Raw genomic sequence first — 57,671 nt, 5'->3', positions numbered from 1 at the left:
AGAATGAATGAACCGATTTCGATGACATATAACATGAGACGCCAGTTGTTGATCGCGTCATCCGCAAAAATCTCGCGTGTCGCTTCTGGCAACGTCAAACCGAGCAATAAGAAGATAATCCCGTTTAACGTATACGCAATCATCGTCCAGATGTTATCCGTCAACGTCTGCTCTTGCGCAAAGAACGTTTCTGTTCGTTCTTTGATCAAGGCATGCAAGATACCACCTGTGACGACGGCGATGACGCCTGATGCATGAAATCCTTCTTCAGCAACGAAGAAGATGATAAATGGTGTCAGGATTTGCAGTAAAGCGTAGAAGACGACATCTTCAATACCCGCTCGACGCAAGCGTACCTTGAGAAAGTTCATCGTGAGCGAAATCAACAATCCGATCAAGGCTCCAACGAAGAACATGTAAAAGAACTCTGTTGTCGCACTCTGAATCGAGAAGTAACCCGTGACAACAGCGGCAACAGCATAACTGAACGCGACTAATCCCGATGCATCATTGATCAGCGATTCTCCGCGAACGAGTGTCAAGATTTGTTCTGGAATCTGGACACGTTTTGCAATTCCGTTGACGGCAATTGGATCCGTTGGCGATAAGATTGCGGCTAAGGCAAACGCAGCAGCGACTGGAATGACCGGAATCAACCAATTGATGAAGTATCCTCCGACGATCGTCGTCAATAAGACGAGGATGATTGCATTACCGAAGATCGCTGTGCGCATCCGCCACAAATCTTCGCGCGGAAAGTGAGAGCTATCGTTATAAAGTAACGGAGCAATAAATAACAGGAGGAACCATTCGGATTCGACCTCAATCGTCAAGCCACTCATCAGGAGAGCGGCGACGGTTCCGGCAATGATTTGGATCAAAGCCGTTGGGATGAAACGGATGTAATGTCCGACGACTTGCGTCAGTAAGATGAGCGCAAGCATCAATAAAATCAGTGATAGTGTTTCCATGGAAGACCCCTTCCTCTATTGTTTCTTTCTAGCTATATCGTAACATAGTTTTTTGATCAATTCTGTCCGAACGGCTTATCGGACTGTTGCACAGCGATCATTTTTTCTGCTTGACGAATCAATTGTTCGCGGAGATCCTGCGGTTCTATGACTCGAACTTCCGGACCGAGCCGCATCAATTGTCGTCCTAAAAAAGTGAGCTCGCGAATCGGAATTTGCCATGTTCGGTCACGACGAAGAGGTAAAATGCCTTCGAGCATTCGTTCACCTAAAGAAGTTAATTCTAGTTTCACCGTCGTCATCGGTACATGTGTCATGTTCTTTTCTAAATCAGAAAAGGTCAAATCAGTTGCTGGCAACTCATGAAGCGATACACCTAGAACTCGGTCGACACGGAACTGCCGAAATCCACGGTCAGTCCGTCCATAAAAATACCAGCGATTCTGTTCAAACGATAAACCAATCGGATCTACAACGATCATGCGTCGTCCTTTTGTCGTCTCATAGAGAATATTCCCCATACGTCCGCTCTCTAAAAGGTCGAGTAACGCAGGATTTCGCGGTGACGGTGGTGTATCGACCGCTTGAAATCGAAAGCGGTCTTTCCATTTTACAATCTGTTGCTCCGTCATCTTCGGTAACTCGTTCGCATAGCGTTCAGCGACTTCCTGGCGGATTGTCCCGAACGGAAAATCTGGAATCTGACCGACCCATTCGAGTAGCATGAACAAGACAATCGTCTCTTCATTTGTCAAAACGAGTGGCGGCATATTCCGGTGCGGCAGCATCCGGTAGCCCCCGGCTACGCCCGGTTCACTGTAAATCGGATAACCATTTGCTTCAAGAACGGTCATGTCTCGTTGAATCGTCCGGATCGATACCTTACATTCTTCCGCTAGCATACGTGCAGAAAAGTGTTCCCCCCGGTTTAATAAACGGACCAAACGCCATTGTCTCGTATTCATAAAGTTCCTCCTCAAATGACGACATCTTTTGTCGTCATTATACGCTAAGATGAAGTCACACAAATCTTAAGGAGGAATTTTAATGTCTCAATCTACGACCGTACTGTATATCGCTTGTAGTCTTGATGGAAAAATTGCTAGACACGATGGTTCCCTCGACTGGTTATTTGCTGTTGCTGGAGACGGTGATAATGGCTATCAAACTTTTTATGAACAGATTGGTGCCGTCATCATGGGTCGAAAAACGTATGAGGAAGTCCTTCAACTCAGCGAGACGTATCCATACGCGGATATTCCAAGTTATATTTACAGCCGGACGCAACGAACGTCAGAGACGGTCACCTATACGGATGAACCGCTCGATCAATTACTTGAGCGGATCACACCGACAATTGATGGCAAGGTCTGGCTTGTTGGTGGCGGCGAATTGATTCAAGAAGCGCTACGGTTACAGTGCGTCAGTTCAATCGAACTCGCGATGGCCCCTGTCATTCTCGGAACGGGTATCCCGTTATTCCCAGAAGGAACCGTTGAGACGAATCTTCACTTGAAGGACAGTCGTCAATCGGGACAATTCCTGATGGCGACATATGATGTCTTGACTTAAACAAAACAACAGCCAGTTCGAGAAATCCGAACTGGCTGTTCGTTTACATCGTATTACGCATTTTTCTTTGTCTTTTTCTCTTTCGGTTCCGTCCATTTGAAGATTTTATTCATGACGTTGTAAATGCGTTTCGATTCCTTTGTCATCAGTGGTCCGAGAATCGCGAGAATCAAGACGTATAGAGCCGAAAATGGTGACAAGATATCCATCAATCCACCGGCGATTCCGAGATTCGCGACGATGATCGAGAACTCCCCGCGCGAGACGATCGTCAAGCCGATGTTCGATGAAGCTTTATGCGAAAGTCCTGCTTTACGTCCTGCAATCATTCCCGCGACATAGTTTCCGACAATCGTGATGACGACGGCACCAAGTGCGAGCCAGACAGCATCTAAGAGCATCGTTGGATCGATACTCAATCCGAAACTAAAGAAGAAGATGGCACCGAAGAAGTCACGGAACGGGACGACAAGATGTTCGATCCGCTCTCCTTGATCGGTTTCCGAGAAAACGAGACCGAGTAACAAGGCACCAATTGCTTCTGCGACATGAATCGTTTCTGAAAAACCAGCAACGAAGAACAGGGAAGCAAAGACAACGATGATGAAGACTTCATCCGAAGCGATTTTTAGCATTTTGTTCAAGAGTGGTGTCGCTTTTCGAGCAATGATGAAGAACAACAACATATACCCAAGAGCAATCAAAATCGATGTGACAGAAGACATTAAGGTTGTTCCGTCACCAAGCAAGAGTCCTGATAAAACAGACAAGTAAACTGCTAGGAAGATATCCTCGAACATAATGATCCCAAGGATCAATTCTGTTTCTGTATTACCAGTCCGACGTAAGTCGACTAAGACTTTTGCGACGATCGCACTCGAGGAAATCGTGATGATTCCAGCGATGATCAACACTTCGTAAAGTGGGAACCCAGCGATGAATCCATAGAGTAGACCACCCGTAAAGTTAATGGATAAATAAATCGTTCCACTCGTAACGATTGATTTCCCAGACCGGATCAATTTACCAATCGAGAACTCGAGTCCGAGATAGAATAAGAGGAACAGGACGCCGATTCGTCCGAGAAAACTGATGAACTCAGCACTTTCGATGAACTTGAAGTCTAGTATCCCGATTGTCGGAGCGTGCGGTCCAACAATCATTCCTAAAACAATTAAAAACGGAATGATCGAGAAGTTAAGTTTGTTCGCGAGCAGCGCCGCGATCGCCACTAAGATAAGCGCGGTACCGACTTCAAATATGAGATGATCCATATATTATCCGCCTCCTTCGATTGAGAATAATGCTTTCGTGATGTGACGGACGTTTTGACGCTCACCTGATAAGACGATCGTATCTCCCACTTCAAGACGCGTTTCTGGTCCAGGATTCAGCGATTTTGAACGGTCATGCTTGAGCACGGCAATAATCGAGATATCGTACTGGTTGCGGATATCGAGTTCCCCGATCGTTCGATTGTTGACTTTTGAATCCTGACCAACTTTAAACCATTCGATCACAAGATCATCAAATGCTAATTCGATTTTCTCGAGATCTTTCGGCTTATAGGACAGTCCTCCGAGAATTCCTGCCATTTGACGAGCTTCTGCGTCATTAAACGTCACACTCGAGATGCTCTCATCAAAATCATCATCATCATAATGATGGACCTCTCGACGTCCGTCGTCGTGAACGATGACGACCACCTTATCTCCTCGTGTCGTGATGCCTTCGAACTTCCGTCCGATTCCTGGTAAATCTACTTCTCGCATATCCATCTGTTATTTCCTCCTTATTTGTTTTTTACAAATGATGATTCGCTTTGTGGATGAGCGTCTTGAACGTCTCATCGCTCAATATATCTTGAAGGTCATGCAGCTGTTTCAAATCCGCTTTCGCCATGATGACAAACCCGTCCTCCTCAATGAATGCCACGCGATCTCCTTCCTCCACTTGCAAGGCTTGCCTAATTTTTTTAGGAATGGTGATCTGTCCTTTTGACGTTAACTTTGATAGCTCCATTACGAACTTCCTTCTTCCTGTGTTTTTCTTGTATTCCTTACTTCCTTACTTTTCTTATTTCCAATATATCATAAAATTAAACTTATTCCGAGTGTTTTGCTTTGAATTAAAATTTAAAAAATGAATAAAGAAAAAACGCATCCTAAGCTGAGTGGATGCGTTCGTTCTTCATATCGTTCTATTAGAAGGAATCGAGCAGGCTCTATTTCCGGTAGTAACATAATCAATCGTTGTCCGATATAGGCATGCATTAGCCGTGAACCCATCTCTTACCTTCCTTCATAATCACTACGTGTGATCGCATAAATCTTTAAATCCCAGAAACGCTCTTTAACAAATAAAGCACTCCGCGAGATTCCTTCGAACGTCATACCGATCTTTTCCATGACACGAGCAGATCCATCATTTGCAACAAAACAACGAGCTTGAATGCGCTCGAGTCCGAGTGTCTCAAAACCGTACTGTACAAGACGCGCTGCTGCTTCCGGCATCAAACCTTTCCCCCAGTACTCGCGCGACAGCGCATAACCGAGTTCTGCTTGCTGTTGCTCAAACGAGACTTTGATGAAATCAATCGTTCCGATGACCCGTCCGCTCGTTTTGTCTTCGATTGCCCATGGTGCAGGATTCCCTAGTTCGTATTGGCGAAGGATGTGTTCGACGAATTGTTCAGAATCCGTAAGGCTTTTATGCGCATGCCAGCTGACATATCTTGCTGTCTCTTCATCTTTCGTATAGGCATAGATATCTGCTGCATCTTCTGTGCGAACTGGTCGCAAACGGAGTCGTTCCGTTTCAAGTACAGGCAAAGCTTGATATAAATCGATGGTCGTTAACATGATCGAACCCTTCTTCCTTTGATTTTTTCCAAGTATACCCACTCTTTCTTAAAAAGTATAGAGATATATGAAAACGTTATCTGAATTTCCTGGTATACTATTGGAAAATGATGTAAGAAAGGAAGCTGTCATGTCTTCTCGGGAACGAATACTCTTAAGTGCGCTCGGTATTTCACAGTTTGGTGACTTCATTTATCTCGTTGCGATCAATGTCTATATCTACCGTTTGACCGGTTCAGCGTCTGCCGTTGCTACGCTTTGGATCATCAGCCCGGTCGTCTCACTCGTCATCAAGTCGTTCGCAGGTAGTTGGGTCGACCGATCCGACTTACGTCGCTTATTGATTCAGACCGATTTACTCCGTGCAATCTTGATTGGCATTTTGCCATTTCTACCACTATCCATGCTCTACATCAACTTGCTTGCCTTAGCCGTCATTAAATCTATCGTCGAACCAGCGACCTTAACCTATATCACGACGCTTGTACCGAAAGACGACCGGACATCATTTAATGCCTATCGTAGTCTGATCACGTCTGGTGCTTTTTTAATTGGTCCAGCTCTCGCTGGTGGACTCTTATATGTCGCTTCTGCTGACGTTGCGATTTGGCTCAATGCCGTCTCATTCCTCGGATCAGCGGTTCTGTTGATGCGGTTGCCGCGTTTTTCCGCTTCGGTCGATCGAGGGATGCAGCTACAAGACATCCTGTCCGATTGGCGGCTTGTCTATCAGTTCAGTAAAGACGCGTATTATGTGACTGGATTGTATGTCCTCGCGATGCTGATGATGATTGCGACGCTTGCACTCGATACGCAAGAAGTCGTCTTTTTACAGCGAAGCATCGGCTTATCAGAAACAGACTACGGCTTACTCATGAGCCTAACGGGGATTAGTTCTGTTGCCGGTAGCTGGATCGTCGCTCGCTACGCTAAAACCCTTTCCGTTCGGACGATGCTGACGATTGGCTATACGTTTGTCGCTATCGGTTATATGCTGTACGCAAGTGCAAATTCGTTTTCAATCGTCTGTATCGGTTTCTTGTTACTCGGTTGTTTCCACGCATTTGCGGGGACCGGTTTCCTAACGTTCCAACAGACGAATATTCCACTACACTTAATGGGACGCTTTACGAGTCTTTACGGAGTCGGTGTCAGTCTGCTACAGATTCTAGCAATCGTCGCGATCGGTCTGCTCGGTGACATCTGGTCGATTCGCTTCAGTACGATTCTATTTGCCTGCCTCCTCGTGATCGTGACAATCTGTTTTCTCGGATTGGTTCTCCTCCCGAGCAAGCAACGGTATTTTACGACGAACGAAGTTGAAGCAGAACGACACGCCTAAAAAACAGGGAACCCCGTCAACGCGGTGTTCCCTGTTAAAATTGCTGTTCTAGCCGTTCTTTTATCACTTCTGCGTGTGTGACGAGCAGAAAAGTTCCATTTTGTAGTTGTTTCTGCAATTGTTTAGCTTCCACCCAAGCGAGCGTGTATTCCGCTTCTGAGATAATCCCTTGCTCCTGCGCTGCTTCCAGTTCGTCCGCATCGACTAATAAGACTTCTCCTGATGGCAAAACGATCAGATCGAGAAACAGATCCTCCCAGTAGACTCGTCCGTCCTCCACTCCGGTACGAAGACAAATATCGATATAGGTTTGTACCAACTGACCTGTGGCGTCAAACATCGAGGTCACGGCATGATGAGCATCGCTTGGGAATTGTTGTACCCAGACGTAACCAGCGTCAGCGATTCGAATCGTTTCGTCACCATAACGGACATCTAACGGTGAAGCGACTTCAATCAGTTGAAGAAGTGTCACATGTCCGTTAAACACTTCGTTTTCTACTTGTTCATGAACATAGTGTCGTTGTGTGATGCGACGCCAGTCACGCCGATCAGCATATCGTTTTTTGATCATTTACCGGTCCCCCGTTTTTTCCTTAGTGTGCCATACCCCACTACTTTTTCATTCTAATTCTTAAAAAAAAGAGGCAACGGATTTTTCCGTTACCCCTTACATCATCATTTGGCCGTCTCTGAACTGTGTAACGCAGCACCGTTCGTCTCGATGACGTGACGGTACCAATCGAACGAATCCTTTTTCATCCGTTCCATTGATCCTTTGCCCTCGTTATCCCGGTCGACATAGATCATGCCGTAGCGCTTTTTCATCTCTCCTGTCGTAAAAGAGACAATGTCGATGACGCCCCACGGCGTGTAGCCGATCAATTCGACGCCATCTTCGAGCACGGCTGCTTTGAACGCTTCGATATGCGCACGCAAGTAATCGATTCGCGCCGTGTCATGAATCTGACCATCCTCGATTGTATCAATCGCACCAAAGCCGTTCTCGACGATGAACAACGGAATCTGGTAGCGGTCATAGAGACGATTCATCGCATAGCGCAGACCAACCGGATCAATCGCCCAGCCCCAGTCGCTCGACTGGATATATGGGTTCTCGACACCATTCGCGAGACCACCGTTGACGATGTTGCCCGTGTTATTGACGACAGCATCATGTTTGACGGTCGTCGACATGTAGTAACTGAATCCAAGATAGTCGACCGTTCCGTTACGAAGAATCTCCGCATCACCGTCTAAGATTGGAATGTCATATCCTTCTCGTTTGAACTCATTCAATGCGTAAGACGGATAATAACCACGGACTTGAACATCCGGGAAGAAGTAACGCTGACGCATCGATGTCTCAGCAAGTAGAATATCTTCCGGGTGCGATGAGTACGGATAGATTGGCACGTGCGAAACCATTGCCCCGATCTCGAAGTCCGGGTTGATCGCTTTCCCTTTCGCGACGGCAAGTGCACTTGCGAGTAACTCGTGGTGACCCGTTTGATACATGACTTCCATCGCGTTCTCATTCGGGTCAAGGAGGACACCGGAATTCGTCCAGAGGAATAATGGATTGCTGACGTCCATCTTGTTGTTAATCTCATTGAACGTCATCCAGTACTTGACCTTGTCTTTGTAACGCGTGAAACAGACTTCCGCAAATTTTTCGAAGAACAGCGCTACTTTCCGGTTGCGGAATCCACCGTATTCACGTGCGAGGTGGAGTGGCATCTCAAAGTGCGACAGCGTGATGATTGGTTCGATGCCGTATTTCAGTAATTCGTCGAAGACGTCATCATAAAACTTCAGTCCTTCTTCGTTCGGTTCCGCTTCGTCTCCGTTCGGGAAAATCCGACTCCAACCGATTGACGTCCGGAGACATTTCAGTCCCATCTCAGCGAACAGGGCAATATCTTCTTTATAACGGTGATAGAAATCAATCGCCTCGTGGTTCGGATAAAATTCATTCTCCTCTACTTGATCCGTGATGCGTCGTGCGACGCCGTGTGCTCCTGCCGTCAATACATCAACGACGCTCGGTCCCTTGCCACCAGCATTCCAGCCACCCTCAAATTGATGCGCCGCTAACGCACCGCCCCATAAGAAATCGTTTGGTAATGTCTTCATCTTCATGTCCTCCTTCTTTTTCTCTTACTTGATGATCGTCAAAATCTGTGTATTTGCCGTCGTGACCGTCTCGTCCGTCGGTAGAATTTGTGCATAACTCTGTGTGTTCGTAATGATGATTGGTGTGATCGTCTCGAGTCCATGTGTCTCAATCGCTGTCGCATCAAACGTCATGAGGAGATCACCGGTCGTCACAGCTTCACCTTCTTTGACGTGTAACGTGAACGGTTTACCGTCGAGCTTCACCGTCTCAAGACCGACATGAATCAAGACTTCAACACCACTCGTCGACCGTAATCCAATCGCGTGACCTGACGGGGCGACCATGACGACGGTCCCGTCAAACGGGGCCGTGACCCGGTTGTTCGTCGGACGAATCGCTATCCCTTGTCCCATCGCACCGGATGCAAAGACAGGATCCGGTACATCCGATAAGGCAACAATTGTTCCTTCAAGCGGTGCACGCAGCGTCTCTTCGTTCGTTAGTGTCGCACTGACTTCTTGTTCAGCAACAGGGGTCGCTGTCGTTTCCGTTGCGACGACAGGTGATGCTTGTTCACCGAAACCGAATACTTGAATCAAGACAATCGGCAGGATCAAGGCAATCGCTGTTCCAATCAATAAACCGATGATGGACGACGGGTAGTCGGAATCGATTCCATTGACGAGCGTCAATGGTCCCGGTAATCCGGCGTAAGCAAAGTAATACGGTTTAAAGAAACTCGCCGTGACGGCGCCGATCGCACCAGAGATACAACCGTAGATGAATGGTTTCTTAAAACGAAGCGTCACACCATAGATGGCTGGTTCTGTAATGCCGAAGATACCTGTTAGTCCTGCTGAGACACCGACTTTTTTTGTTTCTTTGTTTCGTGCTTTTAAGATGACGCCGATGACAGCACCGATTTGGGCGATGACGGCAATCGTTTGATACGCCTGGAATGAATCACGACCATATTGTTCGAAGTTCGCAAGCACCATCGGCGTGACACCCCAGTGGACACCGAAGATGACGATGACTTGCCAGAAGCCACCAATGATCAGACCAGCGACCGCAGGAGCATTCTCTGCTAAGTAGTTATACCCATTTGCAATCCCTTCTGCACCAAGTGTCGTAATCGGTCCGATCAAGAGAATCGTGAATGGAACCATCAACACCATACTAAAGAATGGCACGAACAATGGACGAACGACTTCGTGGATCGTCTTGTTCAGGAATCGTTCGACGTAGGACAAAATCCAGACGAGGAATAATGGAGGTAAGACCGATGATGTATAAGTTGTTCCGGATAAAGCAATTCCTAGAAACGTGATGGATTCACCTGCAGTAATGCGCGCCGCGATGTCTGCCCACGTTGGACTGACCAGTGCCGCACTACACGCAACGGCAATGAATGCATTGACTTTAAAATGGTTCGCTGCCGTGATGGCAATGAAAATTGGCAAGAACGTAAAAGGCGCCCACGAGATAAAGCTGAAGACTTCATAAGTGCCCGTCTTCGCGAATGCCGGAAAAGCAAGTGTCGCTAAAATCAATGTTCCCTGCAGAATCCCTGCTGCAGCTAAGATATAAACGAACGGTGCAAAAACGGCTGACATCGTCGCTATGATTCGGTTAAGGACCGTCCCTTTCGGTGCCTCTTCCGTGTCCGGTTGCTCTAGATCGACGAGTTTCACAAATTCTTGATGGACTTCTCCAACGTGTTGACCAATGACGATTTGAAATTGCCCGCCAGACTCAACGACCGTAATGACGCCAGGTAATGCACTGACCGTTTCTTTGGCTACTGGATCTGAACGTTTTAAGACAAGACGAAGTCGTGTAGCGCATCGAACAGCACTGATGATATTCTCTTCTCCTCCGACCGCTTCTAAAATCGAGTGCGCCAGTTTTTGATAATCGCGAACCTTGCCCATATTGTGTACCTCCCCTGAATATGACGCGTTGAATACCCTTTCATTTTAATTGTACATGCACAATTAATCAATACATAAATAATTTAATTAACTATTCTATTTTGGAGACATCAATAATATGCTAAACTCACATTAGAAATCAGTTCGTGAGAAAAGAAGGTGTCCTATGCTGAAATACCAGCAAACTGCCGATGAAATCGAGCAATACATAGAAAAACATGAGTTAAAGCAAGGCGACAAACTACCCATCCTCGAAGAACTAATCCGGCAGTTCGCCGTCAGTAAAACGACGATGACAAAATCACTCGAATTGCTTGAACGAAAAGGCATCATCTTTCAAGTCCGTGGAAGCGGGATTTTTGTCCGTAAGACGAATCGGACCGGCTATATTCGACTGTTCTCGACTCAAGGATTCAAGCAGAATCTCGTCGGTCATACGATTGAGTCAACTGTTCTCGTACTCGAACCAATCGATGCAACGGATAATATCGCGAAGAATCTTGGGATCGAATCGGGTGAGACAGTCTATTACGTTAAGCGAATCCGTTTCATTGACGGCAAAATCCTCTGTCTCGAAGAGTCTTATTATCGTCAATCGATCGTTCCGTACTTAAATCGCGAAATCGTCGAACAATCGATCTTCGAATATTTAGAGACAGCACTGCAATTGAACATTGGATTCTCGGATATGTACATGCACGTCGGGAAATTAAGCGCAGAGACGGCTCGTCATCTGGATCTCGCCGAGGGCGATCCTGGATTGACGATCGAGACAGTCTTTCACTTAACAAACGGTCGTCCGTTCGACTATTCCGTCATCACCTACCACTACGAACATTCACACTTCGTCGTCCAGGCGAACGGACTATATTTATGAGGAACGGAGCAAACTTGAATGAATCGTGAACTTATTCAATACTATGGAATGCTCATCCTCGGAATCATTACACTTTTTGGCGGCGTTTTTTTACGATTAGTACATGGAAAGACTCAACAGAATCATTTAAAACCAAACTTCAATTCATCTTGATCACGTTATTTGGAGTTGGACTACTCTACTGGACGGTTCCTAGCCTTACGCAGATCGTTTTCAAGAACCATGCTGTCATCAAAGGTGACTGTTATGTAGAGGAAAACTCGGGCAAGACTCACTCCATTTCTATTATTTTCGACTCAACAGAGGATTATGAGGATTTCACCTTCCTAGAAAATCCGGAATTAGGAGCGTACGGAGAAGACGTGCCCTATTATTGTCGCGTCATTTCAACGAAGAATCATCAGTTCCCGATTTCCTATAAAATTTATGATTCTAAGACCCATAAACAACTCTCCTCTTCTAAAGACGATTAAAACAAAAAGGATTGCATGAGCCAGTGCCATGCAATCCTTTTGAAGTTCTTACAGCAATGATCCAATCATGGCCTCATTTTGTGATTTTATAATCGAATGTCTTTTTTACTAGAATTTTCGAGATACAGTTCCCCATCAAACGTCGTCAAGGCAACCACTTTCCCTTCTTTTTCATACCACGCTGTTGCGCCTTCACGATCGAGTTCTTCCCAACCGGCTTGTCGGATCCGAGTTCTATACAGTAAACCCGGTCCATCGGTTTCCGAGACAAGTCGAGTTTTGATCTTCCACTCACCTTGTTTTTCAATTGCCGTATCAAATCGTGGTACCGGAAAACCGGATACTTGTGATTCTTGAAAACTGACATACCAACCACCGATTATTACAATGAGACCTATAACCAGAATTGCGATCCATTTCTTTTTCATATGTACTCCTCCTTCACTTTTCCATCTGAGTTTTTAACTTACCAAAATATGGTCCTCCCGCCCTCCTTCTATAGGCGGATTACTGATTTTTTAAATTATGAAAACACATGAAAATTGTTTCGAATTTAAGAAAACATCTAAAAAAATTTCAATTTTTTTCATAAAAAATGCACACCCTTGTTCGTCCTTAGAGCATCAACGGTTTGACAACTCCCGGCATAGAGCCGTTTTCAGTCATTTTCAATTGGTTAAGCACATTAGTAACTTGACTTCATTTCCTGCTATGGTACGATACAAACTTATCAAAGGGAGTGAATAGAACTTATGAAATTCAGAAAAGAAAAAGTCAATGTCGTTGACATGCAGCAAACCAAAAAGAGTGTCTACGCGACCGGAATTGGGAATGCGATGGAATGGTTCGATTTTGGTCTTTATTCCTATCTCGCAATCATCATCAGTCAAAACTTCTTTAGCGCTGTTGAAAATGATGAACTGAAGCTTGTCTTTACTTTTGCGACCTTTGCGATCGCTTTTTTAATGCGACCAATCGGCGGAATCGTCTTTGGACGCATCGGAGATCGACTTGGACGGAAGGTCGTCTTAACGACGACAATTGTTATGATGGCCGGTTCAACGCTTATCATCGGATTATTACCGACCTACGATCAAATTGGAATTTGGGCACCCATCCTTTTACTATTAGCCCGCATCTTACAAGGGTTCTCGACTGGCGGAGAATATGCCGGAGCAATGGTCTACATTGCCGAGTCGTCACCTGATAACAAACGGAGTGCTCTTGGAAGTGGTCTTGAAATCGGAACACTCGGTGGGTACATTCTTGCCTCATTACTTGCTACAACACTTTTTGTCACTTTATCAGATGATCAAATGGCATCTTGGGGATGGCGGATTCCATTCATCCTTGGAGCACCACTCGGTTTATTCGGTCTCTATTTACGTCGTCATTTGGATGAGTCGCCAATCTTCGAAAATGAGATTAATGAAAATACAGAAGAACCCGCGACATTCCGCGAAATCTTACGCGATCATAAGCGTGATATCATTCTTTGTTTCATTGCTGTCGCGTTCTTCAACATTACGAACTATATGCTCTTGTCCTACATGCCATCATACCTTGATGAAGTCATTGGTATGTCAAGTTCGACAAGTACGATTCTCATCACCGGTGTCATGGTGATCATGATTCCACTCGCTTATTTCTTCGGAAAACTAAGTGATAAAAAAGGCAATCGCAATATCGTCCTCTTCGCGTTAGCAGGACTATCGTTGCTTTCGATCCTGTCGTTCTTCTTGATTGGTCTTAAACCACTCTTGTTCGTCGGAATCGGAATCTTCATCCTCGGATTCTTCTTGGCGATCTTTGAAGGAACGATGCCTAGTCTGCTACCAAGTATCTTCTATACGGATGTCCGCTACCGGACACTATCCGTGACGTTCAATGTCTCGGTCTCGATCTTCGGTGGAACGACGCCACTCGTTTCGACTTGGCTCGTCCATGAGACGCAAAATCCGCTCGCTCCTGCTTTCTATTTAACAGCAGTCAGCGTCATCGGATTCGTCACGTTCTTCTTCCTCTTTAAAAATACAGCCGGTAAAGCACTTAAAGGATCGCATCCGACTGTATCGAGTGAAAAAGAAGTCGCGTCGATCGCAAAAAAACCAGATGATGCCCTCTGGTGGGCAGAATAATTGCTACAAGTAAGAGCCGTCTTCCGCAGAAGACGGCTCTTTTTAGTAGACAGCACTCAGCTCTGTTACGATTCGGTCCGCGACTACGAGTTCCTGCTCTTGCGCAAAATCGAACTGGCAACCGATTGCTACTAGTCCGTTCGCTTGCGCCGCTTTGAAATCGGACAATCGGTCGCCGACGACGTATCCGGACGAGATGTCGTGCGTCTTACAAATCTCTCGTACGAGTGCTGATTTATCACCGGAATGAATGTCTTCAATGCTATAGACATGATCGATATACGCTTCAAGACCATACGTCGTTACGATCGCTGATAGGTAGGACGGCCATCCGTTACTAGCGATATAGACCGAGTGACCCGCTTGTTTCAAACGAGCGAGCAACTCGACCGTTCCTGGATATAAACAACCATGCCCGGACTTGACTGCCTGCTCTAAGCTATGTCGAAACTTTTGATCCACAACCTGTTGGTCTGCGGCTGAAAAATCCGGAAGTAATGTCTCCCATACTTTCGGTAGTGAGACGCCCATGATCTTCTGATAGAGCGCGAGTGGAGTCTCTCCTTCCCAGCGCCCCGTCTGACGCAATTCATGAAAGACCTCTTCTAACGTATGCGCAAGCACAGCATTTGTTTGAAACAATGTTCCATCCATGTCAAAAATATAATGTGTCATTGACTCTCTCCTATCTGCTCACGCTTTATTATCTGAATCATGGCTTCTATGGATCTATCCTCAGCAATCAGACGATCCGTCGGGCGGTGATCCTGATCAATCCACCAGCGTTTCATATCCGTCTCAGAAAACTCCGTCGGCTGGCGCATTGCGTGGCGACGGACGGTTTCTTCGAATGAAACGTCAAAATAATACGCCGCATACCGTGAAGTAAAGCGTCGTTCCAACCGGTCAATCATCTCACCGTACCAATCCTGTGCGAGAATTCCTTCTAGCAGAATCGTCGCATGACGTCCATCAGCAAGTCCAACCAACTCCTCGATCCAGCGAATCGTCGGATTTCCTGGTCCATCTTTTACGTTCAACATTTCTCTACGGATGACATCTTGCGAAAACAGGATACTATCCGGTAAGACCAATCGTAATGCCTTAGCTAGCGTCGTTTTTCCATTACCGGAGTTCCCGCGGATGACGATCAAGCGCGACTTCATGTCGTGAACCAGTCTCCGTTCAAGGCAGCAATGTACCGCTCTGCAGAGCGCGCTACAGCTTCAGACGCACCGGTTTCGATCTTCCGATGAAAGGCGTCATATAATTTTTCAAAGCGAAGCGGGCGTATCGTTTCTGCCATGCGCGCGACCGTCTTTGCAGGAAGCGGAATCATATTCGGATAACTGTACATGAAACTGACCCATGCCCGATCGGCAACGATTCGAATGATGTCTCCTGTCAACAACAGCCCTGCTGACGCATCTTTTCGTTCACAGATGACTGCTCCTTTGAAGTGACCACCGACGCGATGTAACATCAAATCTTCCGTCAACTCCAAGCGTTCACCACTCCAGAATACGATGCGCTCACTTGGTCGCGTCACGAACGACGCATCGTCTTCATGAATATAGATCGGTACGTCAAAAGCCTCTGCCCATTCGACTTGTGTCGCGTAATAATGCGGATGTGATAAAGCGATCGCCTGAAGCCCGCCTAATTCGTCAAGCTGCTCTTTCGTTGCGGAATCAAGATATGTAATGCAGTCCCATAACAGGTTGAACGATTTTCCTTGGACGAGATATGCCGTTTGACCGATGCCGAATGCTGGTGTCGTCTGAATCGCATAGACACCTGCTCCGTCGTCCGTAATGATATTTTGGTACGTTCCTGACGCTTGCATGGCAGCGAGTGTCGTCCATGTTTGACCGGTTGGATTGACATACTGTCGCTCCTCTAAACAAATCAAACACGTTTCGCGATGCGGTTTGATTTGTTCGACTCCACACGTCGTACAGATGATGGTTTCCATATCATCATTCCTTTCCAATACGTAAATGATTTTCCTGATACATCTTAACATATTCCAATTATAGGGATTAAAATGTGTTCACTGAAATGAACATGTATGAAAAATGAAGCATGAGATTATTATGTCGATTTCGTTTCCTCTCATTGTGCACTGTTTGAACACTGTCTTTTAGATGTAAGACGTTTCGCCGCTTGGTATCACTAGTTACTTCAGCTGCCGTTTGATTCGTTATGTGTCACGTCAACTATCTATAATAATCCCTTCGAAGGTCCAGCTCGTTTAACGCTCAATGATCACACGAATGACGCAATAGATCGACATCCTCCTTCACCACATGCCTTGTTTAATTATTATACGACGGACATTGATGCATCTTATAAGTTCGTCCGACCACTACAAGCATTTATCATTTATGACATTAAATGTTTCGATGATTTTGCTTACTTTATTCCAACGGCAACGTCTTAATGCTCTGCAGAAGATAAGACAAAAGCAGGTCGAACCACTGATGTGGCTCGACCTGCTTTATTTAATAAGACGTTCGATCGTCATTTATGACGCTTTGAAAATGTTCTGTGAATCGATTGATCGCTTCTTCTGTATCAAGATTTCCAGAAAACCAGATCTTTTTGTCTTCTGAAAATGTAAGATGCAATGAGTCGTCTATTGTTGACTCCACTTTAAGTGTAGCAATCGTATCTGACTTCATTAATGTCTTTTGTGATAGAGTGACCAGTTCATTCGTCAACGTTTCGCGTGTATCTTCTGACGTCTTTTCCTGGAGAAGATCAACTGTCTTATGAAGCAATACGGCTTTTGAGACTCGCGATAGATTCAACTCTCGAATTTCAAACATGTAGGCGTTCTCATGTTCATGCTGACGCTGGACGATGAATCGTGGAGAATGTACTAAATGTTGAACGAAGTGAACGAACATTTCGATGGTCATTTCGGACATACCGAAACCCTCCCTTTTGCATGGATCAACGGACGAATGCCTTTAATCCTTTATGTGAATGGACAGTAAGAGTCCTGTATGAAATCAAGCAGGTGAATTGGGAAAAAAACCTCCCTTCTGTAAAGTTATACCACAAAAACAAGTACAAAGTGTACATGTTTTTGTTTCAAAACTAAGATTCGAATAGCCTCCGAATCTTGTTTATAGTAACATAAAAGATACTAGTTATAATCATATTTAATATGATCATCTGATAAAAATCTGCATGACTGGAATATGTACACGGATAAAGAGCCAGAGATCATCTATTCCTCTCTGACTCTTCCATCAATCGTTCATCGTTGGCGCGATTAAATCTTGTAACGTATATGCCTGCAGCGCGTCTGTAAAGGACGTGAATGCTTGATCGAACGCTTGTCGTGTGTTTTGCAAACTACCATTTTTATTTGGAACTGTCACATTTTCAAGATAGGATACTTCTTCAAATAAATGAACGATTTCTCCTAACGTAATCGTTTCTGGGGATTTTGCTAATTTGAACCCACCATTACGACCTTGTACAGAAATGATGAGACCAAACTTGCTCAATGAATGGACAATCTTCATCAAATGATTTTTAGAAATATCATAATGGGTTGCCACTTCCTGAATTTGCACGAGCCGAGTCGGATGCGACGCTGCGAAAATAAGCACACGAATGGCATAGTCCGTAGAGCGAGTCATCTTCATCCATTTCACCTTCTTTTTCTTTCCTTTATATAGACATAGTACAGAAGCTCACTCATTTTCACAATCAATAGTATGGCTTAAAGTGTCGTTTATAGTGGTTTTGCACATATGTATATCGTTTATCTTAAAGGATATGAAGTGTCAAAATCTAGGCATTTCTCGGAAAAAGTAAAATGATATTTTAATTTGATGAAGCAAATTATTTAGTTATTTCAAGTCTATGATAAGATTCTTTTAAACATGTACGTTTAAAGTTTATTTATATATTTTTTAGAAAGAGGTCTTGTCATGAATTGGCTCTCATCAAGTATGTTCCATCGGTTTTATATTTTATTGTTTTCGAATTTCTTAATTTTTGCAAGCATCAGCGTCTTAACATTTTACATTGCTCAAAAAGAGCTAGAGCAACACCGAACTTCATCACAGAAGATCACATTACAAAAAACGCAAGCTCGCACGCTTTGGAATGAAGCACAACAAGTCAATCTCCAAGTCCAACAAATTGATTTTAATGATCAAGATGATCTGAAGCAAATCAATAAAAGATTGAAACGTTTACAAAAAAACGTTGAATCGTTCAGTCAACGTTATTCAGATCCATCAGACGAACGATTTGCGCATCAACTCGTTCAATTTTCAAGATTTTTGGAACAGGAAGTCACTTTGCAAATACGTACGGATAATCAAAAGCTGGTTCAGCAGTCTGACTTCGTCGTTAACGACTACTTTCGAATGATTCATAATGAAGAGAAAAACGCACAGCAGTCGCTACAACAAAGAACCGCTGAAGTATTACGCTACGCCTTTGGTGTGATGATCATCGCTTTTTGTCTTCTCAGTTACTTGATTTTAAGACTTGTGCGGTCTTTTCGAACAGATTTACTCGATCTCGTCGATCAAACGAAACAGCCTGATCGATTGGAACAGAATGATTTTCAGAACCGTTACGATGAAATTGGTACACTTGGGCGATCGATGCAACAAATGACGACGTTGCTCGCATTTGAACACCAGCAAACACAAGTTGCTAATTTACAACTTCAAGAGTCTTTATACCAACAAAAAACAATCGAGCGACAACTTCAATTTCAAAATCAGTTAGCCACTCAAATTTTGCGTCATCAATCTACTTCAGGTCTTCACACCTGGCTACAAGTAATCGGTAGTCATTTTCGGGCGGCTCATATCTATTTTTCACCGCAGTCGGAGAATTTTGAACCTGTCCATATCGCACTATCAGACGAACAAATTTATGACAAAGAACGGTTGGAGTTAGAAGCGAAGACCGAGCTAGATACATCCATCCATCTAATCGAGAAGGAGCAGTTGACGTTATGTGCTCTCCCTTTACACAGTCCGTCAAAATTCATTGGTTCATTGACGTTACAATTTAATCATCGTTTTACTGAGACTGTCGCACTTCAGAAAACGACTCATTTATTAAATATCGGGTTGATGCGATTGCTTGATGACATCCGTATAAAAGAACACCATCAATTGATTCAGCGCATTTTAAATGGTTTACGAGAAGCTATCTTATTCGTCGATGTGACGAATACGAATATCTTTACGAATCGCGTGTTTCATCAATTATTTCCGAACTGGTCACCTTCTGAAAACCAATCTGAAAACTTAGCATTCGTCATCGAAGCCTTCGAACCGTTGATTCTCGAAACAGAGGCGTTATATGCATATGTCGAACAAATCAAAGCAGGCTTTGACCACGCATCAGTTATTCCAGCTCAGGATTTTTCAATGCCAGACGATCGTCATTTACGACTTTACACAGAATTTTTACCCGAACGTCAAGGTATTCTATTTGTTTTTCGTGAACGCACAGTTGAAGTCAACCATGCTAAAAAGGAGCAAAACTTCATTTCGGTTTTATCACATGAGCTTCGAACGCCACTTGCATCCATCGAAGGGTTCAGTGAATTAATGTTACACCGGTCGTTATCTCCTTCAAAACAGCGAAAATATTTAGAAACCATGCGGAGTGAGACACAGCGACTCAGTCAACTGTTAACCGAATTCCTAGATTATCAGCGACTTAGTCATCAAAAAGAATCCTATCAGTTAGAATCATTTTGCATCGAACATATGCTCATCGAGTTAACAGAGTGGTTGAACGTTGCGACATCGACGCATCATTTACAAATCCAAACTGACGGTCCTTGCCTGATTACGGCTGACCAAGAAAAAATCCGGAGGGTCTTATTAAACATCTTGAATAATGCGATAAAATACTCTCCCGTTGATTCAAATATCCAAATCTCGTTAGCGTGCTGTGAAGCTGAAATCGTCATCACCATTAGCGACGACGGATATGGTATCCCAAAACAAGATCTTCCCTACCTCTTTGATCCGTATTACCGTGTCGAACAAGCAGACCACCTCCAAGTTCAAGGAACAGGTCTCGGTTTACCGATTTGTAAGGAAATCATCGAAGCGCATGGTGGGAGAATCACCGTTCATTCAGAAATCGGAAAAGGATCTGACTTTTTTATCCGTTTACCTCGTGATGAAGAGTGGAACACAACCAATAACATGTACAATAACAGTATGAATAATCTACAACTAGGAAGTGAAGAACGTGGAAGCTGATTTAAATCAAATCGTTCACTGTTTAAATCAAGATTTTAAACAGCATAAAACTGTCTTCAGTGCAATGGCACTGAAAGAAACCAACCCCTGCATCGTCTTGATGGAGGATCACCGCAAAAGACGATTGAATGATGCTTTGTATCAATACTCTGATTTCATCGCTGAATTGGAATCACTTATTTATCGCTGTTTAATCGATGTCCGGGGAGCCCGTGAATCAGCCTCCCCTTCCGAGATTTTTATCTCTAAAGCCCAACTCTATTCGCCTTATCATTATTTGATTACTTTTTTATGAGAGGAGTCCACCATGACTGTTCAAGAAAATACAGCATTGTTGATCATTGACGTCATTAATAAGATGGATTTTGAAGGAGCTGAGCAGTTAATGCAACAAACGCTCCCTATCCTCTCACCACTCACAAAATTAAAACAACATTGCAAACGTCAAAATATTCCCGTGATTTACGTCAATGACAATTTTGGTCTGTGGCAGGAAAATGTCAATCAAATCATTGATGAGTGCCGCGGGGGTCTTGGGGATGTACTCATCGAAGCACTCCATCCAGAAGAGGATGATTACTTCATCATCAAGCCCAAGCACTCAGGTTTTTTCGGTACTCAGCTCGATATTTTATTGAAGCATTTGGATGTCTCGCGTCTTATCATCACCGGTCTAACGACCGACATGTGTATCTTATTTACAGCAAATGACGCCTATATGCGGGAATATGCCATTCATGTCCCTGCAGACTGTACGGCAGCAGAAACCGCTGTCGCAAAAGATCATGCCTTAGAAATTCTCAGTTCGACATTATCACTGGATTGCTCCTCGAGTTCATGCTTGATGAATAAGGAGGAATAACCATGCTTCATTATTTTTCTGGAACGTATGAATCAGCACGCGAACGTTTCAATGAGACTGCACAGTGCATTCTTTCTCAGCATTATCCGAAGCTAACGCATGATTCACTGGAACAACGAGCGTCACTCTATTCCGATTGGTGGCACGGCCAGTCCGGTAATAATTCAACATTATTGATCCTAACCAGTGGACTACATGGAATCGAAGGGTACGCAGGGAGTGCCATGCAGCTCCAGTTTTTATCAGACCATATGAAACAGGTAAATACGGGAGAAGTCGATATTTTGCTGATCCATGGTATTAATGCATATGGGATGAAACATCATCGAAAAGAAACACAGCATAACCTCAATTTAAATCGAAACGCGATTCACGATTTTTCAAAGGCAGATTTACGCAATCCGGGTTTTGATGAGTTGCAATCTTTGTTTATAAAACGGTCAGGTTCAGGACGGCGTCTGGATTACATACCGTTTACACTGCATGTCTTATACGACTTGCTTCGTCTAGGTCCACACGCTTTTTTAAAGGCTGCGACACTTGGACAATTCAAGCATCCGACCGGATTCTATTATGGTGGACATACGCAAGACGCTTACTTCTCCGATGTGTTAAGTCGGCTCGTCGATACACTATCTGCTTACCAACATGTCGTGATGCTCGACTGCCATACGGGGTATGGACCAGCGGGTCAAGTCCAACTCGTCATGTCGTCGGAAGATCCACGACACGCTAGGGAGGTAGAAGTATACACACGTTATCCGATCGTCGATCAACCACGAGATCAACAGTTTTATGCAATTGAAGGAGAATGGTTAAACTATCTGTATGAAGAAACAAAAAAGCGACACATCGGTTTTTTAGGTTTAACATTAGAGTGTGGAACGCTTGGAAAGCATCCTTTTGCCCTACTCCGAACGTTAAAAGCAACGATTGATGAAAATCGTCTCTTTTTCAATCAAGCAGTTGCCCCTCGACGGATTAGAGAGCGATTCGATGCACTTTACATCCCTAAAAATAAACAGTGGCGACGGTCCATCTTGAACGAGACATCCTTCATCTTTAACAACATCACTGAATGGATCAATGATCCTAAAAGTCATTCTTTGATTAAACGTTCACTTCAACCTATCGAAAAATAAGGTAAAACAGGTTTGAAAGAAACTGATTAAGGTATATAACATGTGTAAATCGCATATGTTTAAAACTTAAAGGGGGTTCTTTTCATGTTTCGCCATCAAAAAGAATTACAATTCGAAGTCAAGGTTGATCGACCCGATCCAAAGCTTGCTCGGGCCGTGCAAGAGGTACTCGGTGGACAATTCGGTGAGATGACGGTCATGATGCAATATCTTTTCCAAGGCTTCAATTGCCGTGGTGAAGAAAAGTACAAGGATATGCTGATGGATATCGGGACGGAAGAAATCGGGCACGTTGAAATGCTGTGTTCCCTCATTTCTCAATTGCTCGACGGGGCGTCACCGGATGATCAGGCAGAAGCTGCCAAAGATCCAGCGACGGCAGCAATTCTCGGGGGTATGAATCCACAGCATCTTCTTGTCAGCGGTCTCGGTGGACTGCCATCGAACGCCAACGGCATTCCGTGGAACGGATCTTATATCGTCGCGAGCGGTAACTTATTGGCAGACATGCGTTCGAATTTACATGCTGAATCACAAGGTCGTCTTCAGGTCGCTCGCCTCTATCATATGACGACGGATGAAGGCGTTCGCGCTACCTTCCGTAAGATGCTCGCTCGCGACCGGTATCATCAGTATCAATGGATGGCTGCGATCGAAGAACTGGAGACGAAAAACGGAGTTGTCGTGCCTGCTACTTTCGCACCGGAAGATGAGATGGAAGCGCAACCGCATGCTTATGAGTTCTGGGACCTATCGGAAGGCACAGCTTCAAAAGAAGGTCGCTGGGCTCAAGGGGAAGCGCAGGATGGAACCGGTGAATTCGTTCATCTAGAAAATCCTGCACCGCAAGGAAATATTCCGAACATGAAGGTACCGGCACACAAACTTCACCACGACCTAGCAGAAAAAACAGGAATGCAAAACGTCAAAGATACTGTCAAACGTATGTTACATGATAAGGAGTGAGATCGATGGCTAAATCACCACTCGCAATCCGTGAAACACTCGAAATTCATTAGCCGTCCCAGTAAAAAACGCGACGAGTTGATTGCGACAGACTTCTTGATCAGCAGCAAATCACTTGTCCGCGCTTATGCTGTTGCAATTACGGAAACGGCTTCTCCTGACGTTCGAAAAGTCTTGACTGAACAGCTGAACAAAGCCATTAAGACTCACGCAGCAATCGCCGGATACATGATCGATCATGAGATGTATCACGTGCATGACTTGAAAAAACAATTAAAACACGATCAAGAAAAACTAGAAGTTGCTAAAGGCTTACTATGACGTTCCCCCTTCCCTTCTGATTTCGAAGTGGAAGGGGTTTTCTTTCAGAATTCGTGTAAGGAGCGATCAGTCTCATGATTGACATCAATCATATTCAAATCAAACAAAGTGGAGAAACTGTTTGTCTCACCTGGGAAGGGACAAGTAACGTCCGTCTCTTATTAAATAGTAGACCGTGTTTCATTCAGAACTCGAATAGCTATCAAACGGAGACACTTCCTTTATTTGAGCCTTTGTCATTCGAACTGATCGATTCAGATTCGAAGACACGTATCGTCACCGCTCTTGTTTCAAGTACAGATGATTTGTTCTGGAACCGAAAAATGACTGTCCTGATCCAACAAGATCATGCTGTCCGACTGTTGTGGGGTGAAATCCCAGAGGTATCGCATTATACGGTATTTCAAGATGGGCATCGATTAGGTCAAACTGCGTCACCCGAATGGAAAGGAACGATTAACCCTGAACAATTTACACGTTTTGAAATCCGGGTGCTCCGTCCAATTTCAAGAAAATCGATGCCGTTCGCACGGATGATCGAGACGTTCGCCCGCGTTACGAATCAGATAAAACAGGAACAAGACCGTGAACGAGAATTTGAACAATTCGTGCTCTATTTTTCTTTGTACCCGCTATCCGCTTCACATAAGAAGGTTTCTTCTTACCGATTGCGTGTACTGACGTTCATTGCTCCTCCAATTCTCATGAACCCGAATCCGTTTTCTCCGCATCGTTATTTCGAAGGCGATGCGCGACAATATTCGCCTTTTTCAAAAGAGTATCGCACCTTTACAGAAGTCTTGACATTTGATGGTGAAACCACTCATCAACTATCAAAACAAGCAAACCCTACCCGATCTTTTGATGCTCGTCATCAGTTATATCGAGAAGATGTAGCGTCGACTCAGCGGGTCTATTTATCAGATCAATCAAAAGCACGATATACGCTCCACCACTCTGTCGGCAATCCGCTCGTCGTCTCACCTAATATCGACTACGAAATCAAGGTAGCGCATCATGCAAATCTTTGGCGTATCGCAGGAACACATCTCCAATCACCGCACCATGAAGTATATCTGGATGAAGGAGACGATTGTTTTGAAACAATCCACCAAGCCCATGATTTAGGTTTAAGTTTCCTCGGCAATCCGTTGCCAAGTTGTAACTGGTTGCATGTGACCAACTAATGAACAGAAGAAAACCGCGACCGATTCGTCGCGGTTTTTCATATTTAGTCGTGAAATCGAGCACGTGTCTCCGGAGACGGCAGTGCACACTGCTGCTTTTGTCCAAACCAACGATGACGATTGTTTGCAACGAAATCATAGACGCGATCCCGGAGTGAACGTGGAACAATGCGAAGCACTCTCAACAGACGCCATCCACCTCCTAAATGACCGGCAATCCGTAACGCAGCATCCGATTTGATATACGGTACACCCCGGTCAATTACGACGACACTGTCAATCGTTTCCGGGAGATGGTGGCGCCTTACGAGTTCTTGCCCTGTCTCCCCTTGTAACGATGCAAAATCATGGTACCCCTGGTCTCGTTTTAAGATGAACTGGACGCTCGCGTCACAGAGATTGCATTCTCCATCGAATAATACGATTGCTTTCATGATTGATTCACCCTTCCCTACCTGTTTAACGAATGATTTTGTACACTTTTCCTTTACCACACTTTGGGTATAAACATGCAATTATTTAGTATGTTAAATCATGATAACGCTTTCTCTTCTTCTCTTCATTCCGTTATACTGATTCTGTAAACATTTGGTTTTTACAAATCCATCTACTTAAAAGGAGCATATATATGACAAAACGATCGATTGCCATCGTGACCGGTGCCAGTCAGACACGCGACATCGGAGCTGCAATCTGCCGCCAACTTGTCTCTTCTGGACATGACCTGGTCTTTACTTATTTTAAAGCAACAGCGGATTGGGCGGCTAGTTTTACAACCGAACTCGAAAATCAAGGTGCCCGAGTCCTTGCGATTGAACTTGATTTAAGTCAATCAAATGCTGCTGACGAGTTATTCGCACGCATAGAAGATGTTGGAGCACCAAGCATCCTGATCAATAACGCTGCTCATTCGACAATGACAGATTGGCAAACGCTCGATGCAGCAAGCCTCGACCAACACTATGCCGTTAATCTCCGGGCACCGCTATTACTCGCGACACGTTTTACAAAGCGATTTGCTGAAGCACATCTAACTTCCGGTCGTATCATCCAATTGACGTCCGGACAAGACCTCGGTCCAATGCCTGACGAGATTGCGTACGCTACGACGAAAGGTGCATTGTCAACATTTACGAAGACGTATGCGGCAGCCGTAGCACCGCTTGGTATCACCGTTAATGCCATCAATCCGGGTCCGACTGACTCGACTTGGATGGATGAAGCAACACGGACAGCGCTTAAACCTAGTTTTCCATTTGGGCGAATCGGTGCGCCGGAAGACGTTGCACGATTGATTCAATTCCTCGTTAGTCCAGACGGTGGCTGGGTGACCGGACAAGTCATTCATTCCGAAGGCGGATTCGAACGCTAAACGTGTAGCATGCAAAAAAATCCCTCTGACGTCAAAATCAGAAGGATGTTTTTCATTATCGAAAGGCCGGACCCATTTCCGTCAAAAAATCGTTCCAGGCGACTTGATGCAAGTCGCTATAGAGTTCTGGCATCTGGTCTCTTTCAAAAAAGGCAATGTCCAATGATTCATTGGAGTCGATCGTTAACTGTCCTCCATTGACTTGGCAAACAAAAAAATGAACGATTGGTTGGGCGACATCCCCATTCGGATAAATCTCTTCGTACTGCGAATAAACACCACTCAAACGTTCAATCGTGACATGAATTCCGGTCTCTTCGAAAATCTCACGCTTGGCTGCTTCGACAATCGACTCTCCGAGTTCCAGTGCGCCGCCGGGAAAGCCCCACGCTTGTTGCTGCCGCCGTTTTTGTAGAAGAATGCGTCCCTCTTCGTCGAAGACGATGCCACCTGCAAAGTTCAACATCACTTTTTCCTGACCGACCTTACTGCGGAGAAAACGTATATAGTCCATCTGTCGCCCCTTGAAGTTTAACTTGCTTCACCCAGACAATCAGTTGTTCGATCATCGCCTCCGTCACAGTATGATTCACACCCGGAAAAACACATAATTCAGTCGTTTGCGTCATACCTGCTTGAACTGCTGTTACGTGATAGTACTGCTGGATTGATAGTGGAATAATGTCATCAGCATCCCCGTGCAGGAGCAAACGCGGACGCTCATCCATCACATCGATCGGATCGATCTTCCATGGTACATCTGTTTCTTTGATTGCAGGTCGTCCGTCGCGCGTGCGGAATTGATGCTCCGCTTCAAGAAAGGCGCCGCCCCCATTGATCGCAATGAGCGCTTTAATCGGCAAACGCGCCATGATTCCGTGGGCAATGAACCCACCCATCGAGACGCCGATCGCGATCACATCTGAAACATGCCAGCCTGATTGTTCGATGATAGCTGTCGCTTCCTTGATCGATTGTTCAACGACCGTCCAAAAATAGGTCGTCGATACTTCTGGATCAAACGGATGATCAAACGGTTCACGTTGATCGTGTCGAATAAGTTCCGGGATAAAGACATCGAACCCTTCTTCAGATAATTGTCGTGCAAACTCTAGATAAGAAACAGCCGTACCGCCCCAACCATGGTAGAGTAGAATGGCTCCTGTTGGGTGAGAGGAGCGGACGCTATGGACATGAAAATCAAGCTTCATTTTTTAGCTTCTCCCGGTTCAAGCGGACGATCGTTCTCGCAAAGTCATCTTCCGGTAATCGTTGTCCGTTCTCGAGAAACGGTTTCCAGTACGGTCGAATCTTAAACAACGAGACCGTATCGCGATAAACTGTTCGACGGACGATTTGTTTCGTCGTCAACGGCAAACCGTTCTCGCTCTCGACCTGAATACCACAGATCTGACCACCAATCGTTTTTCCATTCAACAGTTTTAATTGCGCGACTTCTCCTAGAAAACTGATCGTCGGTTGTGTCACGACGGCGTGAACGACTTCTGACTTCACACGTCGTAATACCGTTTTTTCGATGACGACGGAAAGTCCGAGATAGACAGCCTGGTTGATGATATACGCACCGATTCGTCGTTTTGTTGTTGAGTGCATGGATGATCCTCCTTATACGTTAAAATAGACGACAGCGCCGAGTGCACTGACAGCAATCAAATAAAAGACGATCGCGAGTCGTTTGTTTGCGGTAGAGATATCCTTTCGGACAAGGATTTTACTGTACCGAAACGTCAAGAATGCGAACACGAGCAAAGCCAAAATCAATAAAGATGCCATACAAGAATCTCCTCCTCCATTTTTATCATACATGAAATACGTTATCGAATTGTTATATTTTACAAGTAAATTGAGGTATGCTTACACATATTTGATTCTTTATTGAAATGGGGTTTGCATTTTGAACACTACAACGACCTGCTGTCTCGTTGAGCTGAAGAAGCCTGGTTATCTCGTTCGGAACCTACCGCCGCTCGGCATCCATGACGTCCACGTCCGCACCCTTGCCGGTGCCATTAGTATCGGCGCCGAACTTCCGCAATGGCTAGAACAAGACATGACTGAAACCAGCTATAACTATCCGCTCGAGACCGGATATGAAAGTTATGGGGAAGTGCTTGCTGTTGGTGACGCCGTCCAAATCGTCAAGCCCGGTGATCGGGTCGTCGGCTTCTATGGTCATCAAGATCAGGCGATCGTACCTGAGTCGAAGGTCATTTTGGTTCCTGCTTATGTCTCACCACGTGAAGCCTTGCTACTGATTCTATCTTGTGACGCGGCAAAAGGCGTCCGAAAACTGACATTGACGCCCGACGCGAGAGTCTTAGTTTCTGGAATGGGTACGATCGGTTTGTTGACGGTACATTACTTACGGCATTACGTTAACGTTCGCCAGATAGATATCATCGAGCCGCTCGCCTCCCGAGCTGAATTAGCACGTCAATTAGGGGCACACATCGTCACGCCGGATTCAGACACGTATGACGCCGCCATCGAATGTTCTGGGCGTCAAGCGGCCTTTGCCGAACTTCAATCCGCTGTCCGTCCTCATGGTGCAATCTGCGTCTTATCGGACGGCAACCGTGAATCTTTGACGTTGACGCCCGCGTTTCACGCAAAGGAACTTCAGATCATTGCATCGAGTGACGGTTGGAGCTACCATATGCACGCAGACTGGCTTTTTTCCAACGATCGTCACGCGACATTACCTGCTTTGTTCGAACAAGAAACTTCGTTTTCGGAGCTCGCCAACTGCTTCGCTGCCTTCATGGCATCGACCGATCTCCCGATCAAAGTCTTCGTTGATTATGAGCAGACGAGCTGAACACCGTTCGGATCCGTGCCTGCTAGCGATACGTCGGAAAAGACTGCTTCTTGCAAGACGGTCTTCTCCCCGCGGACGGTTTGGATTTGCGGAACCGGTTGATCGAACAGTTTCGCTAAATCCGCCTCTAATCCTTCGAGCGGCGTCGCTAGGATCAGACGCTCAAGTGTCGTTCCATCCGTATCCGCAATCGCATCTTCATGGATTTGCAGTTCAATCCGTAATCCGTATGGTGTCTGCAAAAACGTCCGACGCTCATTCGGTTGGACTGTAAACGAAAGTGTTTCTGCACGGTCAAGGATCATTTGCAAGTCATCTGATTGAATCAAAAATCCGATGTGGTCGAAGCGAATGACCTTCCCGTACCCGATAGTCACGTTCACTGCCCCGCGTTTCATTTCAATGATCCGAAACACAATCTTATCCGTTCGAAAATCGTTCCATGTCAGAGGTGGATTAAACGAAGAAAACTCTCCATCTTTCTTTCCAATGCGCTGAGAAACGTGAAACCCGCGTGCTGTATACCAGGCTTCTGTTTCCTCCAAATGTGGTGTCCAAATATGGTAGTGAAATAGCATTTACATACACTCCTTATCGTTGTTCCAATCGCTCCATGTCATCACTACAACTTGGTTCGATTCATTTAAGTATTGTCTTAATAGCGGAAGATGCGCAGCACCGTACAAACAGACGATTCGCTCGGTCGTCTGGGCAAGTTGCAGTAGACGATCGGCAATCTTTTGATTACGGGCATGCCAGTAGCGTTCGATCCAAATTCGCCCGTTTTCCAGCTGTTCGATTTGATCGTAGACCTTAGCGGACGCTGCAATCGTCTCTTCAGCGTGCAATCGACCGAGCCACTCGGAAAAGGATAACTGCTCCATCGCGTTCTCTAACTGTTCAGTCCGCTTCATCTCAGCAGTGACGATCGTCTCGAAAGCTTCCGGATGATGTGAACGGACTATTCCTAAATCCGGTACGCCTGGTACGATTTCGTTCCAATCGATTCCATGCAACTGTGCTAATCCTGCCATCCGGGCTAGGCGAAAGCCGATTTGTTGCCGTTCATTAGCGGTTAAATCACTCTCGTGTTGATAGGTGTCATATGTATGTTGCAGGTCACTTATGCGTTCAGGTGACGTTTCAAGAGCAATGCAAGTCGGTTGAAATCTGTTCAATCGAACAACGACTTCCTTAACTTCCTGTTGCCGTCTCTCTGATGCGACATCAAAAATTACTGGACGAATCAGATCACCATTTGCCGGTCGATCAAGATGGAACATGCCTAACAGTAAAATCTGGGGCTTCATCTACATTCCTCCTTTTCCTTATTTTACCTTATATTTGGTAAAGGAAGCGACCTTTACCTATTATGAATTTACGTTACCATTCAACAAATACTTATATAAGGAGGTTCCGATGAAAAGGATATTCGTCATTGTGTTCATTGGATTTTTATTCGGATGCAATCAAACCGGTATAGAGGATGAAACTAGTTATGCCATGATCGTCATTGTGAACAATAAAGAATATAACGGAACAGAAGCTGAATTGGACGCATCTAAACAACAAGGAGAAAAAATTAGTACGATACTAAAGAAAACAAAAGCATACGAAATGCCCCAAGCGAACAGTCAATCGAATCTCTTTTCAGTCGGATCCACCATCTATGCTGTTAAAGGAACAGAAGATTTCATCATCGTAAAAGACAAAGAAAATAAAAAATGGCTTTTACAAAAGGTAAGGGATATCGAAAAAAATCTAAATCAATGAGGCACTTTAACATTTTTAATGTGGTACATCTTTAGAAATACTATCAGCGGAGATGTTTTTTACTTTTACACGAGGTATGGTGAGAAGAAATTAGAAAGGGGCTGACTCAAAAGTCAGTCTCTACAAAGATAAGGGTGGTAAAATAATGATCTGCCACTCTTATCTCATAACAAAAAGAATGACGCGTTTCACGCAACTCTTATAGGAAAAAGCGCATCTTTGCGCTGTCAGAGACAAACAAGACCCGCTTTCCTGCTTGAATGAAACAGGAAAACTGGCTCGTGTCTCGCCTGAAGACAGGGCGTGAAAAGACACGTCATTCTTTTTTTTGGGTCAACCTCTTTCTTTTATCCTGTTAAGCTTGATTTAATGAGCAAAATCTTTCCGCTTTCCTCAGCATCGATATATGAAACGGCTTGGACATCAAGTTTGATATCACGACCAAATAAACGGTACAGACGCTCCATCAGAAGGTGTTCGTCTGATTGACTGAATCGCTCCGCGTCAGGAACGTAGTAGATCGATACGCTATCCGGCGTCGATTGGACATATTGAATACGCTCGATATTGTTTGATAAATGTTTGACGATACTCGACAGTTGCGCTTCAAAAATCTTTTGACCATCCGGTTTTTGGATGAATGCCCGCCCCCTTCCGTCAATTGATTCGATGATTGGTCCCGGGTGACCACAGGAACAGGTGCGCTGACTGAGCGTCATCCGATCTCCGACCCGGTAGCGAACGAGGGGGGTGCCGTGTGTATCAAAACTCGTCACGAGAATCTCCCCGTCTGTATCGAGTTCGATGATCCCCATCTCATGATGCAGATGTTTTTGACCAAGTCGACATTCCGAGACGATTGGTGCTCCTTCAGACGATGCATATTGATCAAAAACTGGTCCATGAAACACTTCTTCGATGACCTGGCGCTCTTCCGCGTCGATTCGTTCAGCCGTTGGAAAAATCGCAATCGGTTGACATGTCAAGCGGATCCCTTCTCGCTTCGCAAACCGGGCGAGTTCAATCATCGCTGACGGAAGACCACCGATTGTTTCTGGTTGAAAACGTTCGATGGCTTCAAGATACGCTGCCATCGTCCGTGGGGATAATCGTTTTACCGTGAATAAGAGTTGATTCGCCGCTCGATTCATCCGCCAGTAGACGTCCGTCTGTTGACGCTCGGGTACGAGATCCTGTGCCGTAAAGCTGATCCGTCGCATGCCACGGTAGACATTGTGGGTCGCCTTAAAATAATCCAGATGGGCCATTCGAATTTGCATATCCGGTATCGTATATCGTACTTGCAGTGATGTGCCTGTTGTTCCGCCCGTTTTCCCTATAATTGGCGCAACAACATCTGTTTGAATGTCCTCCATTTGCGTTCGTAATATTTCTTTTGACAGTACAGGAATATGTTTTAGTTCGGATAGGTCCTTTAACGGTAAAAGAATGCCATGCAAAATGAAGAGCTGACGATAATAGGAACTGTGTTCAATGCAAAAGCGAAGGAAGTCATTTAAACGGTCAAGTTGTTCCGCTTTGACGTCGATCGTCGATTGTTCTCGTTCGAGGAGCATCCGAAACCGTTCTTGATAGACCGGTCCATAACGTTCGCGATGCAATTGATACCCATAGAGGGTTGTGAAGAGGTGCTGGAGAAATAGAGGAGAGCGATTGTAGATTTGCTCTTTGATACCCATGTCATCACGTCCTTTCGCAAGGGAAGTAACGGTTTCGATGTCTCTACGATAGCCTATGTACCTGACAAGAATATGACAAATACAAGGGAACATGCATCCTGACAAATTGATATCACCTTGGACAGGTCCGATGATCAACGCTCTACTATACTGAAAACAAGGAGGTGACAAGATGTGGCTCGAATCGATTCAACGCGTCATTGACTATATCGAAGATCATTTAGAAGACTCGATTGATCTCAACGTTTTGACAAGCGTGGCGCAGATGCAAACGTATACTTTACAACGAACGTTTTCCTTACTTGCGATGATGACCTTACCGGAATACATCAGAGGGCGACGTCTGACGCTTGCTGCGCAACAATTGACACAGACGGACGAAAAAATCATCGATCTTGCCTTACGTTTTGGTTATGAGACACCGGAAGCTTTCACAAAAGCTTTCAAACGTCAGCATGGTTGTTCCCCGACGTTGATGAGAAACGAGCGACGTCGGGTTCACGCCTATAACCGCCTGAGCATTCAGGTGACTTTGAAGGGACTGGATCAAATGGATTATCAACTCATCGAACGACCTGCTTTACAGATTTCAGGATGGCGAAAACATTTCCCTACGCAAGATGGTGCCCAACAACAACTGATTCCATTGTTTTGGAATGATGTGAATCATTCCGGTCAAGATGCTACCTTGTTCAAACAAAATGACGGTCAGATTGATGGTGTGATTGGTGTCTGCTCCAATTTCACCGAAGCATCGATGGATTATTGGATCGCGACGACGACAACGGAAGTCCTGCCCGGTCAGGAAACGATGACGATTCCGGCGAGTCTTTGGGCGACGTTCCCAGTTGTCGGTCCGATGCCGCACGCCATTCAAGAGATGTGGCACCGCATCTACCAAGAATGGCTTCCGTCACATGGTTATGAGCCGTTACCTCATGCAGAACTCGAAGTCTATTCGGCAGGCGACCCGTCTGCCGCCGATTATCAATCTGCCATCTGGATTCCGGTGCGTCCGCGCGACTGATGGTTTCAGGACATACGAAAAGGCGAGATCATCGGCGATCTCACCTTTTCGTATGTCATACATACTGTTGCTTAATCAGTAGCGTCTTTCCACTGATTTCTTTCGGAATTTCGGGTACGGCACGCATGACGACATTCAGTTGTCCTTCAAACAATCGGTCAAGAACGAAAAAGAGTTTCTTCTCGTGTTCTTTTTCGAAACACCGTTCATCTGGTACATACAATAACACAATCTCATCCCGCGTCTCTTGAATATATTGCACACGTTCGATACAGTTCGGGAACGCTCGAACGATTCCCGCGAGCTCCCCTTCAAAGACACGGTGTCCATTTCGTAATTGGATGAAACTTCGTCCTCGTCCGTCAATCGAAGCGATGATCGGACCTTGGTGACCACAAGGACACGTTTCCTGGCTGAGCGTCATGCGATCTCCAACTCGATAGCGAATAAGTGGTGTGCCGTGCGTATCGAAGCTCGTCACGAGAATTTCGCCATCCTCATCGCGTTCAATGATTCCCATCTCATAATGTAAATGTTTTTTGCCATACGGACATTCCGCGACGATCGGAGCCCCTTCTGAAGACGCATACTGATCATAGATTGGCGCATGGAAAACATCCTCGACAAGTGCTCGCTCTTCTGCCGTCATCATCTCAGCCGTCGGAAAAATCGCTTTTGGACGAAATGTGCAAGTCAAACCATATTTTTTAGCGTATCGTGCAACTTCGATCATTCCTGAAGGCAAACCATCAATTGATTCCGGCTGAAACCGATTGAGTTGTTCAATATATGCAGCTGCGGTTTTCGGATTGATGTTTTTGATCGAGAACAACATTTGATTGATGACTTTATTTGTCCGCCAATAAACCGGTGCCTTTTGTTGAGGCGAGGCAAGCATTTGACCGGTAAAACTCGCACGGCGCATCCCTTGATCGACGCCATGTGTCCATTTGAAAAAGTCGAGATGCGCCATGCGGATTTGCATGTCTTCTTTCGTGTAATGGACTTGAATCGATTTGCCGGTCGTACCGCCCGTTTTCCCGAGAATCGGAGCATGGACGCGCGCATGGACATCCTCATTTTGTTGTCGTAAGATTTCTTTCGTCAAAGGAGGAATTTGTGTTAGTTCGTCAATCGATCGTAGAGGGAGCTCTAACGCAAGAGAGGAAAACAATTCCTGATAATACGGACTATGCGTTTGGCAAAAAGAAAGGAAGTCGTTTAATCGATGCAACTGTTCCGCCCGTATGTCATTCGGTCGTCCTAACTTCTGCTTCAGTTCTTGTAGGCGTTGTTGATAGGCTGGACCATATCGTTCGTGGAACAGGCGACGTCCTTGTAAAGTCGTCAACAAGTTTTGGATGAAGATCGGTGAGTGAAAGTAGATCGATTCTTTGAGCTGCATGATGTCACTCCTTCCATAGATAAACCACCTTTTACTGATACTTTCATCTTATTTCCAGTCGTCGCCCACCTCAATTAGTTCTTCGTGAATAAACTTAGCTTTTATTTTCAGGACGATTTATTTTATTGAACTCTGATTTACGAACATCTTCTCATCGATTCTTGAACTTACAACTTTTCTTCCATCATAAAAAATCCGACCGACGAATCAGGAAATCTCTTCGTCGATCGGATTCATATACGTGTACCATTACGATTTCGCGACTTTTTGTAGCATCTGACACCCGTAAGCCCGTAATTTAATCGATTCGAGTACAAGCGACATCTGTTGTTCATCCAATCGTTCAATCAACTCGATGATCGTTATCGTCGTTCGCCCATTATATAATTGTACGATCAAGTGGATGATTGCTTCTAACGCTGGACTTGGATAGGGTTCTGACAGAAATTCACGATCAAAAAACTCACCACTATCCGGAAAGAAATAATCCGAGAATCGTTCGAGCACTTGTGGCTGTCCTGTTGCGAGATACAGCATCGAGACCATCGCTGCATCTTCTCGTTGTTTCGGCTTTAAGCGTCTCCACAACAGATCGAATCGTCGTTCATGTTCCGCTTGCATGAATTGTATCGTCTGCATGGTTGAAGCCTCCTTTGTTTTTCATTCTTCCTGTTGATTCTTTTCCTTATATTTTTATTCCCTATTCCATCCAACTGAATCATCTCAGCGTATCCTCTTGCGATTGAACTGACACGATTGGGGGTACATTACAACAGATATAAGAGAGGAGTTTACATCCATGCCAACGCGCCTAGCTTTAGCCGGAGCTACCGGTTACATCGGTCACAATCTACTGAACGAACTGAAGAAAAAATATGACGTCATTGCCCTTTCTCGAAACGGCGATGATAAGGACAATGAGGAACGTGTCGAATGGCGATCGTGCGATCTCTTTTCTCTAGACGATACGATTGCTGGTATGAAAGGAGCGGACATCGCTGTCTACCTCGTTCATTCGATGATGCCTTCTGCTAAATTGACACAAGGATCGTTTGAAAACATGGACTTATTGTTAGCCGATAACTTTGCCCGTGCAGCAAAAGAAAATGGTATCCGACAAATCATTTACTTAAGTGGTATCATTCCTGAGGAAACAGAAAATCTATCGCGTCACTTAAAGAGCCGACTCGAGGTCGAACGCGTTCTTGGTGCTTATGGCACACCGGTGACGACGATCCGTGCCGCATTGATTGTCGGTCCAAAAGGCTCATCTTTCCCAATCTTATCGAAGCTCGTCAAACGCCTCCCCGTCATGGCACTCCCACGATGGACACGTAACAAGACACACCCCGTCGCTTTACCGGATGTCATTCATGCACTTGGTGAAAGTGTCGATCGCGATGATGTTAAAGACCGGGCAATCGATATCGGTGGACCGGAAGCGATGACCTATAAAGAGATGATCCTTCGAACTGCTGACATCATGGGAAAACGACAACCGACCATCGATATTCCTTTATTGACCGTTAAATTATCTCGACTTTGGGTGACGCTCGTGTCTGGAGAACCAAAAGAAACCGTCTATCCACTCGTTGAAAGCATGGTTCATGAGATGGTTGCAGATCCAGAAAAAATGGTTCCAGGGATCAGTGACGGAAAAATTACATTCGAACAATCGGTCCGTGATGCGCTAAAAGAGGAGGAAGAAAAAAAAGGTTCTTCTTCCTCGTCGTCTTCAACACCAGACGCCCTTGACGTTCGTTCAGTTCAACGTGTTCTTTTGCCGAAGGATCGCGATGCCGACTGGGCAGCTGACGATTACATGGATTGGTTATCTTCGTTTGCGCGTCCTTTCCTATCATCAACTATGAAAGATCAAGTCGTTGGAATAAACATTCCATTTTACGAACAACCCCTACTTGAATTGACGAAGGAACCGGTTCGTGATCGACAAATGGCGACATACCGGATTACCGGCGGACTGTTCGCAAAAGTCGAGGAAGATAGCCGGGGTCGGATTGAATTTCGGCAAATTCCCGGTACACAGGAATGTATCATTGCCATTCACGAATTCGTCCCTGCTTTACCGTGGATACTCTATAAGGTGACGCAGGCGAACGTTCACTTGCTCGTCATGTATCTCTTTAAATTACACTTATTGCGTCGAATTCATTCGACGGAACAAGAATCAACACACGCAGACGAAATCGTTCCGTCATCTTGATCCCGATTAAAACGATCCGCCTCTTCCTTGGCGGATCGTTTTTTGTGGCTTGCAGAAGGATGACGAAACTAAAAAAATCGTGATACACTGAACGATGACTGAAAGAAAGGGGTTTCATTGCATGCGCTCATTTGAGGAACGATTATCGAACCAACTCGAAGCGACAGCTTCACTCGCCACGTTGATTCAACCTTCAACGGATCAACTCCGTTTAGATAAACTAGATAAATTCGCTATGAAACTATTGAAACGAGAGTTCACGATTGCTTTCGCTGGTCATTTCTCGGCTGGAAAGTCAAGCATGATCAACGCCTTGACGGGTGAATCGGTCTTACCGACAAGTCCGATTCCGACGAGTGCGAACATCGTGACACTTCAACAAGGGGACACTGATTCAGCGATCGTTCACTTTCATGAACAGCCTTCTGTTCGTCTGACAGCAACAGAGCAAGAGGAGCATCTTAAAACACTTGGGAAGAGTGGTGATGTCCGTCAAATCGATTTGACACATGCTGCTTCCGATCTGCCTCCTGGTCTCGTCTTGATGGATACACCAGGCGTCGACTCGGTCGATGATGCCCACCGTGTATCAACGGAATCCGCCCTTCACTTGGCTGACATCTTGTTTTACGTCATGGACTACAATCATGTTCAATCTGAATTGAACTTCATAGTGACGAATGAATTACAAGCTGCCGTACCGGAACTATATTTAATCGTCAATCAAATCGATAAACATCGTGAAGATGAATTATCATTCGACGCCTTCCGCCGCTCGGTCCATGCATCTTTCGCTGAACATAGTGTCGCACCGAAAGGGATCTTCTTTACAAGCCTGCGGAAACCAGATCATCCGTATAACGATTTCATGGAAGTCGAACAGCTCGTCAAACAAAGCATTCGTGATGCTCAACCGAAGTTGTTGGCTTCTGCCGCTTTAACGCTTGAAAGTCTTCATCAAGAGCATACACGTTATCTCACACGTCTCGTCTCAGAAGCCCACGAGACGATGGCTGAACAATTGAATGACGCTGAACGACGTGATCCAGAGACGATCGAAACCGAATTAGCCCACGTTTCGCAACAATTAGAAGCACGTCAGCCGGACCGCTGGGTACAGACGTTTTCGTTGCATCGAGATCAACTATTGAAAAATGCGACATTGATGCCGTTCGAATTACGCGAGAAGATGCGCCGTTTCCTCGAGTCACGCCAACGCGACTTCAAGGTCGGATTGTTCCGAAGTACAAAAAAAACGGAAGCGGCTCAAGCAGAGATTGCACAAGATGTGTTGCGTGCCTATCAGACGGTGACCGCTTCCGAGATTTCGCTCCATTTACGTAACTTGATGAAACAATCGTTACGCGACCTTGGTCTCCTGCAGGATATGCATATCGTCGCGATCGATCAGCTTTCACTCGCCCCGCCGCTTTCCGTACTCGAGAGTGCCCTGCCGACTGGCATTACGATCACGGGTGAATCGGTGCTCCAGTTCACGAATCGTGTCGCCGAACAGACACAAGCTTGGTTCGTCAAGGAAACGAATGCGTGGCGGGAGCATGTTCGACTAGAGTTGACATCAACTTTCCCGAAAGAACAAGCTGAGCTATTGCAACAACAAACGTCATTACAGCATAAATGGGACAACGTTCAAGCATGGCAACAGGCTACCGTAGCACTCGAGCGATATGAGCATGGCGTTGCCAATCCATCTGACCAACAGTTCGAACAGGCTCGGACACAAGTTTCAGTCTGGGAAGAGCAATTGATTCAGCAAGAAGCGACAATCGTTTCCTTTACCGGGTATGAATCGGTGACAGAAACAACTGCGTTTGAGCTCGCGAAGACGATCAGTGAGCAACAATCCGTCCGGTTTACACCAGAAGATGTTGCTCAAATCCGTCAGCAGCTGAATGGTCTACAGGGCTTTGAAGAAGCCGTCGCTTATTTAAATGACAAATTGGATCGACTGACACACCAATCGTTCACGATTGCCTTATTCGGTGCCTTCAGTGCCGGAAAATCATCGTTTTGCAATGCTTTGCTCGGAGAGAAGGTACTACCCGTCTCTCCGAACCCAACGACCGCGTCCATCAACCGGATTCATCCCGTTGACACTACACACTCGCACGGCGTGGCAGAAGTCACATTCAAGTCGGAAGCAGCAATGCTTGAAGACTTAAATGAAGCGATGGTCGCAACGATGACGTTCGAGTCAACGAAACAGGCATACGATACGCTCTTACCACGTGCCGCATCGCTGACGGATCCGTTCTTGCGTGCTTTCTTGACAGGATTCCCAACCGTTCAATCATTCATCGGTACCGTCCAGACGGTCGATCAAGAAGCTTTTAAACAATATGTCGCACAGGAAGAACGAAGCTGTTTCGTCGATGTCATCGATTTCTATTATGATAGTCCCTTAACTCGTCTCGGCGTGACACTCGTTGATACACCAGGAGCGGATTCAATCAATGCCCGTCATACCGATGTCGCCTTCGATTACATCAAAAATGCGGATGCAATCTTGTTCGTCACGTACTTCAACCATGCCTTTGCTCGCGCTGACCGTGAATTCTTGATTCAACTCGGTCGTGTCAAAGATGCGTTCGAACTCGATAAGATGTTCTTCCTCGTCAATGCGATTGATCTCGCTGCTTCAGAAAGCGAACGTCAAGATGTCTTGAACTATGTCGCTACGGAACTGCAACGCTTCGGGATTCGGTCGCCCCGACTGTATGGAGTCTCGAGCTTACAAGGACTCGCCGAAAAGCAGCAAGAGCGAACGGATTCAATTTCCGGTTTACCCGAGTTCGAGGAGGCATTCCATAACTTCCTAGCGGAGGACTTGACCGGTCTTGCTAAAGTATCGTTGTCTGAGCAGACGGAAAAGACCGTCGAGCGCCTCGAACGGTTCATCGTTGCGACTGAAGCAAACCTCCTGCGAAAAGAAGAACGGCTGGCTGAACTGTCTACTTTAGAACAGCAGGTCACCGATCGTTTCGAGGACAATCGTGCTACTTTGATCGAACCTGCACTCAAAGCAGAGATTCATGAACTGTTGCACCATGTCGTACAACGCATTTATTACCGTTTCCCTGACTTCTTCAAAGAAGCCTATAATCCCGTTCGTTTTGCTCAGACGAGTAAAGGAGTAGCACTACAGGAGGCCTTGACGGAACTGTTGACATTCCTACGGTTCGACTTTGAGCAGGAGCTCCGGGTCACGCATTTCCGCATCGACCAATGGCTCGAAGCGGCCTTAGTCCGTCGTCAGCAAGAGGAGCAACAGTTGCTTGAGCAATGGAACGAATCCTTCCAGCTGGCGCCTGTCACGGTCTCTCGGTTGAACGAAATGACGTTCGACGGACCCTTCGAGGATGCAACCCCTTATATTGGTGTCAAACGCCACTTCCGGAATGCGAAAGCCTTCTTTGAGAAGAATGAGAAAGAACAACTGAAGGAAGAACTGGCGACGTTAACTAAACAAGAAGCACTCGCATACACTACTGCTCAAGAAGAGCGTTTGCTGACAGTCGCGACGGCACATCTAGATGTCTCTTTAACATCCCTTTCAGAGCACCTGTTACGCCAAGCACTCGAACAACTCGAGAGTGAACGTGCGACGTTACAGGCACAAGAGACACTGACACCTTATAAACAAGCTGCCGCAAAAATTCGCAATCTGACGCAGCACGTCACGTCATGAAACATGATCAATCCATACAAAAGACCGGAGCGCGACGCGTTCCGGTCTTTTGTATTTTCTTCACCGCACAGGCGTTGGCCAGAACGATTGAAAATAGTGGACGATGTATTGATGGACGTGCCGGACGACTGGGCGTAATTCTGTCCCGACAAGTCGGTTCAACGAGACATCCCATAACATCGGCGGCTCGAACGGGATGATTTTAATGTCATCCGCATGATGAAACCGCAGAATCGGTTCCGGTAGGATCGAGATGACGTCGAGTTCTTGAACCATCCCGATCAACAAATCCCATGCACCAGACATGAAGAAGATATTCGGTTCTTGCTGCACTTTGCGAAACTCCGATAGTATTTGATGATGTAACATGAATCGATCATTTAAGATGACGAGTGGTTCATTTCCGATATCACTATAAGATAGAGCTTCTTTTGCTTGAAACGGATGATTTGGGCGAACGGCAACGACGACTTCATCTTCAATCAATCGAAAACGTTCAATGCCATAGGATTCACCTGGTTCGATCAAAATGGCCAAATCGAGTTCTTCAAGTAGCAGTCGACGTTTGAGTTCAAACGCCCCTTCTTCGATGATTTCGAGTTCAATCCCAGGATGTTCCGCCATGAACTTCGGGATTAACTGTGAAAATAACACAGGAAGAATGACAGGCGGGATTCCGAGACGGACTCTCCCTCGGACGACGTTTGAGCGTTCGCGCAGATGCCCCATCAATGCTTGATGACGTGTCAGAACGATCTTCGCATCTTCATACAATTGACATCCCGTTTCCGATAACCCTGTCAACCGTCCGTGCTTTCGAATGAATAGTTCCACTTGCTCCAGCTGTTCAAAGTCGCGAATCATCTGACTAAGCGCCGGTTGCGAAATCGACAAGTGTTTCGAAGCACGCGTTAAGTTATAGCCTTGCTCGACAATTGTCGTAAAAAAAAGTAACTGTCGAATATCCACTTACATCTCTCCTTATTCATCAAACCAACGATTTTTTTTGAAGAACAGAATCATCACTAAAGCAAGGAGTCCCATTGCCCCTAACGTCACGAAATAACCATACCGGGTGGTCAGTTCTGGCATATTTTCAAAGTTCATGCCATATATACCAGCGATGAACGTCAACGGCATGAAAATCGTCGTAAAGATCGTTAACGTCTTCATGATGCTATTCATCCGGTACGAATTGAGGGAAATGAAGTTATCCCGAAACTCAGATGTCATCAATCGGTTGTATTCAATCATTTCGGATAACTTTAGTAAATGATCATACAAATCGCGAAAGAATGCTTGCTTCTTCGGATGAATCGATAACCGCTTCGATTCGACGACCCGATACAATAAGTCCCGCATCGGCATGACTGTCCGCGAGATTCGAAGTAACTGCGCTCTTAGTTCGAAAATTTCTTCCATCAACCGACGATCGTTTCCGCGTGATCGATAGCGTTCCTCAAGCGCAAACAATTCATCTTCTGTCGCATGGACGATCGGAAAATAACCGTCGACGATCTTATCCATGATTTTATGTACGAGATCGACCGTTTCTTGTGTGTGTAGGCAATGACTGTATTGTTCAAACACGATGTCAATTTCCGGCGAGGATTGCTCATGGTAGCTAACAAGATGCCGATCACTTGCGAACAAATTGATTTCACGACTCATCAACGTTCCTTCATCAAGTGCATGAAGGACAAAAAAACTATGATCCGCATAATACTCGAGCTTCGGACGTTGTAAATAATGAAAACAGTCTTCAATCGCCAGCGGATGAAAATCAAAGGCATCGATCAATTTTTGCTTTTCTGTATCTGTCGGTTGATTAAAATCAACGAAATAGCGTTTGATACCCGGCTCTTGTATCCGAAATATATCATCTGTCAAAATGATCGTATCGTTCGCATCGATCAATATACAACGAATCAAGTTCCTCTCCCCCCTTTTATTATTTAAGCGTACTATATTATTTCAAATGCAACAAAAAAGGATTCCAGAAAGGGAATCCTTTTTCTTATAGACGATCAACCATGTTCAATATAAAAACCGCTCCAATATACTTGACGATACGTAAATTCTTTACCGCTTTTCGTCGTTACAAGCATTTCATCTTCTGCCATGACGGCGATTTTAATCGGAACTTCACCGTGATCCGTCAAATAATTGAGGATCTCAAGGTGTCGATTCAACCAGAGACGACGACGGAACCATCGAAAACGACTAAACGCTGCACTGAAGTGGAGTAAAGCGAGTGACAGAATAATCAAGGCAAATGGAAGTGGAATATCGAACAAAGCAATCAAATATACATCTGCGATGAGTAAAGATAGCGAGAGACCCATTTCCGTCATTTCCATAAAAGATGCTTTATAGGTCGCGAAGTAGGTCATCACGCGAAACAACAAGATGACCGTTAGATACGGTACGAAATACATTTGAAACACATGGTCCGTGCCACTGTTGACGAACATGAGCAGTGGCAGGAAGAATAGCAATTTCCAGATTAGGATGGCGGAATAAAATAAAGTATGATCCGTGTAGCGTTTGCGTACGATGGCTTGACTCATATTCATTGCCTTCCCCTCCTTCATGATGGACCGTTTCAAAGTCAATGATGACAGGACATGATGCCTATAAGGGTATGTTTCCAAATTCAACTGTTTCTAATCATCTAATTCACAGTTTATAGAAACTGTATATTTAGTATACGTGATTGGTTTCGAAAAAGTTCACTTTCCCCATCATTTCCCATTATTCGATGTGCTACCGATCCGATTCTCACTCTTGCTAGTCGCCCGGATCTTCTACTGCTACAATATAAGATATTCCAATTGAATAGAATCGAGTTGAATTTTTCATGTACACCCATATCATTGTCGGTGCCGGAATTCTTGGTGCCTCGACAGCTTATCATTTATCAAAGGCTGGTGAACGCGTCTTACTCGTTGATCGGAAGGAACCCGGTCGCGCCTCCCATGCGGCAGCGGGCATCATCTGTCCATGGATGACACAACGACGCAATAAAGCATGGTACAAGTTAGCGAATAACGGTGCTCATTTTTACAAGACATTGATTCCTGAACTCGAAGCACTCGGCGAGACGAGCACAGGTTATCAGCAAGTTGGAGCGATCGCCTTACACGAAACATCAAAAATCGATAAGATGGAGACGATTGCGCAAAACCGCTTTCCAGAAGCCCCTGCCATCGAACGGATCGAACGACTCGATCAAGAACGTGTCAAAACGCTGTTTCCGCTCGTTGAACAGATCGAAGATGCCTTATTCGTCTCTGGCGGTGCACGTGTTGATGGACGTGCCTTATGTGCCGCTATGATCCGTGGGGCTGTCGAACACGGTGCGACTGTACTAGAAGGAGATGCTTCTCTTGTCGTAGACAAAGGAGTCGTCACCGGTATAACCATGGAAAACGAACAGTACTCGGCAGACCACTTCATTTTAACGGCAGGCGTTTGGTTGAATGACCTTCTTCGGCCGCTTGACCTTAAAATCGATTTGCACCCAGAGAAGGGACAAATCCTACAACTCGACTTGACGGATTCTACATCAACGACGTGGCCTGTCGTCATGGGACAACGCGGATTGTACCTGGTTTCGATCCACGAAAAGAAACTGATCGTCGGTTCGACACACGAGAAACAGACCGATTACAACTTAAAGCCGACCGTCAAAGGAATGTATGCTTTATTGAATCGTGCTTTACCTGTCTTACCAAGTCTCGAGGAAACGACAATTGATGAACTCCGTATCGGCTTACGTCCCTATACAAAAAACTCGTTACCAGTAATCGGACCGCTTCAAAATCATCCAAACGTGTTCTTAGCAAACGGACTCGGCGCATCCGGTTTGACGATTGGACCTTATCTCGGTAGCCAATTAGCGAAGCTTGCAAATCATCAAACGCTTGATATCGAATGGCAGACCTATGAGCCGACATACGTCTCTTTCGACTCCTAACTCACTTTATGCTTTTTGAAAGGAAGTACGTCATTGTCCATGAAACCAGTAGTTTCACTTGAATTATTTGATGCTTTAGATATTCGTGTCGGTACGATCCAGTCGATTTCGAATCGCACGGATGGCTCAATTCAGCTTGAGCTACAATTCGACGGATTTACACGTTCTTTTTCACTCGCTTGGGATTCACTACGACCTGATGTCCACGAGCTGCTTGGAAAACAAGCGATTGCTGTACTCAACGTACCTGGTCGTACGCCAGAAGAGTCCGGACGAGTACTTGAGATTGGGCGTTCAGAGCAATGGATGCCGATTCTCGTCGTGCCGGAACATCCGATTCCGGAAGGTGCACGGATCGAATAAGACACTTTAACCTATGAAAAACACTCCCCAGTCATGCTTTTAACGGAAGCTTACGTGTAGGAGTGTTTTTTAGTTATGACGCCGTTACATTTTTTCTAAATAATGCACGCTAAATCTTTTGTCATCATCAATCCAGCAATTGACCGGATGAAAACCACTTTGACGAGCGAGTGTCTCAAACTCTTCTTTACTGTATTTATAGGAGTTCTCCGTATGAACCGTCTCCCCCTGTTTAAACGGAACCGTCACGTCTCCGACTTGTACTAATTGATCAAGTTGACTCCGAAGATGCATTTCAATTCGTCCTTTTTCTTCATTATAAAAAGCATGATGTTTAAATCGGGTCACATCAAACGTTCCATCGAGCATCTGGTTCAAGTGCGTCAACATGTTCAAATTGAATGCTGCCGTGACACCGGCTGCATCGTTATAAGCACGTTCAAGGACATCGGTCGATTTTTTTAGATCAACGCCGATCAAGAATCCATCTCCACTTTCAAGGATCCGCGATGAATGACGTAAAAAGTGCATCGCTTCCTCCGGTTCAAAGTTCCCGATCGTCGAACCCGGGAAAAAGATGACCCGTTTTTGAGACTCCTCTACCGGTAAGGAAATGGCTTGTGAATAATCACCACAAACAGCTTTAATATGCAATGCAGGATACCGCTCCGATAATTGACGAGCAGATTCCATCAAAAAGTCTTTTGAGATGTCGATCGGCATGTACGTATCCAAGTGCGTAAACGTCTCAAGCAACATCTGGATTTTACGACTGCTTCCACTTCCATATTCGATCAGCGTATGCACATCCCCAATACTCTGAGCGATTTCCGCTCGGTGTTGCTCCAAGATAGCAAGTTCCGTTCTTGTCGGATAATATTCCGGTTGTTGCGTGATCTGCTCGAACAACTGGGAGCCGATATGATCATAAAAGTATTTCGCCGGTAAGACTTTTTGTTCGCGCATCAGACCTTCGATGACTTCTAAACGCATGTTTTGTTGCGGAGTATATAAGTCGTAGCCAATGACCGTCTCGCGCATCACATGTCACCCGCCAATCGGAAGCCGCCAAATAACCAGCGTTTATCGGGTGGGAAGAAGTTTCGGTACGTCTCGCGAATATGATCGTCAGGCGTCACGCACGCTCCTCCACGTAGTACCATTTGATTACACATGAACTTCGCATTGTACTCTCCAAGTGCTCCCTCGAGTGGTTTACTGCCTGGGTACGAACTATAAGGACTTGATGTCCATTCCCAGACGTTACCGAACATGCTCGCAAGTGTCGTCTCTGACTCTTTGACTACGACTGGATGAAACGTACCATTTCCCATCATGTTGCGCTTCGTAACGGAATCGACTTGACGAGAAGCCCATTCCCATTCCGCTTCTGTCGGCAAACGCTTCCCTTTAAAACGGCTGTAAGCATCCGCCTCATAAAAGCTAACGTGACAGACTGGTTCGTCGAGCCGCAATGGTTCGACGCCATTCATCGTAAAGATCGTCCATTCTCCCGCGTCATCCTTCATCCAATATAATGGCGCTTTCCAGCCTTCTTTTTGAACCGTTGCAAAGCCATCAGATAACCAATACTCTGACTTTTCATAGCCACCTGCTTCAATAAATGCCAAATACTCCCCGTTCGTGACAGGACGTGTCGCTAATTCAAACGGATGCAGCCACGTTTTATGGCGCGGACTCTCGTTATCAAACGCAAAACCGTCTCCTGTATGACCAATCTCGACGAGTCCTTCCTCAAATGGGATAAAGGATGTTTCCATGAGTGCATTTTCAGGCACGTCCAGTTCTAACGACTTTGACTGATAGGCAGGTAATAACGGATTCGTGAAAAAGTTATACTTCACGTCCATCAAAATCAATTCCTGATGTTGTTGTTCGTGTTGTAGTCCCATCTCGACCAATGCTTCGATTTTTCGTTGGTCTTCTGGAGTCCGTTCTTCTTTCAAGAACTCGATCATTTGTCCATCGACATATGCCCGGTAAGCGATGATGTCCTCGACGGTCGGACGTGACAACATTCCCCGTTGTTGACGAGGTTGATAAGGTCCGATTGAATTGTAGTACGAGTTAAACAAATAATTGTATTTCGGATGGAAGACTTGATAGTTTTCACTATATTCCTGTAGTATCATCCGTTCAAAAAACCAAGTCGTATGGGCAATGTGCCATTTTGGCGGACTCACGTCTGAACTAGCTTGAATGATGAAATCCTCTGCTTCGAGCGGTTCGATTAAGGCGATCGTTTGGTTGCGAACGGTTGCGAATTTTTCAATTAAGTACGATGTCGTTTCAAATAGCATGTCAATCACTCCCTATCCAAAATATTCCGAATTTTTCGGTCCATTTGACTTATACCCCTCCTATGGAAGAGTTATGCTAAGGAAACAAAAAAAGTCCGCTCTGTTAAGAGCGGATTCATCATATTTAAAATACTTTATCACCGTTGAAAATCGAGTTTTTGACGACGACGTAGTCGACCGTCCGAATCGCCTTCAATTTATTTCCACCAGCGTATGAGATCGCTGATTGCAAATCTTGCTCCATTTCAATCAATGTATCTGCTAGACTTCCTTTATGCTCGACGAACATCTTTTTCCCTTCAACATTCTTGCGTTCGCCTTTTTGGAACTCAGAAGCAGAACCGAAATATTCCTTGACGAGCACCCCGTCCACTTCATGTGTCTCACCAGGCGATTCTTCATGCCCTGCGAAAAGTGAACCGATCATGACCATCGAAGCACCGAACCGAACCGACTTCGCGATATCCCCATGCGTCCGAATACCACCATCGGCGATAATCGGTTTGCTTGCTGCCTTCGCACACCAACGAAGTGCTGCGAGTTGCCAACCACCTGTACCGAAACCTGTTTTAATTTTCGTGATACAAACTTTACCTGGTCCAATCCCGACTTTTGTTGCGTCTGCTCCTGCGTTCTCAAGTTCGCGTACCGCTTCCGGTGTACCGACGTTTCCAGCAATAACGAAACTTGTTGGCAAAAGCGATTTGATGTGGCGAATCATCTGAATGACTGCTTCCGAATGACCGTGTGCGATATCAATCGTGATGTATTCAGGAGTTAGTCCCTCTGTCGCGAGCTGTTCGATCAGCTGATATTCTTCTTCCTTGACACCGACGCTAATCGAAGCGAACAGTTGACGCTCTTGCATCATACGAACGAACGCTAGACGTCGTGCCGGTTCGAATCGATGCATGATATAGAAATAATCGCCTTCAGCTAAGAACAAAGCAATCGATTCATCAATGATCGTTTGCATGTTTGCGGGTACGACCGGAAGCTTGAAACGACGACCGCCGAACTCGACTGACGTATCACATTCCGAACGACTACCAACGATTGATTTTGCTGGAATTAATTGAATATCTTCATAATCGAATACTACATCCATGAATAACACCTCTAATTACGAATATTTTTTATATATCGGCAATAATCATTCGCCCATTGACTACTATAACGAACTGTTATCATAGTGTCAAAGAAATTTTCGTGTTTTTAAGGTTTTTCATGAACTTTTTTAGTTAACAAAAAAATAATGTTCGGATTTTAACAATATTGTTGTTGTAAATCAGTCAACCACTGCTCTTCCCAATCGAAATAACTCGATGCCTCCGATTTCTCAAACACTTGATCAGGATAAGGCAAGGCAAGTGGCGGACGCTCATTTTTTGGAAAATAAGCCAGTTGCTTAGATTCCCCATCAATGGCCTCGAGCTTCCCACTGACTACCTCACATTCGAACATCGTTGCTACATACTCGACCTCGTTTCCGTCAGGATACGTAAGTCGAAACGATTTCCCACCAAATGTCGCGATTAGTCGGACGGGTCGAACGAATAGACCCGTTTCTTCATAGACTTCGCGAATGACTGCTTGTGCAGGGGATTCTCCTAGTTCAATCGCCCCGGCAGGCAAACTCCAAAACGGACCACCTGGATCCTGAAAAAGGATATGCCCTGCTTCGTTTCGAATGATTGCTGCGACGCATGGTGTAAACAGACATTGTGTTCCGACATGTCGCCGTAGATTGGCATAATAATCAGAGATTGGCATGACCTGACTCCTCCCGGTCTTCTTTTAATAGAGCAAACAAAATAAAATCTTCCCAGGCATCATTGATGAAGAGGTTTTGCTTCGCGATTCCTTCTTTACGAAATCCGACTTTTTCAAGAACACGAATCGATCCGACGTTCGCCGGCATGACCTCAGCACGAATACGGTGTAACTGATGGACATCAAATAGATGGTCTACGAACAATCCGACCGCTTGAGCCATATATCCTTTTCCACCATAGACGGCATCTAACTGATAGCCGATCATGCACGTCTCGGCTGGTCCACGCTGGATGAACATCGCTGAGACATCGCCAATCAATTGATCGGTCTCTGATAAAAAAACACCGTAAGCATAATAAGCATCTTGTTTCATCAACTCTTGATGACGAAAAATTCGTTCCCGCTGCCCCTCTAACGTGTACTGTTCGGGTAACGGCTTAACTGGCATCCAGTATTCGAAGTGTTCACGATTTCGTAAGTTCATCTCAAGAAGAACTGCCGCATCATCTAAGACATACGGGCGAATATATATAGGTAACATCATTTTTCCTCCTTTTGATTATTATCTTTAGTTCAAGAAGTTTGGGTGTTTCATAATTCATCCAGCGGGAATCTACATAATAGTTTCATTACATTACTGTGACAGCATACTATAGAGAAAACTGTCGAAGAAGGAGTGACCTATGTATTCAGACACTGATTTGCTCAATCAAATCAAACAGCGTGATTCTGTCGCGCTCGAACGATTATACGATCGTTACGAAAAAACACTCTTTCTTTTATTTCGTCGTACACAGGTCGATGAAGCACTTATTCATTCTGCAATGACCGAATTATTCCGCACTGTTTGGGAACAACCGACACGTTACCCGAACTTCCAAGGATTCATTTTGCATACATTACGACAACTCAGTAGTAAAAGAGAACATATTCCGACTTAATTGAAAGAATCAGTTATACTCTTTCGACACAGGTAAAATGAACCCTTTAATTCAATGATGTATTTAGAAAAGAACAGCTTACTTTGTTCTTTTTTTGTTTTGTCCTTTCTTTTTCGATACGGGCATGCTATATTATTAAGTAATTATTGTTGTTCGGTGGAGATACGAAGTGTTTCACTTTATATTCGATGAAATTGATCACGGTAGTAATAATCAGTGTGCCAGTCACACGCAGGAGGCAATACACATGGAACAAGGTAAAGTAAAATGGTTTAACGCAGAAAAAGGATTCGGCTTCATCGAGCGCGAAAGCGGAGACGACGTATTCGTACACTTCTCAGCAATCCAATCTGAAGGTTTCAAATCACTTGACGAAGGTCAAGAGGTTTCTTTCGAAGTTGAAGAAGGTCAACGCGGACCACAAGCAACTAACGTTGTAAAACTTTAATTTCTTTTAGACCCTGCTCCGGCAGGGTCTTTTTTTGTTTAAATATGCTACACTGGCGATTCAAGAAGAAAGGAGATGTAACATGACACTCGAACAAACCGTGCAACATCTTAAAGATGCTATGCTAAAAGGAGATTCATCAAAAGTCTCACATCTATTATCTCCCGAATTCACGTTCATCGATGCGTTAGGGCGATCGTTCGACGCCGAAACGTATCTTGATCATTACGTTGACCCTGCGAATATCCGCTGGTTATCCCGGACCGATGATTTTTCATACATTGATCACTTTGAAGATACAGCGATTCAGTATAGTTTAATAGAAGATCGTTTTGAATACGGGGCAACTCAATACGTAGGACGTTTCCGGATCGTATCAATCTATCGTGCTACGTCAGATGGTTGGAAATGGCACTTTGGTCAATTAACATCTCTTGATCCGTCGTGATGGATTCAAGAGATGTTTTTGTTTTCATTTTCCATTCATCGTTAGTTAGAATTGCTTCTCATTTTTCATTCCGTTACACTTGAGTGGTACATATTTTCTGAAAATTCAAGAAGGAGTGTATCCCATGACGGTTTATAACTTTTCTGCCGGTCCTGCAGTCCTTCCTGCCCCGGTCTTAATGAAGGCTCAATCCGAGCTACTTAATTATGAAAATTCAGGACAATCGGTTCTTGAAATGAGTCATCGTTCGCCAATCTTCGAATCGATTCGAGATGCAGCCGAACAATCATTGCGAAGGCTCATGTCGATTCCTGATACGTACTCCGTCTTGTTTCTTCAAGGTGGAGCTACACTTCAGTTCGCGATGTTACCCCAAAATTTAGCGACGAAGACCGGACGGATTGATTTCATCAATACCGGTGGCTGGTCGACCAAAGCAATTGCGGATGCCAAACAGTATGCGACGGTTAATGTCCTCGCCTCTTCTGCTGATCACGGTTATCGCTTCATCCCAGAAGGTCCGTTCGCGTCATCAGCCGACTATTTGCACATCACTTGGAACAACACGCTCGAAGGAACGACGTATCACACACCGCCTCACGTCGATGCGCCACTCGTCGCCGACGTTTCTTCTTCCATTTTGTCTGAATCTTTGCCAATCGAGGCATTTGATGTGTTGTACGCCGGTGCTCAAAAAAACCTTGGCGTCGCCGGTTTGACGGTTGTCATTGTAAAAAATGAGCTACTTGATCGTGTTCCGGATACGATTGGTACCTATTTACGGTATGACATTCATGCAAAACAACGGTCTTTGTATAATACACCACCGACATTCAGTCTTTACATGACGAAATTGGTGCTCGATTGGATTGAAAAGACGGGACTCGAGATGATTGAGTCAAGAAACGTCTCACAAGCACGTATGTTATATGAAGCAATTGATCAATCCACTTATTTTCATAATCATGTAACCATCAAGGATCGAAGCCGGATGAACATTCCATTTTCGACTGGAAGTGAGACGGAAGACGCTACTTTCTTGAACTTCGCTGCGCGTCACGATCTAATCAATCTTGCCGGACATCGCTCGATCGGCGGGATGCGGGCGAGTCTCTATAACGCCATGCCGACTGAAGGGGTAGAAGCACTAATTCATATCATGCACCGTTTTGAACAGGGGGAACGTTAAATGTATCAAGTCCAACTATGGAATGATCTATCGGATAAAGGATTAAAACGATTCACAGACGACTATCACGTTCAGCGAGAAACAGAACAACCAGATGCCTTTCTCGTCCGCAGCAAGGATTTACATGATATGCGCTTTCCGGACAGTCTTAAAGCCGTAGCCCGAGCTGGCGTCGGCGTCAATACGATTCCACTCGATCAACTTGCGAACCGCGGGATTCCCGTCTTTTCGACACCAGGCGCTAATGCAAATGCCGTCAAGGAACTTGTCATCGGCAGTTTATTCTTAACGGCGCGAAAGCTCGTCCCTAGTCTGCTTTGGACGAACAACTTACGCGGACCGGATATTCCGGAGCGGATTGAAGCGAACAAAAAACAATTTGTCGGAACGGAGTTGCTCGGGAAACGAATCGGGATCGTAGGACTTGGAGCAATCGGCGCGAACTTAGCCAACACTCTCCATGAGCTTGGCATGACCGTTACAGGCTATGATCCACATATGTCCGTTGAGTCCGCTTGGCGTGTCTCAAATCAAATTCAGCGGGCAACACAGCTCGAAGATCTGCTCGCGACAAGCGACTACATCACCTTGCATCTTCCGCTCGTTGACGCAACGACAGGTTTACTCGATGCATCACTCTTGTCGAAGATGAAGCACGGCGCGACTTTGCTTAACTTCTCACGTGGCGAACTCGTCGATGAACAAGCATTAGCCGATGTACTCCGGTCTGGTCGTCTGGCTAATTATGTGACGGATTTCCCGAATGCCTTCATCTTGTCTCTTCCACGGGTCATCGCTTTGCCACATATCGGGGCATCAACGAGTGAAGCGGAGGAAAACTGTGCCATCATGGCGGTCGATCAACTGCGTCTTTTCCTTGAGACAGGAAACATCCGCAATGCTGTCAATTTCCCAGCCGTCGAGTTACCGTTCACCGGAAAACGACGGATTACGATTGCTCACCACAACATTCCGAACATGGTCGGTCAAATCGCCTCCGTGTTAGCGCAAGAGTCGATCAATATCGCGAATATGATCAACGGTAGTAAAGATGCCATTGCCTATACGATCATCGATATCGATAACCATGCAGACGAATTGATTTCGCTCGACCGACTGAATCAGATTCCTGGCGTCTTGAAAACACGTCTACTCTAAAAGGAGTGATCCCCATGCCAACGTTTGAACCTTTTGCAGCGTTACGTCCGGATTCAAAATATGCAGCAGACTTTGCTGCTTTGCCCTATGATGTTTATTCTCGCGAAGAAGCACGATCTGAGATTCGTCGTCATCCGCTGTCTTTTTTACGGATCGATAAAGCAGAAGCCACGCTTCCGTCATTAATCGCTGAAGATGATCCACGCGTTTATCAGCAAGCAGCTCTTGCCTTCGAAGAGAGTCAAACAAACGGCATCTTACAGCTCGACACGGACGAGACGTATTACATTTATCAACTGTCTGACGGGACACATATCCAATCCGGTTTCGTCGGGTGTGTTTCCGTTAACGATTATGAAACGAATCAAATTCGTAAACATGAGTTCACGCGTCCGGACAAAGAGCGAGATCGTGTCCGACATGTCGAACATCTAAATGCTCATACGGGACCGATTTTACTTGCCCATCAAACGGATGCCCAGCTTCAAGAAATCGTCTCGACGATTACTGCAGGTGATTCTCTATACGACTTTACTGTCGATGGGGTCACACACCGAATTTTTAAAGTCATCGATCGCCATCATCTGTTGACGATCGGAAGCCAGTTCGCGCGCCACGACGCCCTCTATATCGCTGATGGTCACCATCGTGCTGCGGCGGCAGCCGTCGCTGCTAGTCGGACGGATCAGGAAGAAGCCCAACGCTTCCTTGGTGTATCCTTTCCGCAGGAACAATTACGAATCCTCGGCTATCATCGGGTCGTCGAAGATCTGTACGGTCAGTCCGTCGTTGATTTTCTCGAACGTCTAGCCCATCGCTTCACAATCGCCAAAAGACGTGCCGAACAAACAAAACGTCACCAAATCGAGATGTATCTCAACCGGCAATGGTATACCCTTTCCTACGATTCTGAACGAACAGGGACGAAAGCGAATCTCGACGTCTCGATTTTACAAGAAGAGTTGTTGACACCGTTACTTGGTATCGAAGATCCACGGACGGACGCACGTATCCAGTTCGTCGGTGGTCATAAGGGGTATGCCGGCCTTGAGCAAATCGTGGATTCCGGACATGCCGCTGTCGCTTTTCACTTGCATCCGACTTCGATCGAAGATTTAATGGCTGTGGCTGATGCAGGAGAAGTAATGCCACCGAAGTCGACTTGGTTCGAACCGAAACTCCGGAGCGGTTTACTGATCCATCCGTTTGATTCATAATGCACACGCACTAAAAAAGCAAGTCGCGGATGCGATATCCGCGACTTGCTTTTTCTTATACGTGTCGCAAAAGAAGAGCCGACACAGCTTTTACTTGAATAGTTCCCGACAACGTCGTTGCATCTAACAGACTTTCATACGTTCCCTCAAGCGAAAGAGATTGTGCCTCTTCACTTACGTTGACAACGAGCAAGTAAACCTGTTCGCCCTGACGTCGCTCAACGACAAATGTCTGTTTTGTATCATCGATCCGTTGGAAATGATACGTTCCGGAATTTGCTAAAACCGGATGCTGTTTTCGAAGGGCGATCAACTGTGCAGCGTGATCGAACAAATCACGGTTCTGCTTCGTCTCATCCCATTCCATGCATGCACGGTTGGCCGGGTCTTGTCCGCCCATCATTCCAATTTCATCACCATAATAGATGACAGGCGTACCCGGAAACGTCAACAGTATAGTGAAGAGCAATTTCATCCGCTCGATATTCCCCTTCGCACGCGTTAAAGCACGCGGCGTATCATGCGAATCAATCAAATTGAACATGACCTCGTTGACATTTTGAGAATGCCAGTTTAAATTCCGACTGACCGCATACGAGAAATCACGAACGCTCGTCTCGCCCGTCGCAAAACAAGTCAGGAAGCTCTCTGTCAAACCGTAATTCATGACGGCATCGAATTGATCGCCGAGGAGCCACGGTTGTGAATCCGTCCAACATTCGCCGACGATATAACACGTTCCGTTCGCAGCCCGGACTTCTTTTCGAAACTCACGCCAAAACGCATGATCGACTTCACTTGCAACATCCAGACGCCAGCCGTCGATTCCGAATTCCTCAACCCAATAACGTCCGACATGAAGCAAATAGTCTTTGACGTCTGGATGAGCGGTGTTCAACTTTGGCATGTTCCGTTCAAATGCAAACACTTCATAGTTCGGGATTGATGGATCGACCGGGAAGGAGTCAATCGTGAACCAGTTGACATATTTTGAGTCTTGTCCCTTTTCTAATACATCCTGAAATGCGGGGTGATCTTCACTAATATGATTAAAGACGGCATCGAGTAATACGCGGATACCATTCTCATGTAGCACATCTATCATCTTGCGGAATGTTTTCTCGTCACCAAAGGCAGGATCAAGCTTTAAGTAATCAAGCGTATCGTATTTATGATTCGATGGTGCTTCAAAGATTGGACAGAAGTAGACACCGGTGACGCCGAGACGTTGTAAATGATCGACGTGATCGATGACCCCTTGAAAATCTCCACCGAAGAAATTCTGAAAAGCTGGTGCTTCACTTCCCCACTCCTTCGCTCCCGCTGGATCGTTCGTTGGATCACCATTTGCGAATCGTTCTGGGAAAATTTGATACCAGACCGTATCTTTTACCCAATCCGGTGTATCAAAGACGTCCGTCGCATGAACATATGGAACAGAAAAATAATAGCCCGGATGATCGAGTGGCGCTTCGTCATACCAACCGCGTTCGGTCAAAACGGCTGTGGTTTCGCCATGAACCTCGAACCCATATCGTACCCGCTTTCGTTCTGGACGGATTGCAATGAACCAATAGTCATACGTCGCGTCACTTCCATTGTATTGCATCGACTTCTGTTGCACTTTCCAGGATTTTTCTTTCTCCGGATCAAAATTCCAATCTCGGTCTTCTTCTTTTTCCGCTTCCCATTCATAAGGATCACCATATATCAATTCAACTTTTTCAATATCGTCTTTAGCCGTCATGAGTCTAATATGAACGGTCTCTTGATCATAGGCATAAACGAATGGTGATAATGCGCGATGAACTACTCCAGCCTGGTTCAAATACTGTCACTCTCCCTTAAATTGATATTTCTCTATCGGTAAAGTTCCTTTCTTCCGCATCACTTAAACGCATTTAGTAGAAATTCAACTGTTCGACCGACATTTTAGTTCAGTCTATCAGGTAGTTTAAGGTATACTGATAACGCATAAGAAATCATGGATTTCTGACATTACGGAAAGAGAGTGGATACGAAATGGGTCGTAAATGGAATAACATTAAGGAAAAAAAGGCATCAAAAGACAAAAATACGAGTCGGATCTACGCAAAGTTCGGTCGTGAGATTTATGTAGCGGCTAAACAAGGTGAGCCCGATCCAGAATCAAACCAAGCATTAAAGGTCGTTCTCGAACGAGCGAAGACATACAACGTGCCCCGTGCCATTGTTGATCGGGCGATTGAAAAAGCAAAAGGTGGAGCGGAAGAGAACTATGATGTACTTCGTTATGAAGGATTTGGTCCAAGCGGTTCAATGGTCATCGTCGAAACGTTGACGAACAATGTTAACCGGACGGCTTCTGATGTGCGTGCTGCATTCGGAAAAAATGGCGGAAACATGGGTGTGAGCGGATCCGTCGCTTATATGTTTGATGCGACGGCAATCTTTGCCTTCGAAGGTAAAACTGCGGATGACGTGCTCGAATTGATGATGGAAGCGGATATTGATGTGCGCGACATCCTCGAAGAAGACGAATCTGTCATCATCTACGCTGAGCCAGAACAATTCCATGCTGTGCAAGAAGCGTTAAAAGCTGCAGGGATTACCGAGTTCTCCCTTGCTGAACTCGTTATGCTTGCACAAAACGAAGTGGCTTTGTCCGAGGATGATGTCGCACAATTCGAGAAGATGATTGATGCACTTGAAGATCTTGAAGATGTGCAACAGGTGTACCATAACGTAGAGTTATAATCAAAAAGACAAGAG

Annotated in this window: 60 protein-coding genes (1 of these 60 running past the window's edge); 26 read left to right on the top strand and 34 right to left on the bottom strand. The window is 45.3% G+C overall.

All coding sequences use genetic code 11. The features are described 5' to 3' along the window. Window positions 1–971: the start of a Na+/H+ antiporter gene (locus B2U10_RS08045; protein WP_035407603.1), read on the bottom strand. Its footprint begins 1,045 nt before the window's first position; only the first 971 of its 2,016 coding nucleotides appear in the window; its start codon is at window positions 969–971; its stop codon lies off the left edge, out of view. Window positions 972–1,027: 56 nt separating this feature from the next. After that, on the bottom strand, window positions 1,028–1,936 hold the full coding sequence (locus B2U10_RS08040; RefSeq protein WP_290786652.1) for a helix-turn-helix transcriptional regulator: 909 nt from the start codon (window positions 1,934–1,936) through the stop codon (window positions 1,028–1,030). Between the two features lie 82 nt (window positions 1,937–2,018). Here B2U10_RS08040 and B2U10_RS08035 point away from each other — a divergent pair, with 82 nt between their 5' ends. Next, a complete protein-coding gene (locus tag B2U10_RS08035) occupies window positions 2,019–2,543 on the top strand; it encodes a dihydrofolate reductase family protein (RefSeq protein WP_035407598.1) in 525 nt (174 codons plus the stop codon). A gap of 53 nt (window positions 2,544–2,596) precedes the next feature. On the opposite strand, the gene B2U10_RS08030 is transcribed toward B2U10_RS08035, so the two are convergent. From B2U10_RS08030 to B2U10_RS08015, 4 genes are all read right to left on the bottom strand, one after another. After that, window positions 2,597–3,817, bottom strand: coding sequence for a cation:proton antiporter (locus B2U10_RS08030; RefSeq protein ID WP_290783587.1), 1,221 nt, complete (start codon window positions 3,815–3,817; stop codon window positions 2,597–2,599). Between the two features lie 3 nt (window positions 3,818–3,820). Continuing rightward, complete coding sequence (locus B2U10_RS08025; RefSeq protein WP_056061776.1) at window positions 3,821–4,321, bottom strand: cation:proton antiporter regulatory subunit; 501 nt, start codon at window positions 4,319–4,321, stop codon at window positions 3,821–3,823. A gap of 25 nt (window positions 4,322–4,346) precedes the next feature. Beyond that, complete coding sequence (locus tag B2U10_RS08020; protein WP_023468485.1) at window positions 4,347–4,565, bottom strand: AbrB/MazE/SpoVT family DNA-binding domain-containing protein; 219 nt, start codon at window positions 4,563–4,565, stop codon at window positions 4,347–4,349. Window positions 4,566–4,834: 269 nt separating this feature from the next. Further along, the gene (locus B2U10_RS08015) at window positions 4,835–5,404 is read right to left on the bottom strand and encodes a GNAT family N-acetyltransferase (protein WP_290786650.1); all 570 of its coding nucleotides are present in this window, start codon (window positions 5,402–5,404) and stop codon (window positions 4,835–4,837) included. Between the two features lie 130 nt (window positions 5,405–5,534). Here B2U10_RS08015 and B2U10_RS08010 point away from each other — a divergent pair, with 130 nt between their 5' ends. Beyond that, entirely contained in the window at window positions 5,535–6,746 is a 1,212-nt protein-coding gene (locus B2U10_RS08010; protein WP_290786648.1) for an MFS transporter, read from the top strand. A gap of 34 nt (window positions 6,747–6,780) precedes the next feature. Here the strand turns inward: B2U10_RS08010 and B2U10_RS08005 are convergent, their stop codons facing one another. From B2U10_RS08005 to B2U10_RS07995, 3 genes are all read right to left on the bottom strand, one after another. After that, complete coding sequence (locus B2U10_RS08005) at window positions 6,781–7,320, bottom strand: DUF402 domain-containing protein (RefSeq protein WP_290786646.1); 540 nt, start codon at window positions 7,318–7,320, stop codon at window positions 6,781–6,783. Window positions 7,321–7,424: 104 nt separating this feature from the next. Continuing rightward, a complete protein-coding gene (gene bglA, locus B2U10_RS08000; RefSeq protein ID WP_290786645.1) occupies window positions 7,425–8,882 on the bottom strand; it encodes a 6-phospho-beta-glucosidase BglA in 1,458 nt (485 codons plus the stop codon). A gap of 24 nt (window positions 8,883–8,906) precedes the next feature. Beyond that, window positions 8,907–10,799, bottom strand: a complete 1,893-nt coding sequence (locus B2U10_RS07995) for a beta-glucoside-specific PTS transporter subunit IIABC (protein WP_290786643.1) — start codon at window positions 10,797–10,799, stop codon at window positions 8,907–8,909. Between the two features lie 166 nt (window positions 10,800–10,965). Here B2U10_RS07995 and B2U10_RS07990 point away from each other — a divergent pair, with 166 nt between their 5' ends. Next, a complete protein-coding gene (locus B2U10_RS07990) occupies window positions 10,966–11,676 on the top strand; it encodes a GntR family transcriptional regulator (protein WP_035407572.1) in 711 nt (236 codons plus the stop codon). Between the two features lie 559 nt (window positions 11,677–12,235). Here B2U10_RS07990 and B2U10_RS07985 read toward each other — a convergent pair. Then, entirely contained in the window at window positions 12,236–12,577 is a 342-nt protein-coding gene (locus tag B2U10_RS07985; RefSeq protein WP_290786641.1) for a hypothetical protein, read from the bottom strand. 324 nt (window positions 12,578–12,901) lie between these two features. Here B2U10_RS07985 and B2U10_RS07980 point away from each other — a divergent pair, with 324 nt between their 5' ends. Beyond that, complete coding sequence (locus B2U10_RS07980; protein ID WP_035407564.1) at window positions 12,902–14,287, top strand: MFS transporter; 1,386 nt, start codon at window positions 12,902–12,904, stop codon at window positions 14,285–14,287. A gap of 42 nt (window positions 14,288–14,329) precedes the next feature. Here the strand turns inward: B2U10_RS07980 and B2U10_RS07975 are convergent, their stop codons facing one another. The 5 genes from B2U10_RS07975 to B2U10_RS07955 form a co-directional block, all read right to left on the bottom strand. Further along, complete coding sequence (locus B2U10_RS07975) at window positions 14,330–14,962, bottom strand: HAD hydrolase-like protein (protein ID WP_290786639.1); 633 nt, start codon at window positions 14,960–14,962, stop codon at window positions 14,330–14,332. Next, a complete protein-coding gene (locus B2U10_RS07970; protein WP_290786637.1) occupies window positions 14,959–15,453 on the bottom strand; it encodes an AAA family ATPase in 495 nt (164 codons plus the stop codon). Before B2U10_RS07970 ends, B2U10_RS07975 begins: the two co-directional genes overlap by 4 nt. After that, the gene (locus B2U10_RS07965; protein ID WP_290786635.1) at window positions 15,450–16,262 is read right to left on the bottom strand and encodes an MBL fold metallo-hydrolase; all 813 of its coding nucleotides are present in this window, start codon (window positions 16,260–16,262) and stop codon (window positions 15,450–15,452) included. Before B2U10_RS07965 ends, B2U10_RS07970 begins: the two co-directional genes overlap by 4 nt. 529 nt (window positions 16,263–16,791) lie before the next feature. Next, window positions 16,792–17,220 carry a hypothetical protein gene (locus B2U10_RS07960; protein WP_056061808.1) on the bottom strand — a complete coding sequence of 143 codons (429 nt, stop codon included), beginning with the start codon at window positions 17,218–17,220 and terminating at the stop codon, window positions 16,792–16,794. A 327-nt stretch (window positions 17,221–17,547) separates the two neighbouring features. After that, entirely contained in the window at window positions 17,548–17,949 is a 402-nt protein-coding gene (locus B2U10_RS07955) for an RrF2 family transcriptional regulator (RefSeq protein WP_056061810.1), read from the bottom strand. Between the two features lie 288 nt (window positions 17,950–18,237). Between B2U10_RS07955 and B2U10_RS07950 the strand changes: the two genes are divergently transcribed. The 7 genes from B2U10_RS07950 to B2U10_RS07920 all read left to right on the top strand — a co-directional run bounded on the left by B2U10_RS07950 (window position 18,238) and on the right by B2U10_RS07920 (window position 25,031). Then, window positions 18,238–20,553: a sensor histidine kinase gene (locus B2U10_RS07950; RefSeq protein ID WP_035407548.1), complete on the top strand. Its 2,316-nt coding sequence runs from the start codon at window positions 18,238–18,240 to the stop codon at window positions 20,551–20,553. After that, a complete protein-coding gene (locus B2U10_RS07945) occupies window positions 20,543–20,848 on the top strand; it encodes a hypothetical protein (RefSeq protein ID WP_035407545.1) in 306 nt (101 codons plus the stop codon). Before B2U10_RS07950 ends, B2U10_RS07945 begins: the two co-directional genes overlap by 11 nt. Before the next feature lie 12 nt (window positions 20,849–20,860). Continuing rightward, window positions 20,861–21,415, top strand: coding sequence for a cysteine hydrolase family protein (locus B2U10_RS07940; protein WP_035407544.1), 555 nt, complete (start codon window positions 20,861–20,863; stop codon window positions 21,413–21,415). Window positions 21,416–21,417: 2 nt separating this feature from the next. Beyond that, the gene (locus tag B2U10_RS07935) at window positions 21,418–22,557 is read left to right on the top strand and encodes a M14 family metallopeptidase (protein WP_290786632.1); all 1,140 of its coding nucleotides are present in this window, start codon (window positions 21,418–21,420) and stop codon (window positions 22,555–22,557) included. 84 nt (window positions 22,558–22,641) lie between these two features. After that, window positions 22,642–23,523, top strand: coding sequence for a manganese catalase family protein (locus tag B2U10_RS07930; protein WP_058264888.1), 882 nt, complete (start codon window positions 22,642–22,644; stop codon window positions 23,521–23,523). Between the two features lie 30 nt (window positions 23,524–23,553). Then, on the top strand, window positions 23,554–23,844 hold the full coding sequence (locus B2U10_RS07925; RefSeq protein ID WP_290786630.1) for a spore coat protein: 291 nt from the start codon (window positions 23,554–23,556) through the stop codon (window positions 23,842–23,844). A 74-nt stretch (window positions 23,845–23,918) separates the two neighbouring features. After that, entirely contained in the window at window positions 23,919–25,031 is a 1,113-nt protein-coding gene (locus tag B2U10_RS07920) for a hypothetical protein (protein ID WP_290773997.1), read from the top strand. Between the two features lie 44 nt (window positions 25,032–25,075). Here B2U10_RS07920 and B2U10_RS07915 read toward each other — a convergent pair whose 3' ends face one another. Beyond that, complete coding sequence (locus B2U10_RS07915) at window positions 25,076–25,465, bottom strand: thiol-disulfide oxidoreductase DCC family protein (RefSeq protein ID WP_290786628.1); 390 nt, start codon at window positions 25,463–25,465, stop codon at window positions 25,076–25,078. 188 nt (window positions 25,466–25,653) lie between these two features. Between B2U10_RS07915 and B2U10_RS07910 the strand changes: the two genes are divergently transcribed. Beyond that, entirely contained in the window at window positions 25,654–26,403 is a 750-nt protein-coding gene (locus B2U10_RS07910; RefSeq protein ID WP_290787651.1) for an SDR family oxidoreductase, read from the top strand. A gap of 55 nt (window positions 26,404–26,458) precedes the next feature. Here the strand turns inward: B2U10_RS07910 and B2U10_RS07905 are convergent, their stop codons facing one another. From B2U10_RS07905 to B2U10_RS07890, 4 genes are read right to left on the bottom strand one after another with little or no spacing between them, the layout of a single operon-like run. Then, the gene (locus B2U10_RS07905) at window positions 26,459–26,917 is read right to left on the bottom strand and encodes an NUDIX hydrolase (RefSeq protein ID WP_290786625.1); all 459 of its coding nucleotides are present in this window, start codon (window positions 26,915–26,917) and stop codon (window positions 26,459–26,461) included. Continuing rightward, complete coding sequence (locus tag B2U10_RS07900; protein WP_290786623.1) at window positions 26,889–27,614, bottom strand: alpha/beta fold hydrolase; 726 nt, start codon at window positions 27,612–27,614, stop codon at window positions 26,889–26,891. Before B2U10_RS07900 ends, B2U10_RS07905 begins: the two co-directional genes overlap by 29 nt. Further along, complete coding sequence (locus tag B2U10_RS07895) at window positions 27,604–28,017, bottom strand: RDD family protein (protein WP_290786621.1); 414 nt, start codon at window positions 28,015–28,017, stop codon at window positions 27,604–27,606. The genes B2U10_RS07900 and B2U10_RS07895 overlap by 11 nt, the downstream gene beginning before the upstream one ends. A 12-nt stretch (window positions 28,018–28,029) precedes the next feature. Next, window positions 28,030–28,197, bottom strand: a complete 168-nt coding sequence (locus B2U10_RS07890; protein ID WP_155960143.1) for a hypothetical protein — start codon at window positions 28,195–28,197, stop codon at window positions 28,030–28,032. 121 nt (window positions 28,198–28,318) lie between these two features. Between B2U10_RS07890 and B2U10_RS07885 the strand changes: the two genes are divergently transcribed. Beyond that, complete coding sequence (locus B2U10_RS07885; RefSeq protein WP_290786619.1) at window positions 28,319–29,242, top strand: zinc-dependent alcohol dehydrogenase; 924 nt, start codon at window positions 28,319–28,321, stop codon at window positions 29,240–29,242. Here B2U10_RS07885 and B2U10_RS07880 read toward each other — a convergent pair. Beyond that, window positions 29,224–29,820, bottom strand: coding sequence for a hypothetical protein (locus B2U10_RS07880; protein ID WP_290750932.1), 597 nt, complete (start codon window positions 29,818–29,820; stop codon window positions 29,224–29,226). The genes B2U10_RS07885 and B2U10_RS07880 overlap by 19 nt on opposite strands. Then, the gene (locus B2U10_RS07875) at window positions 29,821–30,552 is read right to left on the bottom strand and encodes a DUF5694 domain-containing protein (protein WP_290786617.1); all 732 of its coding nucleotides are present in this window, start codon (window positions 30,550–30,552) and stop codon (window positions 29,821–29,823) included. Between the two features lie 109 nt (window positions 30,553–30,661). Between B2U10_RS07875 and B2U10_RS07870 the strand changes: the two genes are divergently transcribed. Then, a complete protein-coding gene (locus B2U10_RS07870; protein ID WP_290786615.1) occupies window positions 30,662–31,015 on the top strand; it encodes a hypothetical protein in 354 nt (117 codons plus the stop codon). Between the two features lie 347 nt (window positions 31,016–31,362). Here the strand turns inward: B2U10_RS07870 and B2U10_RS07865 are convergent, their stop codons facing one another. Beyond that, window positions 31,363–32,715: a phenylacetate--CoA ligase family protein gene (locus B2U10_RS07865; protein WP_290786612.1), complete on the bottom strand. Its 1,353-nt coding sequence runs from the start codon at window positions 32,713–32,715 to the stop codon at window positions 31,363–31,365. Window positions 32,716–32,887: 172 nt separating this feature from the next. Here B2U10_RS07865 and B2U10_RS07860 point away from each other — a divergent pair, with 172 nt between their 5' ends. Next, window positions 32,888–33,742: an AraC family transcriptional regulator gene (locus tag B2U10_RS07860; protein ID WP_035407510.1), complete on the top strand. Its 855-nt coding sequence runs from the start codon at window positions 32,888–32,890 to the stop codon at window positions 33,740–33,742. A 55-nt stretch (window positions 33,743–33,797) separates the two neighbouring features. Here B2U10_RS07860 and B2U10_RS07855 read toward each other — a convergent pair whose 3' ends face one another. Then, window positions 33,798–35,147, bottom strand: coding sequence for a phenylacetate--CoA ligase family protein (locus tag B2U10_RS07855; protein WP_035407506.1), 1,350 nt, complete (start codon window positions 35,145–35,147; stop codon window positions 33,798–33,800). A 249-nt stretch (window positions 35,148–35,396) separates the two neighbouring features. Beyond that, entirely contained in the window at window positions 35,397–35,786 is a 390-nt protein-coding gene (locus tag B2U10_RS07850) for a hypothetical protein (RefSeq protein WP_035407503.1), read from the bottom strand. Window positions 35,787–35,946: 160 nt separating this feature from the next. On the opposite strand from B2U10_RS07850, the gene B2U10_RS07845 reads away from it, so the two are divergent. After that, a complete protein-coding gene (locus tag B2U10_RS07845) occupies window positions 35,947–37,371 on the top strand; it encodes an NAD(P)H-binding protein (RefSeq protein ID WP_290750952.1) in 1,425 nt (474 codons plus the stop codon). A gap of 121 nt (window positions 37,372–37,492) precedes the next feature. Next, window positions 37,493–41,080 carry a dynamin family protein gene (locus tag B2U10_RS07840; RefSeq protein ID WP_290786610.1) on the top strand — a complete coding sequence of 1,196 codons (3,588 nt, stop codon included), beginning with the start codon at window positions 37,493–37,495 and terminating at the stop codon, window positions 41,078–41,080. Between the two features lie 60 nt (window positions 41,081–41,140). Here B2U10_RS07840 and B2U10_RS07835 read toward each other — a convergent pair whose 3' ends face one another. From B2U10_RS07835 to B2U10_RS07825, 3 genes are all read right to left on the bottom strand, one after another. After that, window positions 41,141–42,049: a LysR family transcriptional regulator gene (locus tag B2U10_RS07835; RefSeq protein WP_290774038.1), complete on the bottom strand. Its 909-nt coding sequence runs from the start codon at window positions 42,047–42,049 to the stop codon at window positions 41,141–41,143. Window positions 42,050–42,061: 12 nt separating this feature from the next. Then, entirely contained in the window at window positions 42,062–43,012 is a 951-nt protein-coding gene (gene corA / locus B2U10_RS07830; protein ID WP_290786608.1) for a magnesium/cobalt transporter CorA, read from the bottom strand. Window positions 43,013–43,107: 95 nt separating this feature from the next. Beyond that, complete coding sequence (locus B2U10_RS07825; RefSeq protein WP_035407488.1) at window positions 43,108–43,656, bottom strand: hypothetical protein; 549 nt, start codon at window positions 43,654–43,656, stop codon at window positions 43,108–43,110. 284 nt (window positions 43,657–43,940) lie between these two features. On the opposite strand from B2U10_RS07825, the gene B2U10_RS07820 reads away from it, so the two are divergent. Together B2U10_RS07820 and B2U10_RS07815 are read left to right on the top strand one after the other, a co-directional pair. Beyond that, entirely contained in the window at window positions 43,941–45,059 is a 1,119-nt protein-coding gene (locus B2U10_RS07820) for an NAD(P)/FAD-dependent oxidoreductase (protein ID WP_290774044.1), read from the top strand. Window positions 45,060–45,098: 39 nt separating this feature from the next. Further along, window positions 45,099–45,422, top strand: coding sequence for a hypothetical protein (locus B2U10_RS07815; protein ID WP_056061877.1), 324 nt, complete (start codon window positions 45,099–45,101; stop codon window positions 45,420–45,422). Between the two features lie 84 nt (window positions 45,423–45,506). Here B2U10_RS07815 and egtD read toward each other — a convergent pair whose 3' ends face one another. The 5 genes from egtD to B2U10_RS07790 all read right to left on the bottom strand — a co-directional run bounded on the left by egtD (window position 45,507) and on the right by B2U10_RS07790 (window position 50,060). Further along, entirely contained in the window at window positions 45,507–46,463 is a 957-nt protein-coding gene (gene egtD / locus B2U10_RS07810) for an L-histidine N(alpha)-methyltransferase (RefSeq protein ID WP_056061879.1), read from the bottom strand. Next, window positions 46,463–47,743, bottom strand: coding sequence for an ergothioneine biosynthesis protein EgtB (gene egtB / locus B2U10_RS07805; RefSeq protein WP_290774050.1), 1,281 nt, complete (start codon window positions 47,741–47,743; stop codon window positions 46,463–46,465). Before egtB ends, egtD begins: the two co-directional genes overlap by 1 nt. Window positions 47,744–47,867: 124 nt before the next feature. Beyond that, window positions 47,868–48,851 carry a GMP reductase gene (guaC, locus tag B2U10_RS07800; protein WP_035407471.1) on the bottom strand — a complete coding sequence of 328 codons (984 nt, stop codon included), beginning with the start codon at window positions 48,849–48,851 and terminating at the stop codon, window positions 47,868–47,870. Between the two features lie 158 nt (window positions 48,852–49,009). Then, complete coding sequence (locus B2U10_RS07795; protein ID WP_290774053.1) at window positions 49,010–49,516, bottom strand: NUDIX domain-containing protein; 507 nt, start codon at window positions 49,514–49,516, stop codon at window positions 49,010–49,012. Next, complete coding sequence (locus B2U10_RS07790; RefSeq protein WP_290774056.1) at window positions 49,503–50,060, bottom strand: GNAT family N-acetyltransferase; 558 nt, start codon at window positions 50,058–50,060, stop codon at window positions 49,503–49,505. The genes B2U10_RS07795 and B2U10_RS07790 overlap by 14 nt, the downstream gene beginning before the upstream one ends. 142 nt (window positions 50,061–50,202) lie before the next feature. Between B2U10_RS07790 and B2U10_RS07785 the strand changes: the two genes are divergently transcribed. From B2U10_RS07785 to B2U10_RS07760, 6 genes are all read left to right on the top strand, one after another. Next, window positions 50,203–50,460 carry a hypothetical protein gene (locus B2U10_RS07785; RefSeq protein ID WP_056062036.1) on the top strand — a complete coding sequence of 86 codons (258 nt, stop codon included), beginning with the start codon at window positions 50,203–50,205 and terminating at the stop codon, window positions 50,458–50,460. Between the two features lie 247 nt (window positions 50,461–50,707). After that, on the top strand, window positions 50,708–50,908 hold the full coding sequence (locus B2U10_RS07780; protein ID WP_023468529.1) for a cold-shock protein: 201 nt from the start codon (window positions 50,708–50,710) through the stop codon (window positions 50,906–50,908). Between the two features lie 82 nt (window positions 50,909–50,990). Next, window positions 50,991–51,356 (top strand): nuclear transport factor 2 family protein, encoded by a 366-nt coding sequence (locus B2U10_RS07775; RefSeq protein WP_290774060.1) that lies wholly within the window; start codon window positions 50,991–50,993, stop codon window positions 51,354–51,356. Between the two features lie 124 nt (window positions 51,357–51,480). Beyond that, a complete protein-coding gene (gene serC / locus B2U10_RS07770; RefSeq protein ID WP_290786605.1) occupies window positions 51,481–52,545 on the top strand; it encodes a 3-phosphoserine/phosphohydroxythreonine transaminase in 1,065 nt (354 codons plus the stop codon). Next, complete coding sequence (locus tag B2U10_RS07765; protein ID WP_056062043.1) at window positions 52,546–53,703, top strand: phosphoglycerate dehydrogenase; 1,158 nt, start codon at window positions 52,546–52,548, stop codon at window positions 53,701–53,703. A gap of 14 nt (window positions 53,704–53,717) precedes the next feature. Further along, window positions 53,718–54,920 (top strand): DUF1015 domain-containing protein, encoded by a 1,203-nt coding sequence (locus B2U10_RS07760; protein ID WP_290786603.1) that lies wholly within the window; start codon window positions 53,718–53,720, stop codon window positions 54,918–54,920. A gap of 55 nt (window positions 54,921–54,975) precedes the next feature. Here the strand turns inward: B2U10_RS07760 and B2U10_RS07755 are convergent, their stop codons facing one another. Further along, on the bottom strand, window positions 54,976–56,748 hold the full coding sequence (locus tag B2U10_RS07755; protein ID WP_290786601.1) for a glycoside hydrolase family 13 protein: 1,773 nt from the start codon (window positions 56,746–56,748) through the stop codon (window positions 54,976–54,978). 194 nt (window positions 56,749–56,942) lie between these two features. On the opposite strand from B2U10_RS07755, the gene B2U10_RS07750 reads away from it, so the two are divergent. Then, complete coding sequence (locus B2U10_RS07750; RefSeq protein ID WP_023468535.1) at window positions 56,943–57,656, top strand: YebC/PmpR family DNA-binding transcriptional regulator; 714 nt, start codon at window positions 56,943–56,945, stop codon at window positions 57,654–57,656. Window positions 57,657–57,671 lie beyond the last annotated feature (15 nt).

The sequence above is a fragment of the Exiguobacterium sp. UBA7533 genome (genome assembly GCF_002479335.1).
In the GTDB taxonomy this organism is placed as follows: Bacteria; Bacillota; Bacilli; order Exiguobacteriales; family Exiguobacteriaceae; genus Exiguobacterium_A.
This window is presented reverse-complemented; position numbering and strand designations above follow the sequence as displayed.

Excerpts from the sequence above, each read along its gene's own strand:
- B2U10_RS08030 (WP_290783587.1), bottom strand. The coding sequence starts at position 3,817 with ATGGATCATCTCATATTTGAAGTCGGTACCGCGCTTATCTTAGTGGCG.
- B2U10_RS08020 (WP_023468485.1), bottom strand. The coding sequence starts at position 4,565 with ATGGAGCTATCAAAGTTAACGTCAAAAGGACAGATCACCATTCCTAAA.
- B2U10_RS07955 (WP_056061810.1), bottom strand. The coding sequence starts at position 17,949 with ATGAAGATGACTCGCTCTACGGACTATGCCATTCGTGTGCTTATTTTC.
- B2U10_RS07855 (WP_035407506.1), bottom strand. The coding sequence starts at position 35,147 with ATGCAGCTCAAAGAATCGATCTACTTTCACTCACCGATCTTCATCCAA.
- B2U10_RS07775 (WP_290774060.1), top strand. The coding sequence starts at position 50,991 with ATGACACTCGAACAAACCGTGCAACATCTTAAAGATGCTATGCTAAAA.
- B2U10_RS07870 (WP_290786615.1), top strand. The coding sequence starts at position 30,662 with ATGAAAAGGATATTCGTCATTGTGTTCATTGGATTTTTATTCGGATGC.
- B2U10_RS07915 (WP_290786628.1), bottom strand. The coding sequence starts at position 25,465 with ATGAAAGCAATCGTATTATTCGATGGAGAATGCAATCTCTGTGACGCG.
- B2U10_RS07860 (WP_035407510.1), top strand. The coding sequence starts at position 32,888 with ATGTGGCTCGAATCGATTCAACGCGTCATTGACTATATCGAAGATCAT.
- B2U10_RS08010 (WP_290786648.1), top strand. The coding sequence starts at position 5,535 with ATGTCTTCTCGGGAACGAATACTCTTAAGTGCGCTCGGTATTTCACAG.
- B2U10_RS07920 (WP_290773997.1), top strand. The coding sequence starts at position 23,919 with ATGATTGACATCAATCATATTCAAATCAAACAAAGTGGAGAAACTGTT.
- B2U10_RS07990 (WP_035407572.1), top strand. The coding sequence starts at position 10,966 with ATGCTGAAATACCAGCAAACTGCCGATGAAATCGAGCAATACATAGAA.
- B2U10_RS08005 (WP_290786646.1), bottom strand. The coding sequence starts at position 7,320 with ATGATCAAAAAACGATATGCTGATCGGCGTGACTGGCGTCGCATCACA.
- B2U10_RS07825 (WP_035407488.1), bottom strand. The coding sequence starts at position 43,656 with ATGAATATGAGTCAAGCCATCGTACGCAAACGCTACACGGATCATACT.
- B2U10_RS07875 (WP_290786617.1), bottom strand. The coding sequence starts at position 30,552 with ATGAAGCCCCAGATTTTACTGTTAGGCATGTTCCATCTTGATCGACCG.
- serC (WP_290786605.1), top strand. The coding sequence starts at position 51,481 with ATGACGGTTTATAACTTTTCTGCCGGTCCTGCAGTCCTTCCTGCCCCG.
- B2U10_RS07750 (WP_023468535.1), top strand. The coding sequence starts at position 56,943 with ATGGGTCGTAAATGGAATAACATTAAGGAAAAAAAGGCATCAAAAGAC.
- B2U10_RS07845 (WP_290750952.1), top strand. The coding sequence starts at position 35,947 with ATGCCAACGCGCCTAGCTTTAGCCGGAGCTACCGGTTACATCGGTCAC.
- B2U10_RS07795 (WP_290774053.1), bottom strand. The coding sequence starts at position 49,516 with ATGCCAATCTCTGATTATTATGCCAATCTACGGCGACATGTCGGAACA.
- B2U10_RS07960 (WP_056061808.1), bottom strand. The coding sequence starts at position 17,220 with ATGTCCGAAATGACCATCGAAATGTTCGTTCACTTCGTTCAACATTTA.
- B2U10_RS08035 (WP_035407598.1), top strand. The coding sequence starts at position 2,019 with ATGTCTCAATCTACGACCGTACTGTATATCGCTTGTAGTCTTGATGGA.
- B2U10_RS07940 (WP_035407544.1), top strand. The coding sequence starts at position 20,861 with ATGACTGTTCAAGAAAATACAGCATTGTTGATCATTGACGTCATTAAT.
- B2U10_RS07965 (WP_290786635.1), bottom strand. The coding sequence starts at position 16,262 with ATGGAAACCATCATCTGTACGACGTGTGGAGTCGAACAAATCAAACCG.
- B2U10_RS08015 (WP_290786650.1), bottom strand. The coding sequence starts at position 5,404 with ATGTTAACGACCATCGATTTATATCAAGCTTTGCCTGTACTTGAAACG.
- B2U10_RS07790 (WP_290774056.1), bottom strand. The coding sequence starts at position 50,060 with ATGTTACCTATATATATTCGCCCGTATGTCTTAGATGATGCGGCAGTT.
- B2U10_RS07820 (WP_290774044.1), top strand. The coding sequence starts at position 43,941 with ATGTACACCCATATCATTGTCGGTGCCGGAATTCTTGGTGCCTCGACA.
- B2U10_RS07760 (WP_290786603.1), top strand. The coding sequence starts at position 53,718 with ATGCCAACGTTTGAACCTTTTGCAGCGTTACGTCCGGATTCAAAATAT.
- B2U10_RS07985 (WP_290786641.1), bottom strand. The coding sequence starts at position 12,577 with ATGAAAAAGAAATGGATCGCAATTCTGGTTATAGGTCTCATTGTAATA.
- B2U10_RS07850 (WP_035407503.1), bottom strand. The coding sequence starts at position 35,786 with ATGCAGACGATACAATTCATGCAAGCGGAACATGAACGACGATTCGAT.
- B2U10_RS08025 (WP_056061776.1), bottom strand. The coding sequence starts at position 4,321 with ATGGATATGCGAGAAGTAGATTTACCAGGAATCGGACGGAAGTTCGAA.
- B2U10_RS07865 (WP_290786612.1), bottom strand. The coding sequence starts at position 32,715 with ATGGGTATCAAAGAGCAAATCTACAATCGCTCTCCTCTATTTCTCCAG.
- egtB (WP_290774050.1), bottom strand. The coding sequence starts at position 47,743 with ATGCTATTTGAAACGACATCGTACTTAATTGAAAAATTCGCAACCGTT.
- B2U10_RS08040 (WP_290786652.1), bottom strand. The coding sequence starts at position 1,936 with ATGAATACGAGACAATGGCGTTTGGTCCGTTTATTAAACCGGGGGGAA.
- B2U10_RS07950 (WP_035407548.1), top strand. The coding sequence starts at position 18,238 with ATGAATTGGCTCTCATCAAGTATGTTCCATCGGTTTTATATTTTATTG.
- B2U10_RS07815 (WP_056061877.1), top strand. The coding sequence starts at position 45,099 with ATGAAACCAGTAGTTTCACTTGAATTATTTGATGCTTTAGATATTCGT.
- B2U10_RS07840 (WP_290786610.1), top strand. The coding sequence starts at position 37,493 with ATGCGCTCATTTGAGGAACGATTATCGAACCAACTCGAAGCGACAGCT.
- B2U10_RS07980 (WP_035407564.1), top strand. The coding sequence starts at position 12,902 with ATGAAATTCAGAAAAGAAAAAGTCAATGTCGTTGACATGCAGCAAACC.
- B2U10_RS07970 (WP_290786637.1), bottom strand. The coding sequence starts at position 15,453 with ATGAAGTCGCGCTTGATCGTCATCCGCGGGAACTCCGGTAATGGAAAA.
- B2U10_RS07890 (WP_155960143.1), bottom strand. The coding sequence starts at position 28,197 with ATGGCATCTTTATTGATTTTGGCTTTGCTCGTGTTCGCATTCTTGACG.
- B2U10_RS07930 (WP_058264888.1), top strand. The coding sequence starts at position 22,642 with ATGTTTCGCCATCAAAAAGAATTACAATTCGAAGTCAAGGTTGATCGA.
- bglA (WP_290786645.1), bottom strand. The coding sequence starts at position 8,882 with ATGAAGACATTACCAAACGATTTCTTATGGGGCGGTGCGTTAGCGGCG.
- guaC (WP_035407471.1), bottom strand. The coding sequence starts at position 48,851 with ATGGATGTAGTATTCGATTATGAAGATATTCAATTAATTCCAGCAAAA.
- B2U10_RS07880 (WP_290750932.1), bottom strand. The coding sequence starts at position 29,820 with ATGCTATTTCACTACCATATTTGGACACCACATTTGGAGGAAACAGAA.
- B2U10_RS07995 (WP_290786643.1), bottom strand. The coding sequence starts at position 10,799 with ATGGGCAAGGTTCGCGATTATCAAAAACTGGCGCACTCGATTTTAGAA.
- B2U10_RS07935 (WP_290786632.1), top strand. The coding sequence starts at position 21,418 with ATGCTTCATTATTTTTCTGGAACGTATGAATCAGCACGCGAACGTTTC.
- B2U10_RS07785 (WP_056062036.1), top strand. The coding sequence starts at position 50,203 with ATGTATTCAGACACTGATTTGCTCAATCAAATCAAACAGCGTGATTCT.
- B2U10_RS07975 (WP_290786639.1), bottom strand. The coding sequence starts at position 14,962 with ATGACACATTATATTTTTGACATGGATGGAACATTGTTTCAAACAAAT.
- B2U10_RS07900 (WP_290786623.1), bottom strand. The coding sequence starts at position 27,614 with ATGAAGCTTGATTTTCATGTCCATAGCGTCCGCTCCTCTCACCCAACA.
- egtD (WP_056061879.1), bottom strand. The coding sequence starts at position 46,463 with ATGCGCGAGACGGTCATTGGCTACGACTTATATACTCCGCAACAAAAC.
- B2U10_RS07765 (WP_056062043.1), top strand. The coding sequence starts at position 52,546 with ATGTATCAAGTCCAACTATGGAATGATCTATCGGATAAAGGATTAAAA.
- B2U10_RS07905 (WP_290786625.1), bottom strand. The coding sequence starts at position 26,917 with ATGGACTATATACGTTTTCTCCGCAGTAAGGTCGGTCAGGAAAAAGTG.
- B2U10_RS07895 (WP_290786621.1), bottom strand. The coding sequence starts at position 28,017 with ATGCACTCAACAACAAAACGACGAATCGGTGCGTATATCATCAACCAG.
- B2U10_RS07780 (WP_023468529.1), top strand. The coding sequence starts at position 50,708 with ATGGAACAAGGTAAAGTAAAATGGTTTAACGCAGAAAAAGGATTCGGC.